This window comes from Cyclobacterium plantarum, assembly GCF_011290685.1.
Classification (GTDB): Bacteria; Bacteroidota; Bacteroidia; order Cytophagales; family Cyclobacteriaceae; genus Cyclobacterium; species Cyclobacterium plantarum.
On sequence record NZ_JAANYN010000011.1, the window covers coordinates 115343 to 173013 of the forward strand.

The 57671-nt window shown below is 42.3% G+C and carries 46 protein-coding genes (1 of these 46 cut by a window edge); 10 read left to right on the top strand and 36 right to left on the bottom strand.

Annotated features, from left to right (window positions below):
* Window positions 1-535 carry the beginning of a cation:proton antiporter gene (locus tag G9Q97_RS20795; protein ID WP_166150460.1) on the bottom strand. Its footprint begins 656 nt before the window's first position, so only the first 535 of its 1191 coding nucleotides appear in the window; its start codon is at window positions 533-535; the stop codon falls past the left edge of the window.
* A 118-nt stretch (window positions 536-653) separates the two neighbouring features.
* Window positions 654-1166: a peroxiredoxin family protein gene (locus G9Q97_RS20800; RefSeq protein WP_166150462.1), complete on the bottom strand. Its 513-nt coding sequence runs from the start codon at window positions 1164-1166 to the stop codon at window positions 654-656.
* A gap of 657 nt (window positions 1167-1823) precedes the next feature.
* Here G9Q97_RS20800 and G9Q97_RS20805 point away from each other — a divergent pair.
* Window positions 1824-2354, top strand: a complete 531-nt coding sequence (locus G9Q97_RS20805) for a GxxExxY protein (RefSeq protein ID WP_317168792.1) — start codon at window positions 1824-1826, stop codon at window positions 2352-2354.
* Between the two features lie 338 nt (window positions 2355-2692).
* Here G9Q97_RS20805 and G9Q97_RS20810 read toward each other — a convergent pair whose 3' ends face one another.
* Window positions 2693-3715 (bottom strand): alpha/beta hydrolase, encoded by a 1023-nt coding sequence (locus G9Q97_RS20810; protein ID WP_166150464.1) that lies wholly within the window; start codon window positions 3713-3715, stop codon window positions 2693-2695.
* A gap of 760 nt (window positions 3716-4475) precedes the next feature.
* Between G9Q97_RS20810 and G9Q97_RS20815 the strand changes: the two genes are divergently transcribed.
* Complete coding sequence (locus G9Q97_RS20815; protein WP_166150466.1) at window positions 4476-5822, top strand: tetratricopeptide repeat protein; 1347 nt, start codon at window positions 4476-4478, stop codon at window positions 5820-5822.
* Window positions 5823-6278: 456 nt separating this feature from the next.
* Here G9Q97_RS20815 and G9Q97_RS20820 read toward each other — a convergent pair whose 3' ends face one another.
* The 5 genes from G9Q97_RS20820 to G9Q97_RS20840 all read right to left on the bottom strand — a co-directional run bounded on the left by G9Q97_RS20820 (window position 6279) and on the right by G9Q97_RS20840 (window position 10896).
* Window positions 6279-7115, bottom strand: a complete 837-nt coding sequence (locus G9Q97_RS20820; RefSeq protein WP_166150468.1) for a DUF3883 domain-containing protein — start codon at window positions 7113-7115, stop codon at window positions 6279-6281.
* Window positions 7116-7122: 7 nt separating this feature from the next.
* The gene (locus tag G9Q97_RS20825; RefSeq protein ID WP_166150470.1) at window positions 7123-7254 is read right to left on the bottom strand and encodes a hypothetical protein; all 132 of its coding nucleotides are present in this window, start codon (window positions 7252-7254) and stop codon (window positions 7123-7125) included.
* Window positions 7255-7324: 70 nt separating this feature from the next.
* On the bottom strand, window positions 7325-8512 hold the full coding sequence (locus G9Q97_RS20830) for a PD-(D/E)XK nuclease family protein (protein WP_166150472.1): 1188 nt from the start codon (window positions 8510-8512) through the stop codon (window positions 7325-7327).
* A 312-nt stretch (window positions 8513-8824) separates the two neighbouring features.
* On the bottom strand, window positions 8825-8965 hold the full coding sequence (locus G9Q97_RS20835) for a hypothetical protein (protein WP_246255802.1): 141 nt from the start codon (window positions 8963-8965) through the stop codon (window positions 8825-8827).
* A gap of 80 nt (window positions 8966-9045) precedes the next feature.
* Complete coding sequence (locus tag G9Q97_RS20840) at window positions 9046-10896, bottom strand: Xaa-Pro dipeptidyl-peptidase (protein ID WP_166150474.1); 1851 nt, start codon at window positions 10894-10896, stop codon at window positions 9046-9048.
* 153 nt (window positions 10897-11049) lie between these two features.
* Here G9Q97_RS20840 and G9Q97_RS20845 point away from each other — a divergent pair, with 153 nt between their 5' ends.
* Both G9Q97_RS20845 and G9Q97_RS20850 read left to right on the top strand, forming a co-directional pair.
* A complete protein-coding gene (locus tag G9Q97_RS20845) occupies window positions 11050-11322 on the top strand; it encodes a hypothetical protein (RefSeq protein ID WP_166150476.1) in 273 nt (90 codons plus the stop codon).
* A gap of 57 nt (window positions 11323-11379) precedes the next feature.
* A complete protein-coding gene (locus G9Q97_RS20850) occupies window positions 11380-11934 on the top strand; it encodes a fasciclin domain-containing protein (protein ID WP_166150478.1) in 555 nt (184 codons plus the stop codon).
* A 199-nt stretch (window positions 11935-12133) separates the two neighbouring features.
* Here the strand turns inward: G9Q97_RS20850 and G9Q97_RS20855 are convergent, their stop codons facing one another.
* On the bottom strand, window positions 12134-12298 hold the full coding sequence (locus G9Q97_RS20855; RefSeq protein ID WP_166150480.1) for a hypothetical protein: 165 nt from the start codon (window positions 12296-12298) through the stop codon (window positions 12134-12136).
* Window positions 12295-13374, bottom strand: a complete 1080-nt coding sequence (locus tag G9Q97_RS20860) for an alkaline phosphatase family protein (protein WP_246255803.1) — start codon at window positions 13372-13374, stop codon at window positions 12295-12297. Before G9Q97_RS20860 ends, G9Q97_RS20855 begins: the two co-directional genes overlap by 4 nt.
* A 442-nt stretch (window positions 13375-13816) precedes the next feature.
* On the opposite strand from G9Q97_RS20860, the gene G9Q97_RS20865 reads away from it, so the two are divergent.
* Window positions 13817-15220: a vWA domain-containing protein gene (locus G9Q97_RS20865; RefSeq protein WP_166150484.1), complete on the top strand. Its 1404-nt coding sequence runs from the start codon at window positions 13817-13819 to the stop codon at window positions 15218-15220.
* Between the two features lie 44 nt (window positions 15221-15264).
* Here the strand turns inward: G9Q97_RS20865 and G9Q97_RS20870 are convergent, their stop codons facing one another.
* The 12 genes from G9Q97_RS20870 to G9Q97_RS20925 form a co-directional block, all read right to left on the bottom strand.
* Entirely contained in the window at window positions 15265-15777 is a 513-nt protein-coding gene (locus G9Q97_RS20870; RefSeq protein ID WP_166150486.1) for a DinB family protein, read from the bottom strand.
* 41 nt (window positions 15778-15818) lie between these two features.
* Window positions 15819-17627, bottom strand: a complete 1809-nt coding sequence (locus tag G9Q97_RS20875) for an acyl-CoA dehydrogenase family protein (RefSeq protein WP_166150488.1) — start codon at window positions 17625-17627, stop codon at window positions 15819-15821.
* A gap of 43 nt (window positions 17628-17670) precedes the next feature.
* Complete coding sequence (locus G9Q97_RS20880; protein ID WP_166150489.1) at window positions 17671-18846, bottom strand: thiolase family protein; 1176 nt, start codon at window positions 18844-18846, stop codon at window positions 17671-17673.
* An 85-nt stretch (window positions 18847-18931) separates the two neighbouring features.
* Window positions 18932-21337, bottom strand: a complete 2406-nt coding sequence (locus tag G9Q97_RS20885; RefSeq protein WP_166150491.1) for a 3-hydroxyacyl-CoA dehydrogenase/enoyl-CoA hydratase family protein — start codon at window positions 21335-21337, stop codon at window positions 18932-18934.
* 24 nt (window positions 21338-21361) lie between these two features.
* On the bottom strand, window positions 21362-21796 hold the full coding sequence (locus G9Q97_RS20890; RefSeq protein ID WP_166150493.1) for a MarR family winged helix-turn-helix transcriptional regulator: 435 nt from the start codon (window positions 21794-21796) through the stop codon (window positions 21362-21364).
* A 603-nt stretch (window positions 21797-22399) separates the two neighbouring features.
* The gene (locus G9Q97_RS20895; protein ID WP_246255804.1) at window positions 22400-24073 is read right to left on the bottom strand and encodes an Ig-like domain-containing domain; all 1674 of its coding nucleotides are present in this window, start codon (window positions 24071-24073) and stop codon (window positions 22400-22402) included.
* A gap of 71 nt (window positions 24074-24144) precedes the next feature.
* The gene (locus tag G9Q97_RS20900) at window positions 24145-25029 is read right to left on the bottom strand and encodes a class I SAM-dependent methyltransferase (protein ID WP_166150496.1); all 885 of its coding nucleotides are present in this window, start codon (window positions 25027-25029) and stop codon (window positions 24145-24147) included.
* 1 nt (window position 25030) lies between these two features.
* Window positions 25031-26896 (bottom strand): tRNA uridine-5-carboxymethylaminomethyl(34) synthesis enzyme MnmG, encoded by a 1866-nt coding sequence (mnmG, locus tag G9Q97_RS20905; protein WP_166150497.1) that lies wholly within the window; start codon window positions 26894-26896, stop codon window positions 25031-25033.
* A 56-nt stretch (window positions 26897-26952) separates the two neighbouring features.
* Window positions 26953-27399, bottom strand: a complete 447-nt coding sequence (gene ybeY, locus G9Q97_RS20910; RefSeq protein ID WP_166150503.1) for an rRNA maturation RNase YbeY — start codon at window positions 27397-27399, stop codon at window positions 26953-26955.
* 1 nt (window position 27400) lies between these two features.
* Window positions 27401-27802, bottom strand: coding sequence for an ATP-binding protein (locus G9Q97_RS20915; protein WP_166150505.1), 402 nt, complete (start codon window positions 27800-27802; stop codon window positions 27401-27403).
* Window positions 27803-27844: 42 nt separating this feature from the next.
* Complete coding sequence (locus G9Q97_RS20920; RefSeq protein ID WP_166150508.1) at window positions 27845-28603, bottom strand: exodeoxyribonuclease III; 759 nt, start codon at window positions 28601-28603, stop codon at window positions 27845-27847.
* Window positions 28600-28968 carry a hypothetical protein gene (locus tag G9Q97_RS20925; protein ID WP_166150510.1) on the bottom strand — a complete coding sequence of 123 codons (369 nt, stop codon included), beginning with the start codon at window positions 28966-28968 and terminating at the stop codon, window positions 28600-28602. Before G9Q97_RS20925 ends, G9Q97_RS20920 begins: the two co-directional genes overlap by 4 nt.
* A gap of 299 nt (window positions 28969-29267) precedes the next feature.
* Between G9Q97_RS20925 and G9Q97_RS20930 the strand changes: the two genes are divergently transcribed.
* Window positions 29268-29801 (top strand): ComF family protein, encoded by a 534-nt coding sequence (locus G9Q97_RS20930; RefSeq protein WP_317168793.1) that lies wholly within the window; start codon window positions 29268-29270, stop codon window positions 29799-29801.
* A gap of 3 nt (window positions 29802-29804) precedes the next feature.
* Here G9Q97_RS20930 and G9Q97_RS20935 read toward each other — a convergent pair whose 3' ends face one another.
* The 5 genes from G9Q97_RS20935 to dapF are packed head-to-tail and all read right to left on the bottom strand — an operon-like array spanning window position 29805 to window position 36549.
* Complete coding sequence (locus G9Q97_RS20935; protein WP_246255805.1) at window positions 29805-30590, bottom strand: S1/P1 nuclease; 786 nt, start codon at window positions 30588-30590, stop codon at window positions 29805-29807.
* A gap of 16 nt (window positions 30591-30606) precedes the next feature.
* Window positions 30607-31800 carry a M20 metallopeptidase family protein gene (locus G9Q97_RS20940; RefSeq protein ID WP_394353002.1) on the bottom strand — a complete coding sequence of 398 codons (1194 nt, stop codon included), beginning with the start codon at window positions 31798-31800 and terminating at the stop codon, window positions 30607-30609.
* Complete coding sequence (locus G9Q97_RS20945; protein ID WP_166150514.1) at window positions 31784-32332, bottom strand: hypothetical protein; 549 nt, start codon at window positions 32330-32332, stop codon at window positions 31784-31786. The genes G9Q97_RS20940 and G9Q97_RS20945 overlap by 17 nt, the downstream gene beginning before the upstream one ends.
* 10 nt (window positions 32333-32342) lie before the next feature.
* Entirely contained in the window at window positions 32343-35723 is a 3381-nt protein-coding gene (gene secA, locus G9Q97_RS20950) for a preprotein translocase subunit SecA (RefSeq protein ID WP_166150516.1), read from the bottom strand.
* Between the two features lie 13 nt (window positions 35724-35736).
* The gene (gene dapF / locus G9Q97_RS20955; RefSeq protein WP_166150518.1) at window positions 35737-36549 is read right to left on the bottom strand and encodes a diaminopimelate epimerase; all 813 of its coding nucleotides are present in this window, start codon (window positions 36547-36549) and stop codon (window positions 35737-35739) included.
* Between the two features lie 457 nt (window positions 36550-37006).
* Here dapF and G9Q97_RS20960 point away from each other — a divergent pair, with 457 nt between their 5' ends.
* From G9Q97_RS20960 to G9Q97_RS25320, 4 genes are all read left to right on the top strand, one after another.
* The gene (locus G9Q97_RS20960) at window positions 37007-37780 is read left to right on the top strand and encodes a hypothetical protein (protein WP_166150520.1); all 774 of its coding nucleotides are present in this window, start codon (window positions 37007-37009) and stop codon (window positions 37778-37780) included.
* A gap of 182 nt (window positions 37781-37962) precedes the next feature.
* Entirely contained in the window at window positions 37963-38433 is a 471-nt protein-coding gene (locus tag G9Q97_RS20965) for a pyrophosphohydrolase domain-containing protein (RefSeq protein ID WP_166150600.1), read from the top strand.
* 4 nt (window positions 38434-38437) lie between these two features.
* Window positions 38438-39532: a DmpA family aminopeptidase gene (locus G9Q97_RS20970; RefSeq protein WP_166150522.1), complete on the top strand. Its 1095-nt coding sequence runs from the start codon at window positions 38438-38440 to the stop codon at window positions 39530-39532.
* Window positions 39533-39648: 116 nt separating this feature from the next.
* Complete coding sequence (locus G9Q97_RS25320; protein WP_166150524.1) at window positions 39649-43104, top strand: PKD domain-containing protein; 3456 nt, start codon at window positions 39649-39651, stop codon at window positions 43102-43104.
* A 146-nt stretch (window positions 43105-43250) separates the two neighbouring features.
* Here G9Q97_RS25320 and G9Q97_RS20980 read toward each other — a convergent pair whose 3' ends face one another.
* From G9Q97_RS20980 to G9Q97_RS21020, 9 genes are all read right to left on the bottom strand, one after another.
* A complete protein-coding gene (locus G9Q97_RS20980; protein WP_166150526.1) occupies window positions 43251-43886 on the bottom strand; it encodes a lipoprotein signal peptidase in 636 nt (211 codons plus the stop codon).
* Between the two features lie 132 nt (window positions 43887-44018).
* Window positions 44019-47393, bottom strand: coding sequence for an isoleucine--tRNA ligase (gene ileS / locus G9Q97_RS20985; RefSeq protein WP_166150528.1), 3375 nt, complete (start codon window positions 47391-47393; stop codon window positions 44019-44021).
* A 318-nt stretch (window positions 47394-47711) separates the two neighbouring features.
* Window positions 47712-49028, bottom strand: a complete 1317-nt coding sequence (locus G9Q97_RS20990) for an apiosidase-like domain-containing protein (protein WP_166150530.1) — start codon at window positions 49026-49028, stop codon at window positions 47712-47714.
* Between the two features lie 4 nt (window positions 49029-49032).
* Window positions 49033-49956 (bottom strand): alpha/beta hydrolase, encoded by a 924-nt coding sequence (locus tag G9Q97_RS20995; protein ID WP_166150532.1) that lies wholly within the window; start codon window positions 49954-49956, stop codon window positions 49033-49035.
* Window positions 49957-49976: 20 nt separating this feature from the next.
* The gene (locus tag G9Q97_RS21000; protein ID WP_166150534.1) at window positions 49977-51308 is read right to left on the bottom strand and encodes an FGGY-family carbohydrate kinase; all 1332 of its coding nucleotides are present in this window, start codon (window positions 51306-51308) and stop codon (window positions 49977-49979) included.
* Between the two features lie 34 nt (window positions 51309-51342).
* Window positions 51343-52626: a sugar isomerase gene (locus G9Q97_RS21005; RefSeq protein ID WP_166150536.1), complete on the bottom strand. Its 1284-nt coding sequence runs from the start codon at window positions 52624-52626 to the stop codon at window positions 51343-51345.
* Window positions 52627-52635: 9 nt separating this feature from the next.
* Window positions 52636-54744: a bifunctional aldolase/short-chain dehydrogenase gene (locus tag G9Q97_RS21010; protein WP_166150538.1), complete on the bottom strand. Its 2109-nt coding sequence runs from the start codon at window positions 54742-54744 to the stop codon at window positions 52636-52638.
* A gap of 233 nt (window positions 54745-54977) precedes the next feature.
* Complete coding sequence (locus G9Q97_RS21015) at window positions 54978-55751, bottom strand: SDR family NAD(P)-dependent oxidoreductase (RefSeq protein ID WP_166150540.1); 774 nt, start codon at window positions 55749-55751, stop codon at window positions 54978-54980.
* A 62-nt stretch (window positions 55752-55813) separates the two neighbouring features.
* Window positions 55814-57529, bottom strand: a complete 1716-nt coding sequence (locus G9Q97_RS21020; protein ID WP_166150542.1) for an IlvD/Edd family dehydratase — start codon at window positions 57527-57529, stop codon at window positions 55814-55816.
* Window positions 57530-57671: the final 142 nt, after the last annotated feature.

The window sequence follows — 57671 nt, forward strand, 5'->3', positions numbered from 1 at the left end:
AAGCCAGGCCGATTTTTTCATTCTCCAATAAAAAATTAAAAAAGATTACGCCAAAAATATCCGATAGGCTGCTTTCGTAAGTTACGAATTCCTTGTTTTTAGCGCTCAGGTTATTAACCGAAGGTATGGCGATGGCACTGCTGATGACGGCAAAGGGTATGGCATTTAGCAGTGCGATTTTTAATGAAACATCCGCAAACTGTCTGATGATGAATGCCAACCCAAAACTGAAAATCAGCACGGGAATTATAGCAACCAGTATGGTCCGGCCCACAAAAGAAAACTTGGATTCATCAAAATCCAGTTCCAGAGATCCTTCGAGTACAATAAGCACCAAACCTATGGTACCCAAAAAGGGCAAAACAGTACTCAGGTCCGGAATGCCCAACCAGAAGATTTCTGCCAGCTGATTCACCGCCCAACCCAAAGCAAACAGCAGAATTACCGGAGGAATCTTTGTTTTGGCCGAGGTGATGTCGAAAAAATACGCTGACAACATCAGTATACATAAAGCAATTATTATTGGCAAAGTCATGCAGGGTTGGTTTTAAGTCCCGGTAAATAATATCAAACTCTAAAAATCGCAAAGTAGTTTGGCATTGGCTTAATTTACAATAAATGATTTCAAATAAAAAGTTTATTTGTTGCCCTGCCTATTCCGACATATTATCCATCATGGCTTTAAATTCTTTAAAGGGAAGGCGGTCTCTGTTGTTTTTTCCAATATACCGGTACACTTCTCTTCCTTCAGGATTGATTAGGATCAATGCGGGGTAATGAACCAACTGACCGTGGAAGGGATAACCTCCCGGGATATCCAGCCGTTTTGCCAGGTTTGCTTCTGCATCACGGTATATAGGAAAGTCTGTCTGTTCCAGGTTTTCTGCCCATTCCCGGATCTCTTCCTCCGTATCCGGTTTAATAAAAACATGGATGACCTGATCCATTTCAGATGAATTTTCCAGGTATTCGTGGGTATGGCGAATACAAAAAGGGCACTCCGTCTTCAATAAAAAATGTAGGGCCACAAATTTGCCCCTGGCTTCGCTCAGTTTAAACGGTGCATGGTTTCCCAAAGCAGAAGGAAGGGAAAAATCCTGGATTTTTTCCTGGGCCTGGACTGCTGTGAAAAGAGCTGTCAGGAGAATTAATAAACAAAACCTCATGATTTTTAGGTTATTTAGTGAATTTACTACCAGATAAGCAGCACTGAAATTACAGAAAATCTCAATCAGTAGCCAACAGGTATTCAAAATTATTGGCTCTCGGAAAAACCGTTTAGAGACAATTCAAAAAACTTGTTGGTACTTCTATCCCTTATATGGTAAAAAATAGAACCATATAAGGAATATAAGGGCATAGAAGAAGACTTTCGTTAATGATAGGGTCCCTTTTTAACTGATCGGATAAAAGCATTTTGACAGAATAATCGCTTTGAGGCAATTCAAAAATCCTTATATGTTCTTATATGCCTTATATGGTTTTAAAAAAAGGGAACCATAGAAGGAATATAAGGGCATAGAAGAAGGCTTCTTTTAGTGATAAGGTCACTCATTAACTAACAGGATAATAGTACTTTGACTGAATAATCGCTTTGAGGCAATTCAAAAATCCTTATATGTTCTTAAATGCCTTATATGGTTCAAAGATAAGGAACCATATAAGGAATATAAGGGCATAGAAGAAGACTTTCGTTAATGATAGGGTCCCTTTTTAACTGATCGGATAAAAGCATTTTGACAGAATAACCGTTTAGAGCCAATTCATAAAACCTTCTATGGTTCCAAAACAGGAATCCATGGAAAAGGAAAGTTTATCTCTAGATGGAGTTTATTTGGTTAATGGGATACCCTTGGTTAAAGAAAATTTCAATTTCTGAAAATTTGTTGTTTTTTGAGAAAAACTTAATTTTAATACTGCTTAATGGATGGCAAATTATGGAAATTACAAAGCAGTTCTTAAAAGATTTAGTTTATCAGGTTAATGGTGCGGCCATTGAGGTACATAAAGCTTTGGGTCCAGGGCTTTTGGAGAGTGTTTATCAAAGATGCATGGCCAAAGAATTCCTTATCCGGGGTTTATCCTTTCAATATGAAATGGTTGTACCGGTATGCTATAAAGGAGTTGAATTGGAAACTGATTTGCGCTGCGATTTTTTTGTTGAAAAGATCCTGGTTCTAGAACTAAAAGCTGTTGAAAAAATTTTGCCAATTCATGAAGCCCAGATTATCTCCTACATGAAACTATTAAGTTCGCCTGAAGGATTACTAATCAATTTTAACACCGTTAATATTTTCAAGGAGGGCCAGAGAACCTACGTTAATGAACTGTTCAGGAAGCTCCCTGAAGAATAACAAAAGGGCAATCATAGAATAAATATAAGGGCATGGTAAGAGGAGTGTTGTTAGTGATACGAACTAATTTTACCTGACAGAATAACCGATTAAAGCCAATTCAAAAATCCTTATATGTTCTTAAATGCCTTATATGGTTCAAAAATAAGGAACCATAGAAGGAATATAAGGGCATAGAAGAAGGCTTCTTTTAGTGATAGGGTCCCTTTTTAACTCACAGGATAAAAGCACTTTGACAGAAAAACAGTCTTGAGGCAATTCAAAAAAACATTATATGTTCTTAAATGCCTTATATGGTTCAAAAACAGGAAACCATTTAAGGAATAGTAGTGCCTGCTTTATGGTGAGGGCTGGCCGGGATCCTTTGTAGAAAGCAACTGATGTATAAAGGTGATTGACCTTTCAAAAGCACGCTTTCCATCCTCATCGAAAGTAAACTGATATTCATGGCCCAGACCTGGCTCGTAATCATTTGGAAAAAACAAAGTATCTACCTGAACCCCCAGGCTTAAAAGTTTTTCTGCAAAGCCTTTCGATTGAGCCAATAGGGGATCCTTATTCCCGGCCGAAATAAAGCAAGGTGGAAAAGAGTCCGTGAGGTAATTGAGTACGGAGGCCGATTTGGCGTAGTCGTTATTGTCAATGTCCTTTTCGCCGAAATAAGCCCAGGTAACCGTTTTCAGGAAACTGCCAAAGGCTCCCTCCGAATTCAGGTTGTCCACTTCATAAATGCCGCAGTAAAGTAGCAGGCCTTTCAGCTGATCAGGCTGCAAACCCGGCTTCACTTTCGTGATGCTGGCATAGGAAGGGCTGGTAATGAGATTTGCCGTTGCTGCACTTATCATGGAACCACCTGAATCGCCAGCTAAAATAATCTGTGTGGAATCAATGGCAAATTGGTCTGCATTTGCCGAAATAAAGGACAGTGCCTCGTTAAGCTGCTGGATTGGCCTGGGGTATTTGGCCTCAGGCGCAATGGTATAATCGATGGATACGGCTACAAAACCCCGGGAAGCCAGCAATTTGGAGTAATTGCTGATATGGTCTTTCGTTCCGGAAACCAATCCTCCTCCATGCGTCCAGACGATTACCGGCAGTTTATTTTTAGAACCCATGGCATCTTTGGGATAATAGATATCCAATAGGGAATTTGGATCGGTAGGCGCATACTGAACATCGCGGATGGCCAATATGTTTTCCGGTACAAATTTTTCTAAGGCTTCATCTACCCGGACCGCCTCCTTTTCAAAAGCATAGCGTACCAGCCAAACAGCCGGGTAGGGAGAGAGTTTAAACGCGAGAAAAAGCAGGATTACCAAAGCAAGGACACTTATTATTATTCGTGTTAGGGTGCGTTTCATCTACCGTTAGCTTGGTTTACAAATGTTGGTGGAATTTTCCGATCTGTTTAAAAATAAAATAATTTTTACAAATATCAATGAGTGGCCGTCAATTTTTTCTTGTATATATCTGGTAATGAGCCTATTTGCATCTTTCTAATTTCGGATAAAAGTAGAACCATAGAAGGAATATAGGGGCATAGAAGAGGACTTCTTTTAGCGATACAGTCTCATTTTAACGGACAGGATAAAAGTACTTGGACGGAATAACCCCGTTGAGCCAATTAAAAAAACCTTATATGTTCTTTTATGCCTTATATGGTTTAAAAAAAAGGGAACCATAGAAGGAACATAAGGGCATAGAAGAAGACTTCTTTTAGTGATACAGTCTCATTTTAACGGACAGGATAAAAGTACTTGGACGGAATAACCTCGTTGAGCCAATAAAAAAAACCTTATATGTTCTTATATGCCTTATATGGTTTAAAAAAAAGGAACCGTAGAAGGAATATAAGGGCCTGTTTTATGTCAAGGGATCGCCGGTATCTTTGGTAGGAAGCATCTGATGCATAAAGTTAATTGACCTCTCAAAGGCACGTTTTCCATCCTCATCTGGATCCTTCCCAAAAACGAAAAGGACCGGCAAGCATTCGGCAATAGGCAGCATATTGACAGGTTCTAACAGAAATATTTCTTAACTTACTGAATCTCTATTCCCATGCGCTAATTTGGTTTTTACGATCAAAACTCCCCTTTCCTGATCAATTAAATATGAACGGCTATGAATAAAATGATCTTAGGAATGCTTGCCCTTGTTTTGGTTGCCGTATCGGTAAAGGCGCAACAGGCAGACGCGAAGGCCGCTGCGAAAGCACTGGCCGCATACAATCTCGATCCTCATGCTTCTAAAGAAAGACTTAAAGAAGCCGTAGCCGCCATTTTGCCGGATCCTGGTGGCGAAGATGTTGCCGATCCGAAATACTACATCCTGAAAGGGGAAATATTGAACACGCTGGCTAGCCAGATCGTTGTTGTGAAACAGACCGGCCTGGGTTCTTTAGAAGAGCTTCCTCAGGTAGACGGTGTAGCGGTCAAGGCATTTAACGCGTATGCAACCGCTGTAGAAAAACATGCGCAGGTAATAAATTCTCCTCGTTACTTTCTTCAGGATGCGATGAAAGGTCTCCGCGAAGCACAAGGGCTGCTGTACAACTTTGGGATCTACGCCTTCGAAGCGCAGGACTATGGATCGGCTTACCTCAACTTCTCCTCGGGTCTGGCCGCCCATGAAATCCTGAAGAAAGAAGGCCAGGAGAGCGTTTTGGATGATGCCCTCGCCCTGATGGACCAGAAATACCTTACGGCCCTGGCGGCCCTGAACAACAACATGACTGAAGCGGCCAGGCCGCTCTTTGAAGAGCTCTACAAGGCAAGTTACGACAATGCGGCTGTCTATGAAGCCCTGTACTCTATCAATGGCAGTGGCGGAGAAGGCAACTTGGAAGAAGCTTACCAGTACTTGAAGGCTGGTCGGGAAAAATATCCCGGGGAGGCGTCACTGCTGTTTGCCGAGATCAATCACTTTCTGAAGCTCAACCGACTCGATGAACTCATTGATAGATTGAAAATGGCCATCAATAGCGAACCTGAAAACCTGACACTCTATATCACGCTGGGCGGCGTTTACGATAACCTGTACCAGCGGGAATCGGCGGCCGGGAACAGCAACCTGGCCAGTAATTACTTCGACGGGGCACTTAATTATTACAATCAGAGCCTGGAAAAAGACCCAAACAATTTCGACGCGCTGTATAGCACCGGTACCCTGTACTACAACCGTGCTGCTAACATCACGATTGAGTTAACTGAAATGTCTGAGGACTTCAGCACGGCGGGTATGGCGAAATACAAAGCCAGGGAAGCCGAGGTATTCGCTGCATTTGACCAAGCGCTTCCTTATTTCCAGAAGGCGGAAAGTATCAATCCGAATAGCGTTGAGACGCTCATTGCATTAAAAGAAATTTACGCCAGAAAAAATGAACCGGAAACTTCCAATGCCTTAAACGAGCGCTTGGAGAACGTCCGGGGCGGCGGCCTCAACGAAACCTCTTTCTTCAATGGTTTCTAAAATACCTTATCGGGTTTAAAAAAAGAGGAACCATATAAGGGATATAAGGACATAGAAGGGGCTTCGCTTACCTTATATTTTCTTAAATACCTTATATGGTTTAAAAAATAGGGGACCATATAAGCGGGATATAAGGGCATATTAGGGGTTTCATTAAATTTAATTTTCTCACGTTCCTTAATACAGTGTAAAAATGTTATTCCATATTCGAATACGGAATATTCACGATTATCAAACAACAAAAAGTGTATTGATAAGTCCGATGCCATTTATTTGATATACAAATAAATTGCTTTGTCTCAAAATCTTTATTGCGGATTTTTTACAGCAGTGTTCTGGCCTCCTTCAAATTTTCAGACAGATAACTTTTTTGGGTGGATCATTCCTTTTGACAATTACAATTCAAGGAATGATGGGTAGCTGATAGAATATTCCACGTTTGTTTTACTTTTATCTTTAAAAATATCCCTTAAATGTTATAGGGACTGATGTGCAAATAGTGTCCAAATCTCCATTTTTAAGAAACATTTTTGCATTTTTTTCAAAGTTGAATAACCGATACAAATGAAAGTTATTCGATTTCTGTTTTGAGAATTGCAACTCATTTCTTGAGAAAAAAAATGGGGTTTCCTTTCCCAGTTTGGTGGTCTTAACTTCAATATACTTATCGGTGCCATTTGGATTTTTTGAAAGAATGTCAAAGCCGGTTCCATCTCCCTCTTCTTTTGAAATCCATTTTACTTGGTCAGCCAGATTTTCTCTTCCAGAAATAGTGAGTTGCCATTTTTCATATTCTAAGACCATTTCTTCTCCTAACATGCCAAGATTCCTGTTTTTCTGTTCCTTTTCTAAATAGTTAATTTTAATCGGGTTTCTGGTATAGGCCGATGATGGTTCCTCTAATTTGGTGATTCCGGAGGGAGCTTCTACAATTAAGTTTTTAAAATCCTTTTTCGTTGATGTTTGATTTATTTCTTTTTCTGCAAAATGCTTGAATTGTTCCTCTATTGACTGATGACCTTTGAGATAACCAATTACTATTTCTTCTAATATCCTCTGATAATTATAGCGAGGTAAATATCCCTTTAGGTAAGGCTGACCAAGGTTGATCAAAACTGCACTGATGTTCTGGTGCTTAAATTCAATAGACCCTTCAGAACGACTTGAAAGCAAAGGCAGCAATTTTTTCCTGTGCTCTGACTTCTTGTATTCCTGACCGGACAATTCTTTTTTAAGCATGCTGAAATAATCAGCTACAATCAACTCCACTTCGATATTAGACCATGCACTCATTTTTCTTTTAATAATAATAACAGGAAGGGAAAACTGGTTCTTGAAGGAATTCCATATCCAGCATTTCCGGTTTGGTATCCTTTCCTTTAATCCAGCTCATGTTATAGCTTCTTGTTTCCAGTTCGTGAACGTCGGCCATGATAAAATTAATTTTCTTCCTAAAATACGGGTGTTTTTGAAATACCAAGGATGGAAGGCGTTGTCTACCCCTAATTTGTTTCGTATTCTAGTCCCGGGAATTTTTCAGTGAATTTATTGATAAGTTTGTGTATGTTGCCGATTCCCCAATTTCTTGCAACATAATACTCTTGTCCATTATAAATGAGTTCAGGAGCCTCATTTGCTCTGTATTTTCTGTACTTAATTTCCGTGTCTGTAAAATCTTCCTTTTTCTTTAACAGAAAAAAACTACAACTTTTGTCCTCCCTCAAAAACCTGATAACATTGTCATCAATAAGGCCTTTGGCTTCCAGCAGGTTAATGGTCTGAAGTCCAATGTCAGATTTTTTAAAATTTCTGCTAAAAATTTCCCCATTGTATTTTAGGTTATAGGTACTTCGATCTCTGTCGGAGGATAAACTGTCCAGCGCTTCTTTAATATTTTCCCTTGTATCTTTTTCTTGTTCCGGATCAGAACTAATTGCGTAAAGGGACGCCAATATTAATTTTTGATTTTTTTCCCAAAAACTGGATAATAGTTTTCTTTCCTCATTACCGAGTGCCATAATTAATTCCTGTTTGTGTCCATCAGCTTCTTCGTTAATTGAAGGTTGACTTAAGGATTTTAAATATTCAGTTAATATATTCTCTGTACGCGCTGAAATATTTTGGTTTAATGCGGGTTCAATCAAGTAGTCTACAATAGATTGGTAATTAATTTGAATAAACTCTTTACAGTTACATTCCGGCTCGGTAAGTTCTATTAGTTCAAGCGTTGAGATAGGGGTTAAGTAAATATAGATGACAATATTGTCATCATTTTCTGAAGGATTAAAGTATCTGAAGTAGCTGTTCGTTTGATCATTGTTCTCTCTGCTTTCAACTTTATTTTCAATGACCAATCGTATGTTCTTCGTTTTTCCCGCAATTAAAAGGGTCAATTCAATATAGATGTCAAGTCTCCCAAAATTTTTTACGGAGTATTCAGGCTTAATGAAAAGCCTTTCTATTAAATAGTCTTCTGTCACAAAAGAATTGAAAAGGTCGCGGTGCTTGCTTTTTAACTTATCACTACTAAATTTCAAAATAATGTCTAAAAATTTCTTGATCGGAAATTCTCCCAAATTATGGCTTTCCAGGTTTCCTAACAACCAGGCTAGAAATCCGCTATGACTGATTTCCCTTCGGCTAACGCCCAATATTTCTGAGAATGACTTGGAATAGTAAAAGTTTTCCAACTTTTGGAAGTCGGGGTCATTCTTAAATTTTATAATCTCATCCCTGATTTGGTCTATCGTGAAATTATCTGTCATTACCCTTTTCGATTCGTCCTACTTGTTTACCACCTTAAAAACATTCCCAGACAGCTAACTGCTTACAAAATACCAGATCTTCCCAGCTTCATCAGTCAAAAAATTCTGAATTTTCCCCTTAAATCCCTAACAATATAGTGGCTTTTTTTGGAAGGGAAAAATCTTTTTACACCAAAAGTACAGGAACTGATTCGCAGGGTTTCCACAGATTTTTTGGGGATTTCTTTGAGCAGTTCTTTATTTATCCTCTGCCGCATGTAATTTATTTACAGGCCCCACTACATGACCAAACATCTGTAACACCTGATTGACCTTTGTCAAACTGAGGTTTTCCTTGCCTTGTTCGATCTTTCTGATAACCGTCAAGTCTGTGCGCATTCCCTTCTATGCCCTTATATCCCTTATATGGTTTTTTATTCTCTATCTGTACTAATCTGTGTTACCTGTGGTGAATAAAACTATTCCGTAGCAGCCTTATAGGCCTCCATGCCGCCCACTACCGGCAATGTCAACGAACTGGCATCCAGGTCCACGGTCAGTTCGGTGCCGGGCTCGGGCCAGAGGGTAAATTCCTTGTCGCTGGAAAAAATCAACAAACCAATCTGCTGCCCTTTGGGAATGATCTGATCGTCAGGCTGCAGCTCAAAGGAAAGCGAATAAAACCGGCCCCGCTTCAGGGGCTCGCTTTCTGTCAGGGAACGGTGATTTTGCGGATCGGCCCAGCCCCTGGTAATGATGTTGTCGGTGATGCTTGCATTTTTCGAGTCGTTCCAGGGCAAGGAAACCAACCATACAGACAGGTTGGCGGCAGGTTTGCTGGATGCGAGCCTGATGTTCATTTCTGCCAGCCCGGACAGGTGCAGGTCCTCCTTCAGCTCCGGACTTAAAAACAACAAGCGGTGATCGGTAATCTCGGCCCTGGCCAAAGATGCCCCATCAAATGAAAAATTATCTACCAGCGTCTCCCTGCCCTGCCGGGAAGGCTTCTGCAAATGCAATTTACCGGCTGCCGGTGCGGCCCCCTCCAGAAAGAGCGACACGGATTCGGATTGCGGGTGGGGATAAGCTTCATAGGAGCTGGGGTTGTCTTGACTGTCTCCTTCCCGGACGATCCATACTTTTGGATCTTCTTCTACCCCGTTTTCCACGCCGTGCAGGTAGCGGGTAAACCAACGGTTCATCATTCGCATGGGCGGTGGTCCGCCATGCCCGTCCTGGTGGTAGTACAGTTGCACCGGAAGGCCCATAGATTCGGCTTTTTTAAATATCCGGTAGCTGTGTTCGGGCATCACGTTCCAGTCGTTGAAGCCATGGGACATCAACATAGCCGCCTTCATTGGCTCCATCTGATTCAGGTAATCCCGACCGGCCCAAAAATCGTTATAATCGCCAGTGACCCGGTCCATGCCTTCCTTCATTTCAGTATCACGGATGCGGGCATTGTTCCCGGCCCTTTTGGCGGTGTCGCCACTGTGGATAAAATCATACAATACGTCTATATCTTCTCCCAGGTAACCTCCCGGAGAACGCACCAATCCATGAGAGCGGTAATAATGGTAGTAGGAAGTATTGGGTGCTATGGGTATGATGGCTTCCAGTCCCTCCACGCCGGTAGTGGCTGCGGCCAGGGGAATGGTGCCATTATAGGAAGTGCCGGTCATGCCTACCTTTCCGGTAGACCAATAGGCCTCCACAGAATCCCCTCCCTGAGGAAGGGTAAAACCTTTGGCCCTTCCGCAGAGCCAGTCGATCACGGCTTTGGGAGCCAAAGATTCGTTTTTGCCGCCCACGGTAGGGCTGCCTTGCGACAAGCCTGTACCCGGAGAGGAGGAATGCACCAGGATATAGCCCCTGGGTACCCAGGTTTGGATATGCGAATCGGAAATAAAGGGACGGTTGTTGATGGGCGTTACTTGCGGAGAGACCCTTTCTTCCGGCGGTGAACCCAGTTCGTGACGCACATCCCAGAACAAGCCGTCCACATCCGGTGCCACCCCGGCAAAATAAGGACTGCTGACATAAATCACGGGCAATTTTAACCCTTCATATTCGGTTTGGTAAGGACGGGTCACAGCCACATGCATGCGGTCGGGCTGCCCGTCGGCATCTGAATCAAATTCGGTTTCAACCCACAGGTCATGCCGGATCCAGCGGGATGGGTCTTTGAAGGCCAGCATTTCCTGTGCTTCACCGTTTTCAATTCTGGGTTTTGCTCCGGATTGAGCAGGCAGCAAGTGAATGGTCCATCCATTTGCCAGGATCAGACAAAGGAGCGTCAATGGATAAAGTATTCCTGATCTATTGTTCATAGGTTTACAATTGTTCTTTGATGGTTATAAGCTGCCCCGGACGAAGATTTCTGATTTTTGGTAGAACCTCACATGCATCCTGTTATTTGACATTCCCCTCATGCCTGAGGCAGGCTCGGTTTCATCTGTTTATAATTTGATTTTAATGGTCAGATGGAATCTTTGACGATTAAAATAATCATTGCCCTGTGTTTAATGATTATTTTAATCGTGTCGATTTCATGGCTTAAAAATAACTTTTTTTTCAAACCATTCCGAATAGGGCGAGAGGATCTGCTCTCGCCTGTCGTTGCGATGGATTATTTGACAGAAAGGTTGAAACGCAAACCCGAAATGGATGAAACCCCGCAGGTATCAGAACTGCTCCAATTGAATGCTATTTCTATTTTTACCACTAAGGAGCATAAATATTTTTCAGGTCTTTGAAAACTATTCTGATTACCAGTTGTTTAGGGTTTGTAATTTAAACCAATGAAACTACAAATGAATAAGCTAACGAATTTATCCTTATTTACAGCTTCTATTGTTATGATAGGATTTACCAGCTGTGGTAGTCCACAAAGCGATTCCTCCGGTGAAGAAGAAGAAACTGTCGTAGAAATGGCAGAAGAAATGCCAGTTGAAGAAGAGGAAACCATCGTAGATATTGCGGTGGGTTCTCCTGACCACAGCACCCTGGTGACTGCTCTGAGCACCGCCGGATTGGTGGAAACACTGAGTGGAGATGGGCCATTTACCGTTTTTGCGCCTACCAACGCTGCTTTTGAGGCCCTTCCTGAAGGTACGGTTGAATCATTGCTGGCCCCTGAAGGCAAAGAGCAACTTACCGCCGTTTTGACCTACCATGTAGTGGCAGGAAATGTAATGGCAGCGGATTTGTCAGACGGACAGGTAGTAAAGACGCTAAATGGACAGGAAATAACCGTTTCCATTACCGACGGAACGGTGATGATCAATGGTGCCACGGTCACAACCGCTGATCTTTCCGGAAGCAATGGCCTGATACATGTCATAGACGGGGTCTTGTTACCAGAATAATACCATAAAAAACCTAATCAGCGAAGGTTTGCCAAATGGCAGGCCTTTTTGCGTTTATGTCACTTTCATGAGAATAAATTCAGCTAATATTCACTTCGAGATGCTCACTTCGTCCATGGTATTTCCTTCCAGGTCATAGGCATTGAAATGCATTCCGCTGGAATCAATCTCCAGGATTCCACAATTGTGCTTTTTGAGCTCAATCCAGGGCTTTCAGTTGGTCTTTTGGAAATTGAAGTTGAAAAAAGCCGGAAACTTTTTGCTGATCCTCCAGGAAAGCTTCCCTATAGGTAGGCTTCTCCGGATCAGGCTGGCATGCCAACATCAAAACTACTGCCCAAAAATGAGTGGATTTGAAATTCATGGCAACAAATCGGAAATGACGGCATCCGCGTCCCCATCAGGATAGGGTAATGCCAGCAATTGGAAAACCGTCCGAGCAATCATTGCCGGATAAAGGACAGCTTCCTTTTTGACTTCTCCAAATGGCTGGCTATCCGGACCGATGGCGGCTATCCATACTTCCCTGGAGCGGGGAATTCCTGAACCATGGCCGGTCCAGGTAGTTTTATCCACACCTCTCCCATGATCTGTGGTAATGATCATGGTGGTTTTATTTTTGTATTGCGGAGTAGATTGGATATAATCCCAAAGGTCTTTGAGGTATGCGTCAAACTGTTTTATGGAATGCAGGTATTCGTCATACTGGTTGTCATGGGCCCAGTCATCCGGTTCGCCATAGGCGATGAAAACAACCTTTGGTGCCTCTTTTTTGATCGCCTCCATGGCAAAATGGTGCGTAAAGGGATCCAATCTGACTCCAGCCCAAGGACCCCGGATTTCCTGTTGCATCCTGTTGATCATGCGTTCAGCTTCTGTAAGGTTTGGACCTTCTGCCATATCAAAACCGGCATTTACTGGTACTTCACTCCTGTCTTCATTGATGATATAGGGAAAAACATCCCAACTGCCAAAGGCCATTACTTTTCCTTTGTATTCCGGCATATGCTGCAGGTGTTCCAGCAGTGTGGTATTGGGATTATTGTTTTTGGCATTGGAAGTGATGCGCTCATCATCTGCTGATCCGGTCAGTATCTCGTTATATCCGGGATAAGAAAAAAGCATGTTGTTTCGAAGATCTACTTTGTTGCCGTAAGTCCGGTTACCATGCAGCTGTCCCTTTTCTTCAAGGGTTGACCAGGTAAAGGGCATGAGCATTTCCCTGCGATTCAGGGGATCTGTATCCCAAAATTCCTTCAGCAGTGAGCCTAGAGATTCGCTCATTCCTGTGTCATCCACAAACAAAGAATCAGCCCCCTTAAACATTTCCTGCCAGCGAAGGCCGTCCACCGTTATCAGGAAGATGTTTTCGGTTTGGGTGGTTTTTTGAGCAGGGGCATAACCAAAACCCAGCCCCATCAATATCAGTAGAATAGCCATTTTTTTCATAGGATTAAAGATACGGATTTTGATTTTTTCCAATGGGATGCAGGATCATTTTTTCCTTGAATTAACCAAAAAATAACCGGCTGTTTTTCAGTGCTTCATTCCTTGAATTGCTGCATGCTCATTTGAATTTTGCCCGCCTATAAATAAAAACCCGACGCTTCCGGAAGGCTTAATTAAATGTTAATTGGTGCCGGAAAGGTGTAAACCTTTGATTGACTAATAAATTTTGTTTGCGGCAAAAAAATAGCTAAAATCCAATCCTTTTTAAAAAATAACTTCTCCTTTATACATTTATTTTGATTACTATCGATATATTTAATTATCAAAATTATAGTTTTTTCATTTACATCAAAATATGCCTTTTTAGTTTCGGTTGTTTGTAAAATATTTAACTCAAACGCCCATATAATGGAAGCTTTAAATAGTATTAAATATGTTGACCATCAATTCAGTTTGGCTTTTATTCTGGGCATTTGGTTTTATTACTGAGGGAAACCAAACCATTAAGGAAACCCCATCTCCCATTATATTTATCTATGATGCCAGTGGCTCCATGTGGGGGCAGCTTCAGGGGAAAACCAAGATGGAAATTGCTTCTGAGGTATTGTCAGAAACTGTTGAAACGCTTCCTGAAAACCAACAATTCGGATTGGTTGCCTATGGGCACCGGGTGAAGGAGGATTGCCGGGATGTGGAATTTTTATTGGAAATGGAAAATGCTGATAAGTCCAGCTTTAAAACGGCTCTTCAAGCCATCAAACCTCTGGGAATGACTCCACTGGCTTATGCGGCATCGCTTGTTTTGGATCAATTAAAAGAAACCCAGCAAAAAGCAACGGTTATTTTGGTTACCGATGGCATTGAATCCTGCGATGGTGATATTTGTAAAGTCGTTCAGGACGCCAAAGCAGCCGGCGTCGATTTTCGCCTACATATCGTAGGCTTTGGTTTAAAAGCCGATGAAACCGGGCAACTGATTTGTGCGGCGGAGGCAGGTGAAGGCCAATACCATGATGCCGGTGATGGAGACATGCTACGCGCGGTATTGACTACTACCACTTCATCAACGGTAGATGAGCCTGCCGGTAATTTCTCGGTTTTTGCTGTAAAAAACGGGGTTCCGATTGATGCCTATGTTAAAGCTTATGATGTCGTTGCAAAACGACAACCCATTAGCGTACGGACTTACAGGGATACGGCCTTCTTTTACTTACCTCCAAGTACCTATAATTTTGAAGTGCAGCCACTCGAAGGAAGCGATGTGGCCATGTTAACCGTACCCGGCGTTCAGAGCTTTGAAGACAAAATGACCCATAAGGAAATTAGTTTTGATAGTGGGAAAATTGGTATTACGACCACCAATAACGGTGCAAATTGGGACTGCATCGTAAAAGTATATGATCAAAACAGCAAGGTTGCAGCTTCTATTCGTAGTTACCAGGAGCCTAAAGAAATTGACCTTAATCCTGGCATTTATAAAATCACCATTCAGGCTTTGGCCATGAACGGCATTCATACCTACACTGAAATTGACGCAGTAAGCATTCCTGCAGGTGAGCTTGTTCCGGTTTCGTTTGATTTTCAAACGGGCACCGCATTTATAGACGCCATCGGAAATGGAAAATCCATTGATAGTATGGTTACAATAAAAGAAATCAACACCGATAAAAATGTTGTTGGTGGCCGGACTTACAATAAGGGAAAGGAGTTTCTGTTAAATCCAGGGAATTACCAGGTAAAAGTTGTACCAATGGGCGATTTTAAAGACCGTAAGGCCCAGGTATTTAATATGGAGGTCAAACAAAACAATAAGATTTCAAAATCGGTTGAATTTTAATCTTGTCATGATTCCCCAGGTATTTTAAATTAATTAACAGTTGTCTATATCCGCTTTTCTTCTTTTTCTTTAAGCACACTTACCGTTACCAACAATTGACCCAGATGCCGCTGGCTGTGTTCGGCAGCATGAAAATATAAACCTAAAACAGTGCTGGGTAACCTTTTCCGTCCAACATAACGGGGTTCCATCAAAGTTTCGGCTGTTGTGCTTTTAAAAATAGCCAGGGCCTGCATCACTTTATTTTCAAAAGTATCAACCAACATTTGGCTTGTTAATCCGGGATCAGGGATACCTTCTTTTTTTAAATATTCCAGTTGTTGGCTATTCAGTGATTTTTCTGCTGCATAGGAAAAAAGCCGGTCTATTACTCCTGCCATATGCTGGATATGAAAGCCCACAGCAGCACGGCCGGCGACTTTTTCCCATAAATATTCCTCCCGAAAATTTTCCATGTAAATTTTCAGGTCTTCTGCACTTTGTATCAGGGCATGGGCAGCAGGTTGCAATAACAAAGGAATTCCAGGGACCGCTCCCCTTAGCCAGGCTTCAGGCATTTTGATCTGTATTAGTAGGTAACATTTTACTTGCTCAGCATTCAGGCATGAAAAAAGAAGTACTTGCCTTCTGCTATCAGGGAAGCCGCTATTTCCCTTCTCAGGCCTTTGGTATTGACTGCATTAATTTTTGTATACCTTTTCAAACCCATTAATAGTACTTTTTGCTCATCCCCGGAGGTAAAGGAAAAAATGGCTTCTTTGCCGGCAGCATTTATTTTTTCCACTGCTTCATAGAGATACACCTGGCTCACGGCCACATGGACCTTCGCAGCATCTTTGCCTTTCTGGGCAATTAACTTTTCCGTTCTCAATATTGTCGATTCCGCTGCATATATTTCAATCATGATATCGGCCAGATTCATCATGATCTCCTGCTCAGTTTCCAGTTTATCTCCCAGATTTTTGGCTGCCTGCCCTCCAATCATAAGGAAAACTTTCTTCATGTTTTTCAAAACGGCTTTTTCCCTAAATAAAGGTGCATCATCATCCGAATTTGAAAAATCAGGAACGGCTTTTAATTCCTCCCCTACTTTTTGGGCAGCCTCCATGAAGTTCAATTCCCCTTTCATGGCTCGCTTTAGCAACATGCCCACCATTAATATCCGATTGATTTCGTTTGTTCCTTCATAAATCCTGGAAATTCGTGCGTCCCGGTAAGCCCGCTCCATGGGTGCTTCGGCAGAATAACCCATGCCTCCGTATACCTGAACACCCTGGTCTACCACATAATCCAACACCTCAGATCCATGAACCTTGGCAATAGCACATTCAATGGCAAATTCCTCAACACCCTTAAGCTTGGCTTTGTTGGATTCCATACCTTCTGCCTCCAATGCTGCAATGCGGTCTTCTATATCCTGTCCGGCACGGTAACACAATGATTCGCATGCATAAGTTTTGATGGCCATCTCCGCCAGTTTGGCCTTTACTGCACCAAAGGAATCAATGGAAATCCCAAATTGCTTTCTTTCGGATGCATATTGTATGGAAAGACCCAAAATCCTGCGACATCCTCCCAGCACGCCTGCCCCTAGTTTTACCCGGCCAATATTCAGAATATTAACAGCAATCTTAAACCCCTGACCTCTTTCAGCGAGCATGTTTTCTACCGGAACCGGACAGTCCTTGAAAAATACCTGGCGGGTGGAACTTCCCTTAATGCCCATCTTTTTCTCTTCCTCATTCATGGAAATACCACCGAAGGTTTTTTCCACCAAAAAGGCGGAAAGATTTTTGTCCTCATCCACTTTGGCAAAGACAATAAAAAAATGGGCAAAGCCTGCATTGGAAATCCACATTTTTTGCCCGTTAATCAGGTAATGGGTCCCTTCCGGATTTAAGATAGCTTTGGTTTTTCCGCTATTGGCATCCGATCCCGCATCAGGTTCTGTCAGGCAATAACAAGCTGCCCATGTTGCATTGGAAAGTTTGGGAAGGTATTTTTCTTTTTGTTGATCAGTACCATAATACAATACAGGGAGAATTCCAATGCCGGTATGCGCCCCATAGGTAGTAGAAAAAGAACCGGCAGCACCAATGATATCTGCGATAAGCATGGAAGTATTGAAACTCATGCCCAGACCCCCATACACTTCCGGTACCGAAATTGCCAGCAAACCCAATTCTCCTGCCTTTTTTAAAATTTGAGGTACCAAATCAGGGTTTTGCATGCTGTCTATTTCTTCCATTTTGGGTAAAATTTCTTTATCCAAAAATTCCTGGCAAGCCTGCGCCATCATTTTTTGTTCTTCGCTAAATGCCTCAGGAATAAAAACATCAGCTGCTGCTGTTTCCCTGATCAAATACGCTCCACCATTTAGGGCATTATTTTTTGTCAACGGTTCCATTTTAATTTTTTGTTAGCTTACAGAATTTTATGAAGCATTTTTTTTAGCTGAGCCTTTCGATTACCCCGGCTACGCCCTGACCTCCTCCGACACATGCGGTAACCAGACCATATGTTTTGTTCCTTTTGGCCAATTCATACATCATCTGTACGGTAAGTTTTCCACCCGTACATCCCAAAGGATGACCTAATGCCACAGCCCCACCATTTACGTTTACAATATCCGGATCAAAATCCAGCGAACGGATCACGGCCAGTGCCTGAGTGGCAAATGCTTCGTTCAGCTCTATCAGGTCAATATCATTAAGGCTTAAACCCGCCTGCTTTAAGGCTTTTGGGACAGCTTCTTTAGGTCCGATTCCCATAATCCTGGGTTCAACCCCAGCCACGCTGTAAGAAACCAACCTTGCTTTAGGTTCCAGATTAAGGCTTTTCATCAATCGTTCCGACATGACCACCACAAAAGCAGCCCCATCAGAAGTCTGAGACGAATTACCTGCAGTTACCTGTCCCCCTTGTTTGAATACAGGTTTTAAATTTGCCAAAACCTCCATGCTGGTACCTGGGCGGGGACCTTCATCGGTTTCCACAGTGAATTTTCTTGTTTGCCGTTTTTTATTTTCATCCAGATAGGTTTCTTCTACCTCCACAGGGACAATTTCGTCCCTGAACCTGCCATTTTCTATGGCGCTCAAAGCTTTTTCATGAGATCTGACGGAAAACTGATCTGCATCTTCACGACTTACCTGGTAGTCCTTGGCCAGTTCTTCGGCTGTCAAACCCATACTCAGGTAATAGTCCGGGTTTTTTGAAGCAATATTCCAATTCAATGCTGTTTTATAACCCATCATCGGTACCATTGACATGGATTCTGTACCACCAGCAATGATGCAATCTGCCATACCCATTTTGATTTTCGCCGTCGCCAGGGCAATGGCTTCTAAACCCGAACCACAATACCGGTTAACAATAAAGCCTGGATTTTCTTTTCCCAATGCCAGCAAGGAAATCATTCGCCCCATTTGCATGCCCTGTTCCGCTTCCGGTATGGCATTGCCGACAATAAGATCGTCTACCATTTTGTTTTCCAAGCCGGGAATTTCAGCAACCAAATGTTTGATAACATCAGCTGCCAGGTCATCCGGCCGGTAAAAACGAAAACTTCCTTTTTTTGCTTTTCCCACTGCTGACCGGTAACCTTCGATGATATATGCGTCCATTGTTAGATTTAATTTAAAATGATAAGGATAATCACTGCCAGTGGAAATACGGAATGGTATTTTCCCTGCAGCATCATATTATTACTTAATTCCTTAAAGGCTTTCCTTTAAATAGAATACTATGAATTCTTTCCAACGTCTTCTTTTCTCCGGTAAGACTCAGGAAGGCTTCCCTTTCCAACTCCAAAAGGTATTTTTCGCTTACCTCGGTAGCTTCGGATAAATCCCCTCCACTCATGACCCAGGCCAGCTTTCTTGCTATTTTGGCATCATGATCAGAAATATAAGATCCATAAAGCATACCGGTAATTCCCGCTTCAAACAAGGCCAAAGAAGATTTGCCCAACACCCGGATATCTTCTCTCTCCAGCGGTCTGCTATACCCGGCATCATGCAGCATCAAGACTTTTTCCCTGGCATCTGCCAACTGCCTTTTTCGGTTCAGGGAAATACTATCCTTTTGTTCCAGGTAACCTAAATTTCTGGCCTCTTCCGCTGATGTGGAAACTTTGGCTGTGGCTATATTCATAAATGTATCCTGCAGTCGGTTGAGCTCAACATCTCCTGAAACGAGATTCTTTGAAAACCTAAGTGTCATTTCCTTGGTCCCGCCACCAGCCGGAATTAAGCCAACACCTACTTCTACCAATCCCATATACAATTCTGCATGGGCCTGTACGGCATCTGCATGAAGAGACAACTCACAACCTCCCCCCAATGCCATATTGTGTGGTGCAACCACGACCGGAATGGAGGAAAACCGGGCTCGCATCATGGTTTGTTGAAATTGCGCAATCATCATATCGATTTCATCAAAATCCTGATCGCCGGCAAACATATACAGCATGGCCAAATTTGCTCCTGCGGAAAAATTCGCCCCTTCATTGCCAATTACCAAACCTTTGTACGACTTCTCTGCCATACCGATTGCCTTGTTAATGCCTTCCACTACTTCCTGGCCCAGAGAATTCATTTTTGTATGAAATTCCAAACCTATTACTTCATCGCCGATATCATAAATAGAAGCTCCCTCGTTTCCCCATAATTTTTTGTTGGCCGATTTGAGGGTATCCAGCAAGATAAAATCTTCCAGTCCAGGGACCACTTTATAGGTTTTAGACGCTATATCATAATAGTTTTTACTTCCATTAACAACCTTATAAAAACTACTTACTCCTTTTTCCAACATTTCATAAACCCAGCTTGCTGGTTTTTCTCCGGACTTTTCCATTTGTTGAACCGTTTCCTTAACGCCAAGGATATCCCAGTTTTCAAATGGTCCATATTCCCACCCAAATCCTGCACAAACGGCCTGATCGATGCGATACAATTCATCAGCTATCTCAGGAATTCTAAAAGAACAATACCTGAAAAGATCATAAAATGTTGCGCGGTAAAATTCACCGGCTTTATCTTCAAAATTTACAAGAAATTTGATTCTTTCCTTAAGGTTATCTATTCCTTTGGAAGCCTCTAAAGCTTTGATTTTGGGTTTTTCCGCTGGTTTGTAGGAATAGGTATTGAAATCAATTTCTTTAAGTTCCTTTTTGCCATCCTCATGTCGGATCATATGGTAAAAGCCCTTGCCACTTTTATCTCCATACCATTCATTCTCCTTAAGAACAGACACACTTTTTGGTAGCTTAAATCGCTCCCTTGATTCATCATGTTCAAGAACCTGGTACAAATTGGTGGCTACATGTACAGTGGTATCCAATCCTACCACATCCAGGGTTCTGAAAGTTCCTGATTTTGCCCTGCCAATGACTGTACCAGTAAGTTTGTCCACTTCTGATACGCCCATACCCATTTTCTCAATGATATGGATGGCCGACATGATGGCATAAACGCCAATCCTATTGGCAATGAAAGCGGGTGTATCCTTGCACAATACAGTTTCTTTTCCTAAAAATCGATCCCCATAATCCATCATGAAATCAATAATTTCGGGGTTTGTTTGGGGACTGGGGATAATCTCCAATAAGCGGAGATACCTGGGTGGATTGAAAAAGTGCGTGCCGGCAAAACATTGTTGAAAATCTTCAGATCTGTTATCAGCCATCAAATGAATAGGGATGCCTGAAGTATTGGAAGAAATCAAAGTGCCGGGTTTCCGGTATTTTTCTACTTTTTCAAAGAGTCCCTGTTTGATTTCAAGGTTCTCGATAATCACTTCAATGATCCAGTCAGCATCTTTGATTTTGGGTAAATCATCATCAAAATTCCCGGTAGCAATACGATTGGCAAGTTCCTTGTCATATATGGGAGAAGGCTTAGCGGAAAGCGCATCCTGCAAAGCTTTATCTACAATCCTGTTTCTGACCTGCTCATTTTCCAGGGTCAATCCTTTTTTCTTTTCCTGATCGTTTAGCTCCTTTGGAACCATATCCAAAAGCAGTACCTCTACGCCGATATTTGCAAAATGGCAAGCTATTCTGGATCCCATAATTCCTGATCCCAAAACGGCTACTTTTTTTATGCTTTTTTTCATTGATATATTATTTTTAAATGCTTTCTAAGCTTTTTGAATGTTTTGAATAACCCGATTAATTTTTTCAAACAGCGTAAAAAAGGATTTCATTTCTTGTTCTGAAAGAACATTCCTAACCTGTTCGTTAAAATATTTTACCGTTTGTACTGCGACAGATTTTTTCTCTTTTCCCATGGAAGTCAGAAATATTCTAACTGATCTTTTATCAACCGGATCCGGGGATTTTCTAATCAATCCCTTCTGCTCCATAGATTTTAGGATTCTGGTTAAACTTCTGGATTCCAAACCCATCATGGGGGCAATTTTTGTTGCAGCAGTTCCTTCGTTAGAATCAATATTAATCAGTACAAATCCCATAGATGTCGTAATGCCCTCCATATTGGCCTTTTGATTGTACATTCTGGATATGGAATGCCAGCAGGATTTGATATGAAAATCTATCGTATCTTCCTTCTTCATCAGTAAAAGTTAAATCTAACTTTAAGTTACTGAAAATAATTATGCATGCATAATAAAACGGGAAATTTATTTTTGAGGATGACCTAGGTATAAACTGCTTTTAAGTAAAAAATTACTCCAAAATAAGCAAACTATGAACTACGATTCAAAAAACAGAAAAGAGATATCAACAAGGACATAACATTAAGAAAAGATTGAATTAAAAAAATCTATTGTTATTATTATAAGGTGGATATGTGGGTATCTCAATTAAATAAATGTTTTCAACGTTTCTCCATCAACAATTTACTTTCATCAACAGCTTATACACAATAATTTCCTGCTTAGTTTATTGTAAATGAGATGTTTACTTTGATTTTGTTAATTTCGGTTGATAATGTGTTTCAAGCAATGATGTGTATATTTATTCTGGTAGTTAGTTGTTGATAACGGTTGATAAAAATGGAGTTATCACCAGGCATACACTTCTATTCGGAAATGGCTTTTTTTCTTCAGCTTTCGTTGTTTGTTATTCAGTTCTTTTTGCTATTTATCCACTTTTAATTTTGGCTTGTCAACAGTTTTTTTCTTGAAATAAAATTCATATAAAGTACTGAATATTAGTTAATTAAGTAGGTCTTCTTCGGTAATTGTCAAAATTTCAATGGGTAATTTTATTGCGGGTTCATCCTGGGTGACATCTGCTTCTATATTGAAGCCAGAATTTAATTTTGGCTCAATAACCAGGTCATCTAATGTCCATCCTCCTCTCAAAATAAATTCATGTTTGTTGGTTTCTTCATCAAAGAATGCATAAATAGGTTCTGGTTGAATATTCTCATAATAATTACCAGGATCCCATCTACCGTTTTTATTTCTGTCAATAATGGCTTGTATCTTGTAATTGGTAGCTTCTATGGACTGGAACTCAAAATAATTGGTGTCAGTCAGGTATTTTTCTCTGATCACCTGTCCTTTGCTATCGAGTAATTGTAAGATAATTGGTCTTTCGTTTGTTCTAAGTGTTCCATTGATTCCATCTGCAAGATTATCGGTTTTTAACCGGGTATAAGTAGCGTCTACCGGTGCATCATTCCAAAGACCTTCCACATCCATAAATGTAGAATCAGCTGCAAATAGCTTAAAAGAACTATTCTTTATGGAATCTGGTAATGTTATATTAATGTTAATCGTAGTATGTAAATGACTGCTATCAGGGATACTGACCATTGATTGATTTACGGGGATATAGGAAGCTGAATCATATTGAACGTACAGTGAATCGTAGACTATTTGGTAAAGAGGTTTGTTAAAGTCCAGTTTTGCCTGGATAGTTTGATTAAATTTAGCACCCGTATTGGTAGTTATTTTCAATTCTTCTTTAGGGCGGTCGCTTTCTTCAAACTTTGCGTATAATGTGGTATCAACCTTAAAACCTACTGAATCCTGAAGTAGTATGTTGACTGGAATACTGTCATTTTTGATGGTTTTGTGATATAGCCTGATGTTTTTATCATTGATTCGGTAAAAAAGGCTGGTATTTATATCCGGATGGATTATAGAAAATTCTGCAATAGGTTTGCTAAGAATGATATCGAAATTTGATCCTGTGCTTGAACTTCGATTAATTTTTAAAGGTGACAAATCTCCTTTGGCTAAGTTGAAGTGTAAATTTTGCCGGTTTTTTTCTATGGTAATGGTGTCTGGTGCAAAGGCATAAGCTTCATTTCTGTATTCTGCCTTTAAGGATCCGTTCTCATCATGCCAGGCGTACGCTTTGAATGTTCCGGCCTTAATATTCGTTATTTCATAATATCCGGTTGAATCGGGTTGTGCAATGTAATAGGGCGGAGCATTGAATAAATCTGTAGTATCGGCAATGCTGTACAAACCTACCAGGACATCTTCGAAATTTTGTTCCACAAATGGATCAGTATAAGCAACCGTACCTGAAACTTTCAAACTATCAATATTTTCGCCAGTGGAAAATACAAGTTTCAATCTCTCTGCCGGATTACCTTCTGTAATGTCTTGTATACTTTTTTGAAAATTGAATAAGTAAGTTGTATTTTCTTCCAATTCCTGATTCAGTTCAATATTGACGCTGTTTTTGATAGCCAGAAATTCGATTTTATCTTTTTCAACTCTTGGTGTAATGATTATGGATTGGTTTGGGTTTTCTAATTTCACATATTCATTGAATTCCAAATTGATTTCTGAAGGTGAGGTGTTCGTACTTTCATTTTGTGGATTTGAGTATAACAGAACTGGTGGATCTTCATCTACTGGTCCACCCATTGGAGAGCTTTGTTTGGCACATGAGCTAATAATTAAAATGGTTATTGGAAGAAAGTACCTAAAGATGAACCTCATTTCTTTTTGATGATAAAAAGTAAGCTTGAATAATTATTGTTCTTTTGCGCTGCCTTGTTGGACAGATACCCGGCTTTTATGGCTTTCAGATATTTGTTTTTTGATCCAGTATATTGATGGCTTAAAAGTGAGACGTAATAGCTGTCAAAAGGCATGGGTAAAATTTCAGTAATTCTACATTCATTTTTCTCTACCAGGTACTTCATGGATGCTTCATTAAAATGATAAAGATGCCTTGGTACGTCCAATGCTGCCCAATTTTCCTTAAAAAATGCTGCATCTTGAGATGTTCTATTGGGTACTGCAATATAAAGAAGCCCCCGTTTCTTTAATTTGCCCAGTAGTATTTTAACTGTTTTATTTAGATGATGTATGTGTTCCAGAACATGGAATAGCGTAATTACATCGAATTTTTTTTCTTTCTCCAGCGCAGTAAAATCTTTAATTAAATTGATTTTATTGTCTTCTTGAGCAAGTTTAACAACTGCTTCGTTTGGTTCCATTCCATAAGCTTCCCAGCCATTGTCCTGACAAGTTTTTACAAAATGGCCCATACCACAACCGAAGTCCAGAATTTTCCCTTTTTGAATAGAACGCGAATTAATTTCCTTGAGCTTTTGCTTCAAGGTATATCTTCTTACTGCATTGTATAAGAAATCCGTTAAATCTTTGATTTTACTTTGATGGGATATATAGTTGTTTCCAGCGTAATACTTTCCAATGTTTTTTTCATTTGGTCGCGGGTTGGTAAACCATAGGTCGCAATTCTTACATGCACAAATGATGAATGATTCTTTGCTATAGGCATGGTCTTTTACCACCATGTGATTAATAAAAAGCTCACTTTTACAAAGAGGGCATTTGGTTAATCTTTCATACATTTTATCTCCCTAGGTATATGGTTAAAATGGACATGTCGGCGGGTGAAACACCACTTATTCTGGATGCCTGGCCTATGGTTTCTGGCTTTATCTTGTTTAATTTTTGCCTTCCTTCTGCTGAAAGTGCCTTTATGGTTGAATAATCCATATGGCTGGGAATTTTCATGTGGTCCAGATTGCTTATTTTTTCTACCATTTGTCTCTCTTTGTCTATATAGGATCGGTATTTTATCTGAATTTCCGCTTGTTCGAGTACATTTTTATCAAATGGAGCTAACTCATCGTTTAGCTCTTGATTCATTCTCATCAGATCGTTTATTCCCAATTGCGGTCGCTTCAGTAGTTTTTCAATGGTAGTATTTTCTTTGATAGTTGCAGTTTTGTTTTGGATCAAAGCGGCATTTATAGCGTCCGGGGTAACCCTGATTTTTTCCAGTTTGGCTATGAGCTTTTCGGTGTTGGACATTTTGTCTTTCATTAACTGGTAGTTAATTTCATCTGCCAAATTCATTTGATAACCATAAGAGGTCAATCGGAGATCAGCATTATCCTGCCGCAATAGCAGTCGGAACTCCGCCCTGGAAGTAAACATTCTATAGGGTTCCTCTGTACCTTTATTGATCAGATCATCTATCAATACGCCAATATAAGCTTCTGAGCGTTTTAGGATAAATGGTTCTTGATCCTGAATTTTTTTATGTGCATTGATGCCTGCAATTAAGCCCTGAGATGCTGCTTCCTCATACCCTGTGGTACCGTTGATTTGTCCTGCAAAAAAGAGGTTGTCAATCAATTTCGTTTCCAGACTCAATTTTAACTGTGTGGGAGGAAAATAGTCATATTCTATGGCATATCCAGGCCGGAACATTTTGGCATTTTCAAAGCCGGTTATCTTCCTCAAAGCTTTAAATTGTACGTCTTCAGGCAATGAAGTGGAAAAGCCATTTACATATATTTCTACCGTATCCCAGCCTTCTGGCTCTACAAAAATTTGATGCCGGTCTCTTTCGGCAAATCGATTGATCTTGTCTTCTATGGATGGGCAATAGCGGGGTCCCAGGCCTTGAATTCTTCCATTAAACATGGGAGATCTGTCGAAGCCCTCTGTCAGTGTATCGTGGACGTCTTTATTGGTATAGGTGATCCAGCAGCTTCGTTGCTTATTAGGTGCCTGGGTAGTCGGGGAATAGGAAAATTTTTCCGGATTTTCGTCACCTTCCTGTTCTTCCATCAATGCATAATTCAGACTTCTCCCATCTACTCTTGGCGGGGTTCCGGTCTTCATCCTGCCTGATTCAAAACCCAAGCTTCGTAAATCTTCAGTAATTCCTGTTGCAGCCTTCTCCCCTGTTCTTCCTCCACCCATTTGTTTTTCTCCTATATGGATGATACCGTTTAGGAAGGTGCCATTGGTCAGAACCACGGACTTTGCCTGGATCTCGAGTCCTAAGCCTGTTCTAACTCCTTTGATTTTCTTGTTTTTAACGATAAGACCTGTAACCATCTCTTGCCAGAAGTCTACATTTGGGGTGTTTTCCAATATCAACCTCCATTCTTCGGCAAATCTCATTCTGTCGTTTTGGCTTCTTGGAGACCACATGGCTGGCCCTTTAGACCTGTTGAGCATTCGGAATTGTATCATCGACTTGTCTGCTACAACCCCTGACTTACCTCCTAATGCATCTATTTCCCTAACGATTTGTCCTTTTGCTACACCCCCCATTGCAGGATTGCAAGACATCTGTGCAATGGTGTTCATGTTCATGGTACATAATAATACCCTCGAACCCATTTTTGCCGCAGCTTGTGCGGCTTCGCAACCAGCATGCCCTGCCCCTACTACGATTACATCATAAATTGGAAACATATTGATTTTTTCAGGTGTTCCACGTGGAACACATAAATGTTATTTGATTTTTATTCTTACGGTGTTCCACGTGGAACACTTAGTGTTTGAAACAAGTTCAGTGCTTTTTCCTCTTCCTCCCTCATCCGTTTTTTTTCCTTTTGGCTTTTGTCTTTTAATCCACATAGGTGAAGCATACCATGGATCAATACCCTTAAAAGTTCCTCATGATAGATTACTCCCAGGCTTGTTGCGTTTTCTTTTACACGTTCAATGCTGATGTATATATCTCCCTCAATTTCTCCTTCCTGCTCTGCCTGATCAAAGGTTATAATATCTGTGTATGTATTATGGTTCAAATAATTTCTATTGATTTGTAACAGGTAATCATCCGTGCAAAAGATGTAATTCAGAGTTGAAATATGGAATCCTTTTTCTTTTGCTGCTTTATTAATCCAATCCTTGGTTTTTCTTTTTTGTTTAATTTTTGATTGGACTCCTTCTTCAAAGAAATTTATGGCCATGTCAATTCATGTAAAAAGTGAGGGTGATTTTGCTTCCCTCATTTTCAAAATTAATTTCATCGCACAAATGCCTCATGATAAAGACTCCCCTACCCCCTGACTTTTGCAGGTTCTCCGGGGAAGTTGGATCGTTTAAATGTTGGTAGTCATAACCGCTTCCTTCATCCTCAATGATGAATTTCAGCTGGTCTTCCAGAAATTTCACCTCTAAACGTACATATTTCTTCTTGTCCTCCTTGTTTCCATGGATAATGGCATTACTCACACATTCGGTAACAGAAATCATGATATTGCCGTAGATGTCATCACTGATCTGGAATTTCTCTTTGGCATTATCAATGAAACTCTCAATAATTGTTATATTTTCAATTATAGATGGTATAGAAATTTTTATTGATTTCATTGATTTTTTAGGCTTTAATCATGATTAAATTAATTTTTTCAATTAGAGGCTTAGGCTTACAGGGCAATGGTCCGAATGATGTACCTGCTGTAATATGTTTACTTCCTTTACCTGCTTGCTAATAGATGGACTTGTCATGTGGTAATCTATTCGCCATCCTTTATTGTTGGCTCTGGCATTGGCACGATAGCTCCACCAACTGTATTGATGGGGCTCCTTATTGAGTAAACGGAAACTATCATCCAATCCAGAAGAGGTGAGATTGTCCATCCATTGCCTCTCCTCAGGTAAGAACCCGGAAGTGTTTTTATTTGAGATGGGGTTGTGTATGTCAATGGCTTTGTGACATATGTTGTAATCCCCACTAAGGATCAAATCAGGATAACCCTTTAATAAATCCTGAGTATAATGGTAAATATCATCTAAAAACCGGTATTTAAAATCTTGTCTAATGTCTCCTGTGGTGCCTGATGGAAAATAAGCGCTAATAAATGTGAAATCTTTGTAATCTGCCTGGATGATTCTTCCCTCATCATCGTAAGCATCGATTCCCATTCCGTATTTGACCTTATCAGCCGGATTTTTACTTAAAATCGCTACGCCACTATAACCTTTCTTAACTGCCGGATACCAATAAACATGGTATCCCAGGTCTTTGAACATAGTGGTATCAATCTGGTTTTCCAGAGATTTTATTTCCTGAAGCCCGATAATGTCAGGATCAGCAATTTTCAACCAATCCACAAATCCTTTTTTTATGGCTGCTCTGATCCCATTGACATTGTAGGTTATTATTTTCATTGGATGTCTATTTCAAATTCTTCTTCAAAATACTCCAAAACATGAATTTTTAATAATTTTTCCTGCTCGGAGGCATTTAAGTGTGGCAAGGATTTCTCTAATTTCCAATGAGGCCAACCATCCTGATCGATAAAATCCAAAATATAAAATCCTGATAAGCTAAGGACTTTACATGTTGCAATATGCATCAAATCTTGTTTTTCCTCTTTAGAAAAATGACGGGGTCCCTTGCCCAATTCCTGCACCCCGATGATAAACAGTACGGCATTTAAGTCTGCAGGTTTTTTACCGAAAATTTCTCTTAAGCCCTCCAGAAGTTTGCCCCACCTTTTTTCAAGATCCAGATCTTTTTTTAATAATGTCATTCAAGAAAGATTATTTATTGATAGTCCCATTGACCATGTTTTTTTATCCTTAACGAATTTTTTGTAAATTCAATGGTGTCTGTAAAGTACAAATATAACAGGTATAATGGCTCAATACTTAAAAACAACCCAAATTAGGTATGCGTTTCAATTATTGGCAAGATTTTTTATCGCTGGTTTTTCCTGAAACCTGTTGTATTTGTAAACGAAGCCTTTTTCCTTTTGAAAATCAGCTGTGCAAAGTTTGTATTTCTCAATTACCAATTACCAATTATCACCTTATTCCTTTGGATAATGATTTGAAGAATAAAGTCCTTGGACTGGCTCCTGTAGGCATGGTGATGTCTTATCTTCGGTTTTCAAAAAAAGGTCTGAGCCAAAAGTTGTTGCATCAAATAAAATATAAAAACAAACCTTCTTTGGCTAAAATTTTGGGACAGATGTATGGCTCTTTTTTAATGGACAATGGCTTTGATCAGTCTTGGGATGAAGTGGTGCCCGTACCCTTGTACCATAAAAAGCTAAAAATAAGAGGGTATAATCAAAGTGAACAATTTGCTTTGGGTTTGGCAAAAGCTTTGAAAATTTCCTCATGCAATCATTTGATCAGAAAAATTCCAACGCCAACGCAAACAAATAAAAGCAGGATGGAACGATGGGAAAATGTGGAAGATGTATTTGAAGCATGCAGTCCAGCAGAAATAAAAGGCAAAATGTTGCTTTTGGTAGACGATGTACTAACCACAGGGGCTACCATGGCCGCGTGTGCAAATACCTTACAGGAGCATCATCCAAAATCAATCGATTTTATCGCGTTAGCTGCCGGAAATTAAATATTAGCCAAAAATCTCGTTAAGGATACCAGCAAGTCTTATGCCTCCGGCCAGTAATTGCTCTTCCATTATGGGATAGGTCTTGTAACCATATTCATAAAAAAGTTTTCTATCTTCAGGCAAATCATAAATTAGCGGACGAAGTGCTACAGCCTCCTCCAACCATTTTTCCAAAGGGTCATTTTGGTATTTTCGTACAAGTGCCTTATCGGACCTTCTGTTCAGATGCTGCGCCAATTCGGTATAACTCAGGTTTTTTTCATCAATCACTTTGCTGTCCCATACAGCATGCAGATTGGTGTTTTCATTAAAGTAGGTGAGCCTCACATTGTTTCCTCCCCGGTCTTCTCCTGTCCCCACATGCAATGGCTGATGCAGGTCGCCTACCAAATGCACCAACATTTTGAGATATGCCACTTTTTGATCAGCAGCGAGGGTTCCCTCCTTTAAGGCTGCAATGATCATTTTGGTTTTACTGTATGCATCTCCTTCTTTCTCCTGCAAATCCGGATTGTAGCCTTTTCCGGTCTTTACTGTCAGGTAATGCCAACTGTTCAGGTAATCGTAACTGGGATCGGATTTAATTTCATCCATCCAGGTGGATACCATGGCCAGGGATTCCGGACCCAGGATGGCTTCAATATTTCGGCTTGCTTTTTTGCTGAGATGCCAGGTAGCAATTTGCCCAACTACCCTATGGCCTGTTTGCCCCCATCCAAAGCTATTCATAATCAACCCGGATGTAATCATTAGGGTAAGAATGGCTATTTTCTTTGCTGCTAATAACATGTGAAATTAATAAGGATCAGGTGTGTTTTAATTCTTCCAAGGCCAACCAGGCCATTAATCCAGTGCTCAAACCCAAAGCATCTTCGTCAATATCAAAAGTAGGCGTATGTACCCCTGAAACGATTCCTTTACTTTCATTTCTGGTTCCCAGCCTGTAGAAACAGCCGTCCATTTCCTGGGTATAATAAGAAAAGTCTTCTGCAGCCATCCAAATATCCAGATCTACCACATTTTCCTCTCCCAGATAAGCTTTTGCAGCTTGGATGGACCGTTCGGTTAGTTCCGGCTCATTTTTCAGGAAAGGGTAGCCCTTCCGAACTTCAAAATCCACTTCTCCACCCATGCCCTCAGCGATGCCTTTTGCTATTTTAATCATGTGTTGATGCGCTTCCTTCCTCCAGTCTTCGTTCAGGGTTCTAAAGGTACCTTCAATATTGACTTCGTTGGGAATAACGTTGGTAGCACCATCTGCCATCACCTTACCAAAAGACAGTACGGAGGGAGTTTTGGGGTCTGCTTTCCTGCTGACCACCTGTTGCAGGGCTACCAAAATATGTGCGCTGATCAAGACCGGATCAACCAACGTTTCGGGCATGGCCCCATGACCGCCTTTGCCTTTAACTTTGATATAAAGTTCATCGGCACTGGCCATGTACATGCCCTTTCTGAATCCCACTTTTCCCACTGGGATCAGGGGCATTACATGTTGGCCAAGTATAGCGGTAGGTTTGGGGTCCAACAATGCTTTGTCAGCAATCATCATAGCTGCTCCCCCCGGGACTTTTTCCTCACCTGGTTGAAAAAGTAATTTTATGGTACCTTCAAAATCAGCCTTTAGCTCATTTAAAATCCTGGCTGTGCCCAAAAGGGAAGAAGTATGTACATCATGCCCACAGGCATGCATTACTCCAGGGTTGGTAGATTTGTAGGGTACCTCATTTGCTTCATTAATTGGCAGGGCATCCATATCTGCCCTTAAGGCAACAGTTTTTTTTGCAGGATTTTTCCCTTCAATCAAGGCAACCAAACCGGTATTTGCTTTAGCAGTCAGTTTGGAAATACCAAAGGAACGCAGCTTTTCTGTTACAAAGGCTACGGTTTCATTTTCTTCAAAAGACAATTCCGGGTGTGCATGCAAGTGTCTTCTTATGTCGATGGTATCTGATTTGTATTGATCAGCAAGTTTTTGGATTTTATTTTGCAGCAGCATCATCTAAGTTTTCTTCTGTCTTTTCCTCCTTTTCCCGGTTTTTCAAAAAACGGTCTGGTGTTATCCGGGAACTTGGAAAGATATCATTCAATTTTTCGTAAGTAGCCAGAGCCTCAATCTTATTGATAAAGCGACCTACCTTTACCAGGTAGCGAGGTTGATTGTATTCCATATAAGTCTGAACTTCCGGGAATTCAGAATAAACTTCATTGCGAACTTCAAAAGCCCTTTCCCTATCGGCACCACTATAGATTAAAATGGTGAAGCCGTTGACGAATTTTTCCCGGTTGTTTTCTTCTGTGATTTGGCTGATCCTGCGGTCAAGATCCTTGTTTATAGGGCCAGAAATTGCACCCTCAGAATCCGTGAAATCAGGAACAGGCAAATCTTCAAATTGAAGGCTGGAAATGGAAAGATCCTCGCTGTAGTTATTGAATCTTTCGGCCGGCTCACCTGTCTTGCGGATATTGATGATACCACAACCACTAAAAAGCAACAACGCTAATAAATAGGCACTATTTTTTTTTAACATGATGTTACGTTTAATCATCAATTACCACACATTTTGCATCGGAAATATCCTGCTCCACGCTTTTATATTTGACATCCTTTTTTACTTTTCCGTCTACATACTTGACAGAAACTTTATCATTTCGTCCATATGTCTTTTCGGACTTTCTTGGCTTCACAGGTTCCCTGGTAGCTGTGGCACGGCTATTGGCAATTGCAGCCCGTTGTCCTCCTGGATTTCCCAGGCTGCTACCCACTTCTTCTTTTGATGCCGTCACGCCGGGTTCAGCTTTTTTCTGGGCCTGGGCCGCTTTTACTTGTTCCGGATCTTGTTTGGGAAGGTCTGACTTGGAAATAAAAGAGACGATATCATCATTAAGTTTGCCAAGGAAGCGTTTGAACATTTCAAAGGCCTCAAATTTATAAATCAATAAGGGGTCTTTTTGTTCGTACACTGCATTTTGCACCGACTGTTTCAAATCATCCATGTCTCTGAGGTGCTCTTTCCAGTTTTGGTCGATGATGGCAAGGGTTACTGTTTTTTCAACCGCTCTGACCAAATCTCTGCCTTCATTGTTTATGGTAGACTCCAGATTAATGACAACACCAATCTGTTTGATGCCATCTGAAATGGGGACCATGATCTCCTTTACCGTAGCTCCACGGTTTTTGTAAACATCTTTGAGAATAGGCATTGCCCGTTCCAGAATGTTTTGGTTTTTCTTGATATAATTTTCATAGGCGGCATTGAAGAGGATTTTGGTGAGCGTTGCAACATCTTTCTCTTTAAGATCCGTCTGGGAAAATTGATAATCAAGGCCCAAAGAACTAAAAATATTCATCCTCAGGTTTTCAAGGTCCTCGGTAGATTTGGCCATTTCAATCAAATCCTCAGAAACATCATACATGATGTTCAGGATGTCCAGTTCGAGGCGCTCTCCGATAAGGGCATTTTTCCTTCTTCGGTAAACTACCTCTCTTTGGCTGTTCATTACATCATCGTATTCCAACAACCTTTTCCTTACCCCAAAGTTATTTTCTTCCACTTTGCGCTGTGCCCTTTCAATGGATTTGGTAATCATTGAATGTTGTATCACTTCACCTTCTTCCAATCCCATCCGGTCCATGAGTTTGGCGATTCTTTCTGAGCCAAAAAGGCGCATCAGGTTGTCTTCCAGTGATACAAAAAACTGACTGGAACCCGGATCTCCCTGACGGCCGGATCTACCTCGCAGCTGTCGGTCCACTCTTCGGGATTCATGCCTCTCCGTTCCGATAATCGCCAAGCCTCCTGCTTGTTTGGATTCGGGAGTAAGTTTAATGTCTGTACCCCTACCGGCCATGTTGGTGGCTATGGTTACTGTTTTGGGTTTTCCTGCCTCAGCTACTACATCAGCCTCCCTGGCATGCTGCTTGGCATTCAATACCTGGTGCTTTATTTTTCTGATGGTGAGCATTCTGCTGAGTAATTCAGATATTTCTACGGATGTGGTACCCACCAATACAGGCCTGTTGGCGTCTGTTAGTTCGTTGATTTCATCCACTACAGCGTTGAATTTTTCACGGACGGTTTTATAAACTTTGTCTTCGCGGTCTTTTCGCTGTATGGGTTTATTGGTAGGAATCACAATTACATCCAGCTTGTAAATTTCCCAGAATTCTCCAGCTTCAGTTTCTGCTGTACCTGTCATGCCGGAAAGCTTGTGGTACATCCTGAAATAATTCTGCAATGTGATGGTGGCATAGGTCTGTGTAGCATCCTCTACCTTAACATTTTCTTTGGCTTCTATGGCCTGATGCAAACCGTCAGAATACCTTCTTCCTTCCATGACACGGCCCGTCTGCTCATCCACAATTTTTACTTTGCCATCCACCAGAATGTATTCGGTATCCTTTTCAAACATACAATAGGCTTTGAGCAGCTGGTTGACAGTATGTATTCTTTGGGCCTTCACCCCGTAATCCTTGATCAGTTCTTCTTTTCTGATTAGTTTCTCCTTGTCATCAATTGCCTCGTCTTTTTCCAGGTCTGCAATCTCGCTTCCTATATCCGGAAGAATAAAGAAGCTGGCATTTTCATTCTTCTTGGTTATGGTTTCTATGCCATTGTCTGTCAGGTCTACGCTGTTCGATTTTTCGTCGATGGTAAACAATAAGGGCTCATCTGCTTCCGGCATGTTCCGCTTATTGTCCTGCAGGTAAAAGTTTTCTGTCTTCTGAAGGATGACCCGGATGCCAGGTTCAGAAAGATACTTGATCAAAGGCTTGTATTTTGGCAGTCCGCGGAAAGCCCTGAACAAAGATAGGCCACCCTCTTTTTCCTTTCCTTCTTTGATTAGTTTTTTGGCTTCTGTCAGGTAATTTTGTACCAGTTTTCTTTGTTCATCCACCAGGGTGGATACCCTGGGCTTCATTTCGTAAAATTCATGCTGATCTCCTCTTGGAATAGGACCTGAAATGATCAATGGAGTTCTTGCATCATCGATCAAAACCGAATCAACCTCATCGATCATTGCAAAATGATGCTTACCCTGTACCAGGTCTTTGGCATCTCTGGCCATATTGTCCCTCAGGTAATCAAAACCAAATTCGTTATTGGTACCATATACAATATCGCATTGGTATGCTTTCCTTCTTCCTTCCGAGTTAGGGGGGAATTTGTCGATGCAATCTACCTTTAATCCGTGAAATTCAAACAAAGGCGCATTCCACTCGGAATCTCTTTTTGCCAGGTAATCATTCACCGTAACAATATGTACTCCTCTTCCGGAAAGGGCATTGAGGTAGGCAGGAAGTGTAGAAACCAGGGTTTTACCTTCACCGGTTGCCATCTCTGCAATGTTTCCCCTGTGAAGGGCAACACCACCCAAAAGTTGCACATCGTAATGCAGCATGTCCCAGGTGACTTCCACCCCTGCCGCAGTCCACTTGTTGTGCCAGATGGCTTGCTCTCCGTCAATTTCCACATAGGATTTGGAAGCCGCCATTTCTCGGTCTGTATCGGATACGGTAACTTTAAGTTGGGCATTTTCCTTAAGCCTGCGCGCAGTTTCCTTGATGACGGCAAAGGCACGGGGCAATACTTTTTCAAGGCTGACTTCCAGCGCCTCATCCCTTTCTTTTTCTACCTTATCTATTTGGTTAAACAGGGCATCCTTGGCCTGAACCTGATCTGGATTAAGTGAATCAATCTCTTTTTTCAGTTGATCAATCTTGTCATCAAAATCCTTGAGGTCTTGATTTATAATGGTTCTGATATTGCTGGTTTCATTTCTCAATTCATCATCAGATACAGATGACAATTTATCATAGGCTGCATTGATCAGCGCTACTGATGGGCTCAAGCTTTTGATATCCCGGTCGGATTTGGTACCAAAAACTTTTGCCAACCCTTTTGCTATTGCTTCTATCATATATGTAAATTCTTTATCGCTTTTCTAAATTTTCCAAATCTTTGACTTTCGCAGTCAAGGAAATATTCCCTGAAAACACCTGTTTGGCAGGTCCGGCCAAAACAATATTTTTAAATCCACCTTTATTATCTTCGGTAAACCGTACTTCAAGGTTTCCTCCCAAGGTGGTGATTTTTATTGAATTTTGCTGCTGTTGCGCACCATAAACCAAAGCACAGGCGGTTACCCCGGTGCCACAAGAAAGAGTTTCATCCTCCACTCCGCGCTCGAAAGTTCTTACCTGAATGTGATTTTTTGCCAATGCTTGTACAAAATTCACATTGGTGCCCTGGGGATATCTTTGGACATCATGCCGGATCTTTTTGCCATTACCCAACACATCATGCTGCTGCAGTTCCTCTACAAAAACAATATGATGGGGAGATCCGGTGTCCACAAAAAACTCCTCACCCAAGGGCTGAATTTTTTGTACATCTCCCATTTCCAACGCTACCCATTCACCGGAAATGCTGGCCTGGTGTGGCCCGTCTATGGCCAGAAAATGAGTTTTATCAGTAATGATGCCCAGGAAGGAAGCAAAAGCTACGGCACAGCGGGCACCATTCCCACACATGCTTTGGCTACCATCGGCATTATAATAGCACATTTCAAAATCGTATCCGGCTTTTTCCTGAAGCAGGATCAGACCATCTGCTCCGATTCCAAATTTTCTATGGCATAGGTGCTTAATCTGGCTGATAGGATCATCGCCCAGAGAAAACTCCCTTCCATCTACCATGATGAAATCATTCCCTGTACCCTGATATTTATAAAATCTTATATCCATTTATATTTAAACATGTTACATCCTGATTATTAAATGAATAATTCACTTAATGGTAACAGTTTAGGTGCGCATATAGCATCAAAAACCCCACCAATATCAGTACCAAACACAAAAATAATCATCTTGTCCGAAATTTCGGGTTAATATTCAATTAACTGTGGAATTTAGCAATGAAAGCCATGGTGTTAGCGGATCACTTGTCTGAGGCCTACGAAGGAATTCCAATAATCTATTATTGTAGGGCGAAAAATTCCGGAGGATTTTTACATGTGTATGTAGAATTCTTCCGGATGCAATCAGGTATTAACTTCAGGGAGCACAAAATCAAAGGGAGGCTTTTAAAAAAATTAATTTTTTAAATTATTAAAAACAAGTTGTTTACACTTATTATATCACAGTTCACATACTTTTTGGCATGTTGATTGCCTGTAAGAGATCCGAACCAAACCAATTTATTATGAAAATTACGATGAAGAGATTGATTACCTCCGGACTTTGTTTTGGTATTTTTCTGACGATGATTTCCTGTCAAACTGAAGAAGAAACCAATCCTCCGGAAAATCAGGAAGAAGTACGTTTAGCGTCAACAGCAAGACAACCATCTGAATCGGATCAAGGGGCCAGAAGTATGTTAAATGCGATGGTGGTGACAACCTTTCAGGTAGGAACAAAAGAAATGGAGATGAAGTATGCTGCAGAAGCGGATATTGTAGCGGGTATTGATCTGGGAAGTATTAGCCTGAAATCAAATGTAAATACTGAACTTGGCACTGCTTCCAGCCAACCTCAAACCCTGGTGTTGATCAGCGATGGACAAGCCATGGTTTCTGCAGTTGGGGAAGGAAATACACCAAAAGGCAATTACACGGAATTACAATTTGAATTGTATAAAAATACCGCCGTGGGAAATGATGACCCCATGTATGGAAAATCTCTATGGATAGATGGAGAAATTAATGGACAAACCAGCCAGATATGGATGGATGTGGAAAGCGAAATCCGCGCCATTGCAGAGAGTGAAGAGGGGCACGAAGTCAATGAAAATACAGAATTGATGCTGGTCTTTGACTTGGAAGAGTTGTTTCAAGGGGTAGATTTTGAAGCCGCCGTAGATGGAAATGCAGATGGAGTGATAGAAGTGGGGCCAGATGATGCCGATGGCAATTCCAATCTGTATGGCCAAATAGAAAGTAACCTGGAATCATCCGTAAAATTTGAGAAAAATTCTTAATCAAAAGGATTGATTAATGCTAAAAGAGCTTGCTTCTTAAGCAGGCTCTTTTTTTATTTGGTAGCTAATACACTAACAAAATATGAAATCGACACGATTAAAATCATCATTAAACACACTGGGCAATGATTATTTTAATCGTCAAAGATTCCATGTGGCAACTTAAAGACAATTATAAACACATGAAAGATCCCCAAAGCCTGGCATCAGTAGCCAGATTCCACCATACTTTTAAACACCCTGTTTTAACAGAACCCGCCATCCCCCCTTCTACCCGGTGTCAGTTACGAATTGATTTGATTTCTGAGGAGCTTCAGGAATTGAAAGAAGCAATTGACAAACAGGATTTGGTAGAGGTAGCAGATGCTTTATGTGATATCCAATATGTACTTTCGGGGGCCATCCTGGAATTTGGACTGGCAGAAAAATTTCGGGCTTTGTTTGAAGAAGTGCAGCGATCAAATATGAGCAAGGCCTGCAAAAATGAAAAAGAGGCACAGGAAACCGTGAATTTTTACAAAAACAAAGGCACTGATTGCTATTTTAAGGAAGTTGATGAGTTATATCTGGTGTACAGGACATCTGATAACAAAACGTTAAAATCCATTTATTACTCTCCCGCCGATCTGGCAGCTATTTTACAAACCCCTTGAAAACATGCGATATCTCTTTATTTTGAGCCTAATAACAGGCATGGTCTACAGCCAGGTATTTGCCCAGAACAGTGCCAGAAATTATGGTATTTCCCTGGGTGTACTGACACCTGGAGAATGGAATGCCATTACGGATGTACCTGGGGTGGCCGTAGGTCAGGTTACTTTAAAGGAGGGCGAAAATATTAGAACGGGTGTTACTGCGGTTTTACCACATCAGCTTAACCTCTTTCAACAAAAAGTTCCCGCAGCTGTTTTTGTAGGTAATGGTTTTGGCAAGTTGGTAGGAACCACTCAGATCCAGGAATTGGGAAACCTGGAATCCCCCATAATACTTACCAATACCCTGAGTGTGGCAGCTGGAATGGAGGGCATATTGGACCACATGCTGTTCCTGGAAGGAAATGAAAATGTAGGTTCCCTCAATGCTGTGGTGGGTGAGACAAACGATGGCTATCTGAATGACATTAGGGGCAGGCATGTGAAGCCAGATGATGTGAGGGAAGCCATAAAAATAGCAAAAGGTGGCCCGGTAATAGAAGGAAATGTCGGTGCAGGGACTGGAACAGTTTGTTTTGGATTCAAAGGAGGCATAGGCACTTCTTCCCGAAAACTTCCGGAAAGCCTTGGGGGATTTACGGTTGGTGTACTGGTACAAAGCAATTTTGGAGGAGTGTTGCAAATCGGTGGCCAGCCTGTAGGCAAAATTCTTGGGCAGTATAGTTATAAAAATCAATTGGAGTCGGCCGATGGTTCTTGTATGATAGTGGTCGCAACGGATGCACCAGTGGATCACCGGAATCTGGAGCGCATTGCCAGGAGAGCAATCATGGGTTTGGCAAGGACAGGCGGTATTGCCTCCAATGGCAGTGGTGATTATGTGTTGGCTTTCAGCACCACCAAAGAACATCTTTTAACCTCCGGCTCTACAGCAACGCTGGCCAATGACCAGGTCAGCCCTCTGTTTTTGGCAGCTATTGAGGCTACAGAAGAAGCGATCATCAATTCCCTTTTTGCAGCTGAAGACATGAAAGGTAAAAATGGGAGGATTGTCAAGGCGCTACCAAAGGAAAAGGTAAGTGCCCTGTTCAGGGAATAATCGGTTTCCCCGGCATTTTTCAAATCGAAAAGGTTGTTTTATTTTATTAGGTAGATGGCCTGGCATTCAATAATTCTTTGTATAATTGATTCTTTCAATGTGAATCAATAGGCAAAGTGGTTGCTGTACAGGAATTTCATCAAAATTATTTTAGGCAAATCTGCCTGGGAGCTTTGTTGTTGCTCATGTTTGCAGCCATTCCGGTTCAGGCACAATTGGTTAAGCCATTTTTGCCCCGGGTTCCAGATAATGGACCCAGTACCAATATTTACAATATCAACGGGGATTTTGCCATTATTGGCAATACCAACCTGACCCTCGAGAATTACAGCCTGAATTTTCAAAATAATTACCCCATGATTTATGTGGATGCTGATGAAGATCCGCAAACACTTAATTCTTCTTCAGCATCTTTGGTTTTCCCTGATGAAAATGGTGCAGACCCTTCTTGTACGCAGGTAGTTTATGCGGGATTGTACTGGACAGGCAGATCGGCAGAGGACATGCAGTTTGAAGTAACCAAATCCGGTACCACAAAAAATTATGATAAAAAGTCCGTTTCACTTAAAGTTCCCGGTCAATCAGCCTATACTACCATTCGGGCACAAAACGACCAGATTTGGTTCCCGGAATCATACCTGGATCAAGATGGATTATTTGTGGGCTATGCGGATGTAACCGATCTGGTAAAAGCTGCGGGACAGGGAGAATATTGGCTGGCAGATATTGCATTGCAAGAGGGAACCGGGGGATCCATAGGTTATTTTGGAGGCTGGGGATTGGTGGTTATTTATGAAAACCCGCTTATGGAGGCAAGAGATGTAGTTGTTTTTGATGGCTACGCCTATGTGGCCTCCTATTTGGAAGACGATTATTTTTTGAATCTTGATGGATTTTCAGCTGTCGAAATGGGTGACGTTAAGGTAAAAATGGGCATGATGGCAGCAGAAGGAGAAAGAGGAGGAACCGGAGATTATATTGAAATTGAGAAAGGAGAAGGTTCAGGAGAATTTGTACGCCTGGCACACGAAAGCAATGATACTTTTAATTTTTTCAATTCCAGTATATTTACCGAAGGCAATCCACGCAATCCCGAGCTGATTAACAATACAGGGATTGATTTGTCAGTCTTTGAGTTACCCAATGAAAACAACAATATCATTGCGAATGGACAAACCAAAACCAGAATAAAGTATACTACCGTTATTGATACCTATGTAATTTTTAACATTACATTTTCTATTAATGCCCGGCAGACCAGGCTGGAGGCAATAAACGAATTGGTTAGTGCCAGCGGCTTGGCCAACGATGTTCACCAGGTTGGGGCAAATGAAGATTTAATGTTTCGATTGGAAATCCGAAACAAAGGCCAAGAGCCGATTGAGGAAGCGAAGGTGGAAATACCCATTCCCCTACTTGCTGAATTTTCGGCTGTTTCCACCACCTGGCTAGCTGGTGGAACTCCGGCAAATGCTTATTATGATGCCTCCAAAGGGGCAGGTGGAGCACTTGTTTGGGAAATCGGAGACATACCCGTTTCATCGGATCCGGATGAATTATTGGGTTACCTGGAATACACATTGGTTTCTCCGGATAATTGTGCTGGACCGGCTGGTTTTCAGTGTGAAGCGGAATTTTCGCTGGAAGGTGAAGTAACCGGTAAGAATGCAGAAACCGGCATTCCTTTTTCAAGCCCTTTGATTCAGGGGTTTCCAAGTGATGAGGAATGCCCTTCAAACCCCAATTCAGCACCACTGCTATTTGAAGTGTTGACCAATGGAGAATCTTGTTCCACCGATGATACGGTTTTGGAAATTAATTTGTGCAATATTCCGGGTGATGGTATACCTGTTTCAGAAATTGCAGGTAATTTTCCTGATGGCGTCAGGTTTTACGATTCTTTTCCGCCAGATCCGGCAGCAATGGAATACAACCTGTCCAATCCTTTTCCAAAAACAAATGAAAGCCGGGAATTTGTGGCCATTTTGGAAGGGGACGGAAAGTGTTTTCGCCCTTTTACAATAAGCCACCAGTCCATGGAAGCTCTTCCTGCTGTCACTTCAGCCTATGAAGGATCCCATATTTCCTGTCATGGTGCTTCGGATGGATCTGTTTTCGCCTTTGTAGAAGGAGGTATATCTCCCTATACCTACCAATGGGATGATCCCGGTAATTCCACTACACCCAGTTTGGAAAATCTTCCAGCAGGTACTTATACTGTCACCATCACCGACAGTCAATCCTGTACAGCAACAGCTTCTGTTACACTCCAGCAACCTCAACCGCTTGCTATTCAAGTGGATGATCAAAACTCTGTGCTAATCCTGGATTGTGAGGCAGCGGATGGGGGAATTGTAAACTTTGAAGTTTCAGGTGGAAGTGTACCGGTTAAGGCGGAATTAATACTTATCGAAGAAGGAGGATTGGAGGAAACAATAGATCGTTTTGACTTTCAGATCAACAGGAATTTCAGTTTTGAAGCACTTGAAGCAAGTGGTTATGTAATAAGGGCAACAGATACCAATGAATGTACTCAGGAAATCTCATTTGAGATACAGGGATCCCAGCCCTTATCTTATACTACATCCATAAGTCCCATACAAAACTGTCTGGAGCCTGAAAGTGCTGTCATTTCAATTATTCCTGATGGAGATTCTGCGAATTATACCTATCTCTGGTCCAATGGAGCCACCACAGCAAGCATCCAGGACCTGGGTCCGGGAACCTATTCAGTGGTGATTTCTGATTCATTTGGATGTAGCAGAGAAGAAGAGTTTTCCATAGCGCCCCTAAGTCCTCCGGTTTTTTCAGTTTCATCTGCTACTGAGGTAATTTGTGGGGAATCAGGTTTGAGCACCACTTTTTTTGTGGAGTTACCTGCTGATGCTGCAGCAGCAAGTATTGTGTGGAGCGGAGGACAGGTTTCAGCAGATGGAAGGCAAATGGTAAGCGCGCAGCCTGGAAATTATACGGTTACCCTGACAGATGAAAATGGCTGTGCATCTGAACAGGAAGTGCAGGTATTGCCCTATGCCCTGGATGCGGGTTTTGATATTTTTGGTCCGGACCCCGGATCCGGTACCGATTATTTTATTGCTGATGAGATCCGTTTCGAAACCCAACCTTTAGGTAACATCAGTACCTACTTCTGGGATTTTGGGGATGGGTCCATGAGTAATGAAGCTAATCCAAGTCATGTATATGGACGTAAGGGAATTTACCAGGTGAGTTTGCAGGTAACTGATGCCAATGGTTGTACGGCTGAGGAAACAAGGGAAATTGTCATTCAGGAGTTTCAAATCCGGATGCCGGATGCTTTTACCCCAGCTGCGGCAGATGGAAGTAATGCACATTACTTTCCGGTTTTTGCGAAAATTGATGGGCTGGAGTTTTGGGTTTTTAATAAATGGGGAGAGGTGATCTATTATACCAATGATAAAGATACTCCCGGATGGGATGGTGCTGTTCAGGGCAGGGAAGCTCCGGCCGGATCCTATGTCTACAAACTACACTATACGGCCCCGGATGGAAGTCAGGAGCAACTTTCGGGAACATTTATCCTGATTCGATAAATTTTTCACTTATCCTGATTTTCCACAAATTGGAAATCCTTACGTTCATAGAAATGACCAAAGCCATCAGATTTTGGACAGTGCATTAGCAAGGGTTAACAGGATGGATTGCAGCAGCAATAAATCCCAGCTGAAAAAAACAGGCATTAGGCCTGTTTTTCATCGATAAATTGTTTTTGAACCTCGTCTTCCGATTCCTTATTGTTTTCATCTTCAAAAAATCGCTTCTGAAATATCAGGATAATGGCCACGCCAACAAAGATGGAAGCGTCTGCGATATTGAAAATGGGCCAGAGAGCAGTATAACTGCCGCCCATCAGGGGAACCCATTCAGGAATGAAACCTTCCCAGATATCGATGTAAAACATGTCGATCACCTGTCCATGAAACCAGGGGTTGGGTGCATCAAATGGGGCATTGTTCAACCAGACGCCATAAAAAACGCTGTCAATCAGATTGCCTACTGCTCCTCCCAAAATCATGGCAATGGAGACCAGGTATCCGGGATGAGATTTTTTCTGTATCAGCTTATAAAGATAAAAGCCAATTCCAAACATGGCGATCAATCGGAAACTGGTAAGGATCAATTTTCCATACTCCGAACCCAACTGCATTCCGAAAGCCATACCCGGGTTGGTGGTGTAATGAAGTTTGAACCAATCTCCAAACACCTTAATTTGCCCGGCTGTGCCAAAATCCATACCGTTGTGCACCATCATTTTAACGGCCTGGTCTATCAGGATCACGATCAGGGTGATTCCAAAATATTTCCAATACTTCATCTGTTTATAATTGTTTTTTAGCGGTCACATTGCCTGTCCCGACCTTCGGGAGAATCTCGCATGGTTCCCCCCGGTAGCTATCGGGGGCGCATCCCTCTGAGTGATGTACTCGTCAGGCTGGATTTTATCAGCTTATACTTTTTCAACTTTAACGGACAGTTCAATTTCATCCATGTCTAAAATGGTAGGATTTTTTATTTGATCATCCAGGGTCAATTCCAATGCCTGTGTTTCTGTTTTGATATAATCGGCAAAGTGCGCTAAAGCACTATCCACTGTTTCCTCATTTGGGATAACCCTGATTCGGATTTTATCCTGCACTTCCAGGCCAAGAACTTTTCTTAGGTTTTGTATACGGTTGACAAAATCCCTGGCTATTCCTTCTTCTTTGAGTGGGACTGTTAGGGTAACATCCAGGGCCACGGTAATGCCATTATCACTGGCCACAGACCAACCGGGAATATCCTGCGATTGAATCAAAACCTCCTCCAAAGTCAGGGTTTCTGCTTTACCCCCGATTTCAATATTGGCATGTCCAGCCTTTTCTATGGCGGCAATTTCTTCTTTGCCCCATTGCTGTATGGCTTGATTGACCAATTTCATTTTAGGCCCGAATCTTTTTCCCAATAGGGCAAAATTGGGCTTTACGCTTTTCACTAAAATTCCGGAAGTATCATCTATATAATCGATGGACTTTACATTCACTTCTGACTTAATGAGTTCTTCCACATGCTGGATTAAATCCTGAGTTTCCGGATTCAGTACTGGAATAAGGATTTTTTGCAGGGGTTGCCGTACTTTTAGTTTTTCCTTTTTCCTGAGAGAATGTACCAAAGAGGAGATATCCTGGGCCAGCTGCATGCTGTTTTCCAGCCCTTTATTGATCAAAGGCTCATTTACCTGTTGCCAGTCTGTCAAATGTACCGAATCCGTTTTTCCTTCCTGACTGGCGGTGAGGTTTTGGTACAGCCAATCTGCATAAAATGGGGCTACTGGTGCCATTAGTTTGGATACAGCAATCAGACATTCAAACAAAGTTTCATATGCTGCTTTTTTGTCTGCATTCATATCTCCTCTCCAAAACCGTTTTCTGGCAAGGCGCACGTACCAGTTGGACAATTGGTCTACGGTAAAATTCATGATAGCCCTGGTAGCCGGAGTTACGTCATAGCCTTCATAGGCTGTTTCAGTTTCTATGACAAGGGATTGCAATTTGGATAGGATCCATTGATCCAGTTCCGGTCTTTCTTTTTCCGGCACCTTCGACTTGCTTTGATACACAAAATCATCCAAATTGGCATACAGGGCGAAGAAATTATAGGTGTTTTGCAGGGTACCAAAGAACCTTCGCTGTACTTCGGTCACTCCCTCTTCGTTGAATTTCAGGTTGTCCCAGGGATTGGCATTGCTGAGCATGTACCAGCGCAGGGCATCGGGACCAAATGTTTTCAGGCTCTGGAACGGATCGACAGCATTTCCCAGCCTTTTGGACATTTTATTGCCGTTTTTGTCGAGTACCAGCCCATTGGCAATAACGTTTTTGAATGCCACACTGTCAAAAAGCATGACTGCCAGCGTATGAAGGGTGAAAAACCAACCCCGGGTTTGGTCTACCCCTTCAGCTATGAAATCCGCCGGATAATTGGCTTTGAAAAGGTCTTCGTTTTCAAAAGGGTAATGCCATTGGGCATAAGGCATGGCACCCGAGTCAAACCAAACATCTATCAAATCTGGCTCCCGAAACAATTTTTCCCCATTATCGCCTGCCAAAATGATTTCGTCCACATAAGGACGATGCAGATCCACCTCCCCGTCCTTGAAAGGAGATGCATCCATATATCCTTTTTCTATGGACCCTTGTATTTCTGCCTGCAGTTCTGCCACGGAACCAATGCATTTGGTTTGGGTACCGGCTTCATTTCTCCAAATAGGCAATGGAGTGCCCCAAAACCTGGAACGGCTTAGGTTCCAATCGACCAGGTTTTCCAGCCAGTTGCCAAACCTGCCCGTACCTGTGGAACCCGGCATCCAGTTGATGGTTTTATTATGGGCTACCAGTTGATCTTTGTAGGCAGTGGTTTTGATAAACCAGCTTTCCAGGGGATAGTATAAAATGGGCATATCGGTACGCCAGCAGTGTGGATAACTGTGTTCGTACTTTTCTACCTTAAAGGCCTTATTTTCATTTTTCAGGATAATTGAAATGATGATATCCGTACTTTTAAAGTCTTTATGATGTTCATCATCCAGGGTATAATTTTTGACATAAAAATCATTTTCACCAAAGTCTTTGTGGGCCTGTATTCCATGTTCTGCCATTTTGGTTTTCAGGTATTCTCCCACCACAGGCAGAAATTTCCCCTTTTTGTCCACAACGGGTATTTCCTGGCCGCGATCATCTTTTAAAAATATTCCCGGAATTTGCTGCTGTTCCAGGGTTCTGAAATCATCCGCGCCAAAGGCTTTGGCGAGGTGAACGATTCCCGTTCCATCTTCAGTGGTTACATAGTCCCCGGCTATTACAGTAAAGGCAGGTTGGGGTAGGCTCAGGGCTTCAATGGGAAACAACTGCTCGTATTGCATGCCCAACAGCTCCTTACCCTTCAGGGTTTCAAGCACCTGATAAGGAATAATTTTATCACCAGGCTTGAAGTCCTCCAGTGGCAGCTCAGCACCCTTCGGATGAAAATAGGTTGAAAGCCTGGCTTTGGCTAATATCACCGTTTGCGGTAAATAAGTATACGGATTGTAGGTTTTGACTTTGACATACTCCAGTTTTTCTCCTATGGCCAAAGCAGAATTGGATGGAAGGGTCCATGGCGTGGTAGTCCATGCAAGGATGTACAGGTCAGGCTCTCCTTTCACCTTAAATTGTGCAGTGACTGAAGTATCTTTCACGTCCCTGTAGCAGCCTGGTTGGTTCAGTTCGTGGGAGCTGAGTCCTGTTCCTGCCGCCGGAGAATAGGGTTGAATGGTGTAGCCCTTGTACAACAAATCCTTTTCGTAGAGCTTTTTCAACAGGTGCCATAGGCTTTCGACATAGTTGACATCAAAAGTAATATAAGGATTGTCGAGGTCTACCCAATAGCCTATTTTCTCTGTAAGTTCATCCCATTCATGTTTGTAGCGCATGACGGTTTCCCGGCATTTCTGATTGTAGTCGGCCACAGAGATCTTGGTACCGATATCTTCTTTGGTGATACCCAGTTCCTTTTCTACCTGTAATTCCACAGGCAGACCATGGGTGTCCCATCCGCCTTTTCTTTTGACCTGGAAGCCTTTCAGGGTTTTGTAACGACAAAAAACATCTTTGATGGCACGGGCCATCACATGGTGGATACCAGGAGTACCGTTAGCGGAAGGAGGTCCTTCGTAGAAGGTATAGCTTGGGGCTCCTTTTCTATTGTCCACTGATTTTTCAAAGATCCTGTTGCTTTTCCAAAAAGCCAATATGTCTTCTCCGATTGCGGGATAATCTACCTGTTTAAACTCCTGATATTTCTTCACTGTAATAGAAAATATTTTCTGTTAAGCTTATTTTTTGCTTTCCTGCCCTCCGGTAGGTGGGTTTGGCCATCGTCAATGGCTCAAAAGAAGGCGTAAAGTTAATAGAAAACTAGGGTTAATGTATGTCAATCTCAGAAAAACTGTGAACGGCAGGATCTGTTACCGGATAAACACGAAAAAGGCTGAGAAATAAAGTACTACAATAACTGGATTTTGCTGGTATAAAGGTTGATTACCTCTGGTTTGCTTTATCAAATAATTTTTCAATTGGGGCGAAAAATATTGGGGACTGCAGTTGGTAATGCTTTGTTTTTAAACTCAGTTTTTGGGCGATTTGGGTTGATTCCATTTTTTGGCGTTTGCTTCAGATAAAACCAGCAAAAGCCAATCCCTGTTTTTGTCGGGAACAGTAAAATCAGGCCGGTACTTCCCTTTTACTTCTTTTACCTGACCATTTTCCGGATCGATCCAATAGACTGCCCTTTTCTTTTTACGAAACACTTTCCCTGAAAGTCTTATACTTTTCCCAGCGGGGCTATAGACCAGCAGCCAATCTTTATCGGCTGTAGTGATGGCTAACCTTAAGGGGTTGAATTTCCAATTAAATCCAGCCAGAACATTGGGGTCAGGTACCATTTCCTGCCAGGGCAAACTTTCAATAATGCTCCTCATGATACCCATTTGCGCGGATCCGGGAAGGTCCATGGCTTCCTTCCATGAAAATTGAGCTCCAAATTTCGGGTCTGTCGAGCCGTCATGCATTTGCCAGATCTCATTGCAGCCATAGGTATGACCCGCTGCTCCGGAAAGCATGTTCCAGTAAGCAGATTTACGAATATCTGCTGCATTTAGCCTTTGAAAATTCCATTTATTGAGAAGGTTGGGAATATTTTCATAACCCGGTTCTCCGTCAATAACAGGTCTTATTGGATTTCTTTTTCTGGCTTTCCGGGTAAACCGGTACTCCCGAAACCCCTTTTGGTGTCTTGTTTGAAAAAGGTCAATGTCCAGCCAGGAGGCATCCGCGAAAATATCACTGGCAATATAGCCGCCATTAGGGTGGTAGCTCATCAGGCTATGCTGATCCTTCTCAGCTATCCCGGCAGCCATTTGTTCGATTATTTCTCTTTGCTGTTCATTTTCAGGAATCCGGTCGCCTCCCAATATCCATACTATATGGTTCCAATGCCCATATCTTTGGCCTAGATACCGGCCATAGCTTAGTGCGTTTTCGGGTGTGAATATTTCCGGTCCAGGACCCCATTTTTTATTGAATTTGTCTCCCCAGGTGGGAAGCAGGCCCAGGTACAAGCCCATTTCATCGGCCAAAGAGACAACCTGATCCACATGAGAAAAATAGGCTTCATTGGGCTGTTTTGGGTCATTGTTTTTCAAAGGAGTATGACCGGCAGCATTTGGAGAGTTCAGGCCGTCAAGTTCAGCTAAAATTACTGTTTGGATAAGGGTAAAGCCCTTTTTTTTCCGGTTTTCAAAGTACTGTTTGGTTTCTTCAAGTTGTAGCCGGTGCAGCATTTCCCATGCTGTGTCTCCCAACCAGAAAAATGGTTGCCCACCGGAGGTAACCAGAAAGCGTCCATTGTTACTAATCTTGAGTGCGGCCAGATTTTGCATCATTTACTCAAGGTAAATGATGCATCCAGTTGATGCAACTTTCTATCCAACCTTTTTGGGTTCCGGCTTTATTGATAGAAAGTGAAAATCCATGAGCACCCCTGGGGTACAGGTGCATTTCTGCCGGGACCTGTTTTTCCAAAAGCGCCTGATAGAACAACAAGCTGTGTTGCACAGGTACTGCGGTATCATCCTGGGAATGAAAAATAAAAGAAGGAGGAGTATCGGCCCGGACCTGTTTCTCATTGCTGAAATACGTTACCCATTTTTCGTCAGGCGCTGCTCCAATGAGGTTGTTTCTTGACCCTATGTGCGTAATGTGTTCGGTAAAAGAAATCACAGGATAACCCAAAATCATAAAGTCCGGCCGGCTGGATTGGTGTTCGATCGCGTCTTCGTCTCCAGGATTACCCTCGTCAAAATGGGTTCCTAGTGTAGCAGCCAGGTGGCCACCGGCTGAGAAACCCATGATGCCTATCTGGCCGGGATCGATGCCCCAGTCTTCAGCATGGTGCCTGACCAATCTGATCGCCCTTTGTCCATCGGCCATAGGTACGATATGCGGACTGCTTTGTGTTTCTGCCGAAGGAAGGCGGTATTTCAGGACAATGCCGGCTATTCCTTTACTGTTGAGCCATTTGGCAATGTCCAGTCCTTCCCAGTCATAGGCCAGTACACCATATCCCCCACCAGGGCAAATGATAACTGCTTTTCCCGTAGCGGCTCTTTTGGCAGGCAGGAATACCTGTATTTGGGGTTTTTGAACCTTGCTGATGACCAATATATCGTTTTCCTGGACGACTTCTTTAACATCGGTGGTTTTTTGGAAAGGGGCTTCTCCCGGATAAATGTCCAGCGTGATCGGTTGTGTTTGTGATAGGGTTATTCCGCTTATCATTGTCAGGCAGGCAAAAAGGTAAAATTTAAGCATGGTAAGTCAGCATTTTGGGTTTAGTTAAAAGCTTTGAGCATGAGCGCTGCGCCATAAGCAGAGCCTAGTGGAAAATCAGAAAATTCCAATTCATAACCTTTCAGCAGTCCATTCAGGAACCGGATAAATACTTTATTGTGAACAAAACCCCCGTCAATATACACTTTTTTGGTTTCTGACGCACCTTTAGCCAGCATTAATGAGGCTACCTGCATCCTGGCCAGGCCAAATACCAAATGGTGGTATGCCGTATCAAAATCGGCAAAAGCGGAAATGTCCCAGTTGTTTTCAGGAAAAATTTCAGCCACCAGCGGGGTCCTGGCAATGGTTTCAGGATAAAATCCTGTTTCTGTTGTCCCCGAGAGTAAACCAGTTACCTGTTTTTCATCAGGTTGAATGTTTTTGTAATACTTCGCTTCCTTCTTGAAATGAGTATTTAATTTCTGGAGCTGATGATCCAGTTCATAGCCCAGAAAGAACCGACTGGCCTTTACCGTTTTTCCGTGTATGGACAAAAAATTAAGACAATCGTTTTGCAGTTCACTGAAGCTGAGTTCCCTTTTTGGAAAAGGATTCAGGGTAATGCTCCAGGTCCCCGTGGAGATCAGCAGGAAGGGTTCTTTAATTTTTATCAGATAGGAGGCCAGGGCGGAGGAGCTGTCATGGATACCCACGCCTACCTGTACTTTTTTACCGCAAATTATTTTTTCGAAACTGTGGGTTGTAGGCACCTGTTGGGGAAGTTTCTCGTGTATACCCTCCTTGTAAACCCATTCATGATAATCAGCCTTCGGAAAATCCCATAACTTGGTGTGACAACCTATGGAGGTAGGTTCAGTCACGGCCTCTCCCGTAAATAAATAGGAGATGTACTGGGGCAGGTGTAATGAATACTTGATTTTATTGAATATTTCCGGCTTTTTCTTTTTCAGCCAGTACAGCTGCAAACCAGAATTAAGCATGCCTAAAGTGGGAGAAGCGGTTGTTTGGTTGATGGATTCTTCCGGATAGGCACTATAAAATTCCTTATGGAGATCTTCGGGAAAATCTTTAAGGTAATTGTAGATGGGGGTGACCGGTTTTCCATCCTCACCAATAGAAACAAATGATGCACCATAAGTAGAAAAATTCAAGGCTTTGACCTCGTATGCAGGATCTTTGCACAATTTTTCTACGGTGCGTTTTGCCCAGTCCGTTATTTTTTCCAGGTCATCACATTCTTCCCCATCTTCATCTTTGATAGTAGAGAACTTGACATATTCTTCCTTGATTTCATTTAAATTTTCGTCAAAGAGAAAAAATTTCTTATTGGTCTTTCCTATATCAAATATGGCGATTACCGGTATGGGCATTGTCTAAAAGGTTATTATGGATAAAATGATTTATTTACAGGCCTGTGGCCATGCTTTTTTTGCCTCTTTCCCGGACCAGGTTCTCTCTTACGTTCAGTTTTCTGAAAGCAGCAACCGGATCCAGGGCCGCATCGGCCTGCATCCTGGCTTCAGCTATCAGGGGCCTTACATCAGTTCTGAAAGCATCCTGAAGAATTTCCTGTGCTAAAACAGGATCATTTGCTTCCCGGGCATCTTCCAATGCTTGCCGATCTACCAATAATGCCTGCGCATAGGCCAATTGAATGGCCTCAACCGACTGTAACAAATCCTCCATGGGATCCTTAAGGTTGTGGCTGGCATCGATCATCCAGGCGGGATAGGGGTTTCTGGATTCCTTGTCCTGCATTCCTTCTACCAGTTCATTGAAGATCAAAAACAGTTGATAAGGCTTCATGGCACCTACCGTCAGGTCATCATCCCCAAACTTGGAATCGTTGAAATGAAATCCTCCCAATTTACCCTGCATCATTAGGGTGGCAACAATTTGTTCGATATTGGTGTTGGGCAAATGATGTCCCAGGTCCACCAGGGTATAGGCGCGTTCACCTAACTGAGAAGCCAGTAAATGAGACGTTCCCCAATCCTGAATCACGGTGTGGTAAAAATAGGGCTCGTAGGGTTTGTATTCAATAAACATCTTCCAGTCATCAGGCATACCGGCGTATATTTCCTTTAAGGAATCCAAGGTTCGCTGTAAGGCTTTTCTAAAATTCATTTGGCCCGGGAAAGAAGATCCATCTGCCAGCCATACCGTCAGGGATTTGGAACCAAGGGCTTCTCCATGCCGGATAACCTCTAAATTATGGTTTACCGCCTGTTTTCTCACTTGGGCATCGGTATGGCAAAGGGAACCAAATTTATAGGAGTGTTCCTGGTCTGCCTGATCCTGAAAGGTATTGGAATTGACCGCATCAAAAAGAAGCTTGTGTGATGCTGCATGGGCCTTTATCTGCGCTATATCCTTAGGGATGTCCCAGGGAATATGCAACGAAATGGCTCCTGAGCCTGCATTCAAAGCATGAAGAAGGCCTACGTCATCTATTTTTTCTTCCAGCGTCCGGGGTTCACCCCCACCGGGAAACCGTCCAAAACGGGTACCGCCGGTTCCCAGTGCCCAGCTGGGTATGGCGATCTGAAAGGATTGTACCTTTTGGACAAGTTTCTGCACAGAAATGCCCTTGCCTTCCAGCCGTTGGCTTATATACTCAAAACTCTCCCGGTGATCCGGGAGAGCTTTTTTATTGAGGCTATTTATTTGATTTTTATCAATCCGCATAGAAAACGCTTATCTTACAAAAGCTGCAGCTACGCCGCCATCTACGTTCAAAATATTACCCGTACTTTTACTTAGCTGTCCACCGACAAAAGCAAAAACGCCGTTTGCGATATCTTCAACGCCAATAATCTCATTCATGATGGTACGCTTGGCATAGAACGCAGGAAGCTCTTCCACCGTGATACCATAGGCTTTTGCCCTGCCTTTGGCCCATTCGCCTTCCCAGATTTTGCTGCCTTCGATCACAGCATCCGGATTCACCACATTCACCCTGATTTTGTCCGGGCCTAATTCTGCGGCCAGCAGGCGGCTCATGTGTACCTGTGCTGCTTTGGCTGTTCCATACCCCACATTGTTAGGGCCGGATACCAAAGCATTTTTACTGGCAATGTTGATGATGTCACCACCTTTGTTCTGAGCTCTGAAAATGGCGACCCCGGCTTTGGATACGGCAAACTGCCCTTTTACCAAAACGTTTTGCAAGATGTCCCAGTCTTTTTCCGAGGTTTGTCCAATTGGTTTGGAAATAGCCAGTCCCGCACAATTCACAAGCACGTCGATGCCTCCAAATTTAAGGCAGGCTGCCTGAAGAGCAGTTTCGATGTCCTCCATTTTGGTCACATCCATTACAGCTCCTGAACCGGTATCCTTATTATAGGTTCCTACCGCTTCATCCAGTCTTTCCTGGTTGATGTCTGTAATAAAGACACAGGCACCTTCAGCGGCAAGTTTGTCGGCAATCGCCTTTCCGATTCCGCCTGCACCTCCCGTAACAAAGGCCACTTTTCTGGACATTGGTTGTTCTTTGGGCATGCGTTGAAGTTTGGCCTCTTCCAGTAACCAATATTCTATATCAAAAGCTTCCTGCAGGGGCAAGGACACATAGGAGGAAATCGCCTCAGCACCCTTCATCACATTGATCGCATTGGTATAGAATTCACTAGCCACCCTGGCGGTTTGTTTGTTTTTGGCATAGGAAAACATACCAACTCCAGGCCATAAAATTACCACAGGGTTGGAATCCCTGATGGCAGGGCTATTGGGGCGCTTGTGATCTTCATAATATTTGATATAATCCTGCCTGTAGGCTTCAAACTCTTTTTCCAGATAAGACTTGATCTCCGTCATGTCTTCCAAATCCTTATCCGCGGGAATATCCAGGACCAAAGGCCTGATTTTAGTTCGCAAAAAATGGTCTGGGCAGCTTGTCCCCAGGGGGGCCAGTTTTTCCAGGTCATTGCTGTTGATAAATTCCAATACCCTGTCATCATCGGAAAAATGGCCGATCATCCGGTTATAACTGGATGCAAGGCCCCTTAAATGCGGAGCAATTTTGGAAGCCTGATCTTTTCTTTGATTGGCTGGCAAAGAAGTTACTTTCTGACCGCCGAATACAGGCCGCTTTTTGCCATAATTTTCTTCCAGGTATTGGGATGCCATGTCAATTACCTCCAGGCTGTTGATATAGCATTCATAAGCTGTGTCTCCCCAGGTGAAGAGACCGTGTCCTCCCAGCATGATACCCCGGATGCCTGGATTTTCCTTGAGTGCCTGATCAAGTTTCAATGCCAGATCAAAACCTGGTCTTTGCCAGGGAACCCAAGCGATCTGACCATCAAACAACTCCTGCGTGATCTTTTCCCCATCTTTGGAAGCAGCAATGGCAATAGCGGCATCGGGATGAAGGTGATCGATGTGTTTAAAAGGCAAAACCGCATGCAGCGGTGTATCAATGGAAGGTGCTTTGGAGTCTAAATCGTAAATACAATGGTTAAACAGCGCAACCATCTCATCTTCAAACTCCAGACCCCTGTAGACATTTTTAAGGGCCAATAACTTGTCCATGTACAATCCGGCCAGGCCATTTCTTTTTAATGTACCTATATCACCACCTGAACCTTTGATCCACATGATTTCGGTATCCTTTCCTGTTAAAGGGTCTTTTTCGATGGTTTTACAGCTTGTATTTCCACCCCCATAGTTGGTTATCCTTAAGTCTGCACCCAAAATATTGGACCTGTAGAGTAGCAGGGCGATTTGATCATCACCCAGGGCTTTTGCCTTTTCTTCGTCCCACAAGTAATCTACGTGCTTAAAAGTGTTTTTTGTAATTGCCATATTATAGATTTGAAAGATTTGTATGCTATTAAATTATTTAGCGAATATATATTATTTTGTAAAATCAACTGTCCTGTTCTATGCTGATTGCAGGTGTTTATTGCTCCCAAATGTCAGTGTTTTTACCCGTTTTTGCCCAAAAAAAGAAAGAAAAGAAGACAAAAGGAGGTTTTTTTTGGGTTTGTTCTTGAAAATCGTTGTTTTTATTCTTGAAATTCATGATTGTTTGCATGCTAATAAGGCGAAGGACTGGTGGCGGTCCATCCCCCATCAATGACCAGGCTTTGACCCGTGATGTGTCTGGCTTCCCGGGAGACCAAAAAACCTACTGCGGCAGCGATATCTCTCGGAAAAGCAGGTCTTCCCATGGGGGTGATCCTGGACCAGGTATCGGAATAACCTTCTTCTGAGGCTGTCCTTTCTGTCATTGTTGCCCCCGGAGCTACGGCATTCACGTTGATCTGGTAGGGAGAAAGTTCCAGGACCAGGGTTTTCGCCAGCATTTCAAGGGCAGCTTTACTCATGCCATAGGCAGCTAGGTTTTTATGGGCCTGGTGGCCGGTGACCGATGACATGAATAGAATGCTTCCACCGGACTGCTGAGCGATCATCTGCCTGGCAGCCTGCTGTGCCAAAAAGAAACTGCCTGCCAGGTTTAGCTGAACCAATTGGTGAAAATCCGATTCCTTGTAAGTCAGAAACTCTCCAAATACCGTAATGCCAGCATTGGCCACTGCAACATCCAAACTTCCCAATTGCTTTACCGTATGTTTTACCAGCTTCTCAATAAAAGCGGTATCGGAGGCATCCCCTGCAAGTCCCTGGCAACTATCCGGATACTCGGAATTGATTTGATCCACCGCTTTTTGGGTGAGGTCCGGGTCCAGGTCATTTAGCATAACATGCAAGCCCTTAGCAGCAAAATAGTGGCAAATTTCAAAACCTATGCCCACCCCAGCTCCTGTTACCAGGGCTACCTCTGGAGCAGGATCAATTTGATTTTTCATTCAGGGTTCTGGTTTTATTGGTGTATGACAGGTTGTTCAACTTTTTTGGAAAATGAGTTTGATCAGTGCGAGTCCTTGGTTACTTCACTTCCGGAATTTCCTTTGAGAAAATCCAGGTCAGCCCCTAGATTGGCCTGTTCCACATGTTTCACATACAGGCTGACATAACCCCTTTCGGTAGGTAAAGTGGGTTTTTTCCAGGCAGCTTTTCTTTTTGCCAGCTCTTCGTCCGAAACCAACAGGTCCAGCTTTCGGCCTTCTACATCCAGGCTGATCATGTCTCCGGTTTGAACAACCGCAAAATTACCACCTTCGGCTGCTTCCGGAGTGGCATGCAGGACCACGGTACCAAAACCCGTACCGCTCATTCTTCCATCCGAAATTCGGATCATATCATCTATCCCTTTTTCCAATACTTTTGGTGGTAAACCCATATTGCCCACCTCGGGCATTCCCGGATACCCTTTTGGACCTACATTCTTCAGGATCATAACGGAATTTTCATCGATATCCAGGTCGGGATCATCTATTTTGTTTTTATAATCGTCAATATCTTCAAATACCACAGCTTTTCCGGTATGTTTCATCAAGGCAGGACTGGCAGCTGAAGGTTTGATAATGGCTCCCGTTTCGCAAAGGTTGCCTTTTAGTACGACTATTCCGGAAATGGGATTGAAAGGAGAATCAATGGCGGCAATGACCTTCTGGTTAAAGTTTTCAAACCTTTCATTGTTTTGGCCAATGCTTTTGCCGGTCACAGTGATGGCGTCATTGTGCAGGTGATCCTTTAATTGCCGGATTACCGGAGGAAGGCCTCCCGCATAGTAAAAGTCTTCCATGAAATATTTTCCTGAAGGCTGCAAGTTGGCCAAAAGCGGAATTTTGGAAGAAAAGCGATCGAAATCCTCCAGGTTCAATTGTATGCCCATCCTGCCTGCTATGGCAAGCAAATGGATGACAAAATTGGTGGAACCACCGATAGCAGCATTGACCATAATGGCGTTTTCAAAGGCCTTGCGGGTCAGAATATCAGAAAGTTTGAGGTCATTTTCCACCATTTTTACGATTTCCATCCCGGACATGTGGGCCAGGACTTTTCGTGCGGTATCAGGTGCCGGAATTGCGGCATTACCAGGTAAGCTCAGTCCAAGGGATTCTACCATACAGGCCATGGTGGAGGCTGTTCCCATCACACCACAGTGCCCATCACTTCGGCAAAGGCTGGATTCCGCCACATACAAGTCCTCCTGGGTCATTTTTCCCTGTCTGGAAGCTTCGCTAAATCTCCAGATATCGCTGGTACTCACTTCAGATCCCCTGTATCTTCCGGTTAGCATGGGTCCTCCGGATACCACGATGGTAGGCAGATTGACACTGCTGGCACCCATAACCAGAGAAGGCGTAGTCTTATCACAGCCACAAAGCAAAACCACTCCATCCAGGGGGTTGGCCCTGATGGATTCTTCGGTATCCATGCTGGCGAGATTTCTATAGAGCATGGCTGTAGGCTTCATGACGGTTTCCCCTAGTGACATAACGGGAAATTCTACCGGATAGCCTCCCGCTTCAAATACACCCTTTTTCACAAACTCAGCCAATTCCCTGAAGTGGGAATTACAAGGAGTTAATTCCGACCAGGTATTACAAATACCGATGATCGGCTTGCCCCCTAATTCATGGGTTGGAATTCCTTGCTTTTTAAACCATGACCTGTATATCAGGCCGTCTTTGCCGGTTTTACCAAACCAGCCCTGACTTCTTCTTTCCTTTTTGCTCATTTTATGCGAGGTGTTTTGTGTCTAAAAAGTAACCTACCTTCAAGACTAGTACTTTTGTTATTTTGGAAGTATAAGATTAGTAAATGTTTGGCCAAAATAAAATTTATCCCTTTAAAATCCTTCTTTCCGAAATCAAGAATAT

Bases quoted from the DNA above. Each gene is read 5' to 3' on its own strand.
- G9Q97_RS20800 (WP_166150462.1), bottom strand. From the start codon at position 1,166: ATGAGGTTTTGTTTATTAATTCTCCTGACAGCTCTTTTCACAGCAGTC.
- G9Q97_RS20805 (WP_317168792.1), top strand. From the start codon at position 1,824: ATGGAGTTTATTTGGTTAATGGGATACCCTTGGTTAAAGAAAATTTCA.
- G9Q97_RS20810 (WP_166150464.1), bottom strand. From the start codon at position 3,715: ATGAAACGCACCCTAACACGAATAATAATAAGTGTCCTTGCTTTGGTA.
- G9Q97_RS20815 (WP_166150466.1), top strand. From the start codon at position 4,476: ATGAATAAAATGATCTTAGGAATGCTTGCCCTTGTTTTGGTTGCCGTA.
- G9Q97_RS20820 (WP_166150468.1), bottom strand. From the start codon at position 7,115: ATGAGTGCATGGTCTAATATCGAAGTGGAGTTGATTGTAGCTGATTAT.
- G9Q97_RS20825 (WP_166150470.1), bottom strand. From the start codon at position 7,254: ATGGCCGACGTTCACGAACTGGAAACAAGAAGCTATAACATGAGCTGG.
- G9Q97_RS20835 (WP_246255802.1), bottom strand. From the start codon at position 8,965: ATGCGCACAGACTTGACGGTTATCAGAAAGATCGAACAAGGCAAGGAA.
- G9Q97_RS20840 (WP_166150474.1), bottom strand. From the start codon at position 10,896: ATGAACAATAGATCAGGAATACTTTATCCATTGACGCTCCTTTGTCTG.
- G9Q97_RS20845 (WP_166150476.1), top strand. From the start codon at position 11,050: ATGGAATCTTTGACGATTAAAATAATCATTGCCCTGTGTTTAATGATT.
- G9Q97_RS20850 (WP_166150478.1), top strand. From the start codon at position 11,380: ATGAATAAGCTAACGAATTTATCCTTATTTACAGCTTCTATTGTTATG.
- G9Q97_RS20855 (WP_166150480.1), bottom strand. From the start codon at position 12,298: ATGAATTTCAAATCCACTCATTTTTGGGCAGTAGTTTTGATGTTGGCA.
- G9Q97_RS20860 (WP_246255803.1), bottom strand. From the start codon at position 13,374: ATGGCTATTCTACTGATATTGATGGGGCTGGGTTTTGGTTATGCCCCT.
- G9Q97_RS20865 (WP_166150484.1), top strand. From the start codon at position 13,817: ATGTTGACCATCAATTCAGTTTGGCTTTTATTCTGGGCATTTGGTTTT.
- G9Q97_RS20870 (WP_166150486.1), bottom strand. From the start codon at position 15,777: ATGCCTGAAGCCTGGCTAAGGGGAGCGGTCCCTGGAATTCCTTTGTTA.
- G9Q97_RS20875 (WP_166150488.1), bottom strand. From the start codon at position 17,627: ATGGAACCGTTGACAAAAAATAATGCCCTAAATGGTGGAGCGTATTTG.
- G9Q97_RS20880 (WP_166150489.1), bottom strand. From the start codon at position 18,846: ATGGACGCATATATCATCGAAGGTTACCGGTCAGCAGTGGGAAAAGCA.
- G9Q97_RS20885 (WP_166150491.1), bottom strand. From the start codon at position 21,337: ATGAAAAAAAGCATAAAAAAAGTAGCCGTTTTGGGATCAGGAATTATG.
- G9Q97_RS20890 (WP_166150493.1), bottom strand. From the start codon at position 21,796: ATGAAGAAGGAAGATACGATAGATTTTCATATCAAATCCTGCTGGCAT.
- G9Q97_RS20895 (WP_246255804.1), bottom strand. From the start codon at position 24,073: ATGGGTGGACCAGTAGATGAAGATCCACCAGTTCTGTTATACTCAAAT.
- G9Q97_RS20900 (WP_166150496.1), bottom strand. From the start codon at position 25,029: ATGTATGAAAGATTAACCAAATGCCCTCTTTGTAAAAGTGAGCTTTTT.
- mnmG (WP_166150497.1), bottom strand. From the start codon at position 26,896: ATGTTTCCAATTTATGATGTAATCGTAGTAGGGGCAGGGCATGCTGGT.
- ybeY (WP_166150503.1), bottom strand. From the start codon at position 27,399: ATGGCCATAAATTTCTTTGAAGAAGGAGTCCAATCAAAAATTAAACAA.
- G9Q97_RS20915 (WP_166150505.1), bottom strand. From the start codon at position 27,802: ATGAAATCAATAAAAATTTCTATACCATCTATAATTGAAAATATAACA.
- G9Q97_RS20920 (WP_166150508.1), bottom strand. From the start codon at position 28,603: ATGAAAATAATAACCTACAATGTCAATGGGATCAGAGCAGCCATAAAA.
- G9Q97_RS20925 (WP_166150510.1), bottom strand. From the start codon at position 28,968: ATGACATTATTAAAAAAAGATCTGGATCTTGAAAAAAGGTGGGGCAAA.
- G9Q97_RS20935 (WP_246255805.1), bottom strand. From the start codon at position 30,590: ATGTTATTAGCAGCAAAGAAAATAGCCATTCTTACCCTAATGATTACA.
- G9Q97_RS20940 (WP_394353002.1), bottom strand. From the start codon at position 31,800: ATGCTGCTGCAAAATAAAATCCAAAAACTTGCTGATCAATACAAATCA.
- G9Q97_RS20945 (WP_166150514.1), bottom strand. From the start codon at position 32,332: ATGTTAAAAAAAAATAGTGCCTATTTATTAGCGTTGTTGCTTTTTAGT.
- secA (WP_166150516.1), bottom strand. From the start codon at position 35,723: ATGATAGAAGCAATAGCAAAAGGGTTGGCAAAAGTTTTTGGTACCAAA.
- dapF (WP_166150518.1), bottom strand. From the start codon at position 36,549: ATGGATATAAGATTTTATAAATATCAGGGTACAGGGAATGATTTCATC.
- G9Q97_RS20960 (WP_166150520.1), top strand. From the start codon at position 37,007: ATGAAAATTACGATGAAGAGATTGATTACCTCCGGACTTTGTTTTGGT.
- G9Q97_RS20965 (WP_166150600.1), top strand. From the start codon at position 37,963: ATGAAAGATCCCCAAAGCCTGGCATCAGTAGCCAGATTCCACCATACT.
- G9Q97_RS20970 (WP_166150522.1), top strand. From the start codon at position 38,438: ATGCGATATCTCTTTATTTTGAGCCTAATAACAGGCATGGTCTACAGC.
- G9Q97_RS20980 (WP_166150526.1), bottom strand. From the start codon at position 43,886: ATGAAGTATTGGAAATATTTTGGAATCACCCTGATCGTGATCCTGATA.
- G9Q97_RS20990 (WP_166150530.1), bottom strand. From the start codon at position 49,028: ATGATGCAAAATCTGGCCGCACTCAAGATTAGTAACAATGGACGCTTT.
- G9Q97_RS20995 (WP_166150532.1), bottom strand. From the start codon at position 49,956: ATGCTTAAATTTTACCTTTTTGCCTGCCTGACAATGATAAGCGGAATA.
- G9Q97_RS21000 (WP_166150534.1), bottom strand. From the start codon at position 51,308: ATGCCCATACCGGTAATCGCCATATTTGATATAGGAAAGACCAATAAG.
- G9Q97_RS21005 (WP_166150536.1), bottom strand. From the start codon at position 52,626: ATGCGGATTGATAAAAATCAAATAAATAGCCTCAATAAAAAAGCTCTC.
- G9Q97_RS21010 (WP_166150538.1), bottom strand. From the start codon at position 54,744: ATGGCAATTACAAAAAACACTTTTAAGCACGTAGATTACTTGTGGGAC.
- G9Q97_RS21015 (WP_166150540.1), bottom strand. From the start codon at position 55,751: ATGAAAAATCAAATTGATCCTGCTCCAGAGGTAGCCCTGGTAACAGGA.
- G9Q97_RS21020 (WP_166150542.1), bottom strand. From the start codon at position 57,529: ATGAGCAAAAAGGAAAGAAGAAGTCAGGGCTGGTTTGGTAAAACCGGC.